Below are 57,134 nucleotides of genomic sequence, written 5' to 3'. Positions count from 1 at the left end.
ATCTCGCGGCCCGCCGCGCCGAAGGCGGCGATCGCGGGATCGGCCAGGGCGCCGGGAAGCTCGGCGGAACGGGCGGAACGGGCGGAACGGAGGGCGCGGCAGCGGGCAGACCAGCGGGCGGACCCGCGGACAGATCCGCGCGCCGCCTCGCGTGCTCGCTGCCCGTCCGGCCCTGAGCTCGCCCCTCTCGCGGGGAGCTTCGCGCTCGACGGCCCGCCCCCCGCGCGGGTATATGTTCGCGCCCTATGTCCTCTCCGAAGCACCCTCGCCCCTCGCACCGCCAGCTCGGCGACGGCGTCGAAGACCAGCTCGTCCCGCTCGCCGCGCTCGACCCGCTGAAGATCGATTCGTTCGACGATCTGCTCCGCGCGATGAGCAGGACGGCGTTCAGCGGCCGCGCGCTCGGCGAGGCGTGCGACGTGCTCGAGGCGATGGTGCGCGACGAGGACTGCCTCGTCGTGGCGACGTTCTCCGGCGCGATGACGGTCGCCAAGATGGGCGTCGTCATCGTCAGGATGATCGAGGCCGGGATGATCGACTGCATCATCAGCACGGGGGCGCTCATGGCGCACGGGCTGAGCGAGGCGGTCGGCCTGACCCATTACAAGGCGAACCCGGGCATCTCCGACGAGACGTACTTCGAGAAGGGGTACAACCGCGTCTACGACACGCTCGAGATGGAGAAGAACCTCAACGCGATCGAGGTCTTCGTCCGGAAGGAGCTCGACAAGCTGGACCCCGGCGCTCCCTGGTCGAGCGAGATCATCTGCCGCCAGCTCGGCAAGGCGCTCGCGGAGATGGGCGACTCGCCGGGCGTGCTCCGGAGCGCGTACCTCCGCGACGTGCCCGTCTACGTGCCGGCCTTCACCGACAGCGAGATGGGCCTCGACGTGGCGACATGGATGCTGCGCAAGGTGAAGGCGCAGCACGGCGACAAGCCGGGCTTCGACCTGTGGCGCGAGGCCGTGCCGCCGCCGTACAATCCGTTCCTCGATCTGCTGAGCTACGCCCGCCTGGTCCGCAAGAAGAAGCGCCTCGGCATCTTCACCATCGGCGGCGGCGTGCCGCGCAACTGGGCCCAGCAGGTCGCGCCGTTCTACGACATCGTCGGCGATCGCCTGGACATCGAGGTCGATCACCCGCGGTTCCAGTACGGCGTCCGCATCTGCCCCGAGCCCGTCCACTGGGGTGGCCTGTCCGGCTGCACGTACTCCGAGGGCGTGAGCTGGGGCAAGTTCACCCCGCCGCAGGAGGGCGGGCGCTTCGCCGAGGTGTACTCGGACGCCACGGTCGCGTGGCCGCTCCTTGTGCGCGCGCTGCTCGAGCGGCTCGGCAAGATGCCGAAATGAAATAGAGTAGGGCGAGGAGGTCATCGTGCTCGCCCCCAAGCGCCGCTCGCCGCGCACCCACTGGGTGCTCCTCTCCCTGGCCGCCGCCGGCGGCGCGCTCGTCTCCGCTGGCTGCCCCTCGCCCGAGGAGCGCGCCTGCGACCGCATCTGCGATTGCTCCGGCTGCAGCGAGGCGAGGTACCTCGAGTGCGTCGGCAAGGCGGAGACCGCGCGCGCGGCCGCGGTGAAGGCGAGCTGCACCGGCTCCTTCGACGACTACGTGGCGTGCGTCGAGGACGAGCTCGAATGCAAGGACGAGAGGTACCTGTTCGACGGCTGCGACAGCCAGCGAGACAGCCTCCGTGGCTGCGGCATCTCCATCTTTCGCAGCGTCTGCGAGGACGCCAACGACGTCTTCATGGCGTGCGGGCTGGGAGTCCCGTTCTCGACCAACCCCGACGACTGCGTCGGGTCGATCGTGTGCAACGCCCGCTGCATCATCGGCATGTCCTGCAATGGGCTGAACGGGATCGATTTCGAGGAGTCGCAGCGCTTCAACGAGTGCACGACCACCTGCTTCAGCATGCCCCAGGGCCCTGAGCCCCCGCGCTAGGGGCCCGCGATGAAGCTGTCCTGGTAGCCCGGGTCCTCCACCGCGAGCGCGGCCGCGGTGGCCGAGAGCGGGCGGATCGTGTCGAGCATGACCGCGAGCTCGCTCGTCTCGCGGGCCCCGAGGCTCGCCTCGTACGCGCCGGGGTGCGGCCCGTGCGGGACGCCGGCCGGATGGTGCGAGATGCTGCCGGGGCCGACGCCGCGGCGCGAGGTGAAGTTGCCGCGGCAATAGAACAGGAACTCGTCGCAATCGACCGACGCGTGGGGGTATGGGCAGGGGATCGCCTCCGGGTGGAAGTCGGTCGGGCGCGGCACGAAGCTGCAGATGAGGGCGCCGCGCGCGGCGAACGTCCCGTGCCAGTCCGGAGGCAGGTGCACGAGCCCGACGCGCGCCTGGAAGCGCTGGATGGGGAACGCGAACGGGTACACGGCCCCGTCCCAGCCGACGACGTCGAGCGGCGAGCGCTCGAGGGTGAAGCCGTGGAAGGCGCCGCCGCGCTTGACGACGAGCGCGCGGATGCCCTCGTCGAGGGGGCCGACGAACGTGGGCCGCCGGAAATCGCGGTGCGAGTACGGCGCGTCCATCCGCAGCTGGCCGACCTCGTTGCGCCACTTGCGCGGGAGGTGGATGTCCGCGGCCTCGATCGAGAGCCACCGCTGGGGCGCGGCGTCCGGGAGGAAGCGGTAGAAGAGCCCCTTCGGGATGACGACGTAGTCGTCCTGCTCGAAGCGGAGATCGCCGAGCATCGTGCGCAGGACGCCGCCCCCGTGGAAGACGAAGAACAGCTCGTCGGCGTCCGCGTTCGCGAAGTACACCGGATCGGCCGCGTCCGGCTGGACGAGCCCGATCACCACGTCGTCGTTGAACAGCAGCGGCACGCGGCAGTCGACGGCGGGCCCGCCCCGCCGCGGCAGATCCTGCGACCGGTAGTGCCGCTTCGCGAGCGGGCGCGCCGGCGCGGCGACCGGCAGCGTGAAGCCGTGCGCGGCCTCCGCGACCCGGTGCTCGTGCGGCCGGCGCTCGTGGTAGGCGATCGTGTAGGGGCCGTCGAAGCCCGCCCGCGTCAGGCACTCCTCGTAGCGGAGATCCCCCGCCTCGCTGCGCAGGGCGATGTGGTGCTTGGGCGGGACGATCCCGGCGACGACGCGATCGAGCATCAGCCGCTCCCCGCCTTCTGCTGCCGCTCGATGCTCTCGAACAGCGCCCGGAAATTGCCGGCGCCGAAGCCGCGGTCCCCCTTGCGCTGGATGAGCTCGAAGAAGAACGGCCCGGCCTCGGGATCGCGGTGCGTGCCCGACGACTCCTTGAGGAAGATCTGGAGGAGGTACGACCTCGCGCCGTCGCCGTCGACCAGCACCTCGAGCTCGCGCAGCGCCGCCACGTCCTCGTCGATCTGCCCGATGCCGAGCCGCTGCAGGCGCTCGGGCAGCATGTCGTAATAGGCGGCCGGGGTGGGCATGAACTCCACGCCCCGGCCGCGCATCGCGCGCACGGCGGCGAGGATGTCGTCGACGGCGAGCGCCACGTGCTGCACGCCGTCGCCGCGGTGCTCCTCGTTGAAGACGTTGATCTGCGAGCTCTTGAAGTGCGGCCGGTAAGGCTCGTTGTTCGCGAACTTCACGCCCGAGGCCGGGTCCCACATCACGGCCGAGCGCAGGCCCGAGCCGTGGTCCGTGTCCTTCGCGACGTCGTTCGTGTGGAACGCGATCTGCCAGAACGGCTCGAGCCCGAGCACGTGCTCCATCCAGAGCAGGGCGGGCGCCATCGTCTGGAAGTTCGAGGTGATGTGATCGAACCGGGCGATGCCGAAGCGGTTCTCGCCGCCGCGCGGCGCGTCGTAGGCCACGCAGCCGGGGAACAGCGCGGGGTAGCCGCGCCGCTCCACGAAGCGGAAGGTGGTGTCGCCGAACGGCGTCGTGATCGAGAACGAGGCGAAGGTGCCGCCTGCCTCCGTCACCCGATGCACCTCGTCGATCGGCGTACCCCCGCGGCCGTCGAGCAGCCGGAAGGCGCGGTCGACGTCCTCCACCTCGAAGATGACCGTGCCCACCCCGTCGGGGTGCTTGCGCAGGTAGCGCCACGCCCGCCCCCCCTCGCCGGCGGGCTCCGAGCAGACGACGACGCACTCGCCGGCCTGGAAGACGACCGAGCGCTGCGCCGCCGCCGCGGTGAGCTCCGGCGAGCTCGCGGCGATCTCCTGGAAATCGAGCTTCTCCGTGTAGAACCTGCGGCTCCGCTCCAGGTCGCGCACGTAGTAGTGCAGCGCCTCCACGCGCTTGATGCCGATCGACTCCACCTTGGCCATCCGGGTCCTCCGTCGCGAGGGGGTAACGCAGGGGCGAGCTAGGCGACCGCGTCGACCTGGCGGTCGGCGTGGGCGGCCTGGAACGCGGGCAGATCCATGCACGCGGCCTCGATGCGCGTGAGGGTCGAGAGCGGCGCGAGGTCGACCTCGTAGCGCCGCGCGTTGTAGAGCTGGGGCACGAGGAACACGTCCGCCACGGTGACCTGGTCGCCGACGCAGAACCGCCCGGAGAGCTCGCTCGCCGCCGCCTGGAACGCGGCGAGGCCCGAGGCGATGAAGCGCCGGCCGAAGGCCTTCTCATCGCCGCCGAGCTCGTCCCTCACGTACTTCAGCGTGGCGGTGTTCTGCATCGGCTGGGTGCCGGAGTTGATCATCTCCACGAGCTGCCGCGCCCTGGCGCGCAGGTACGGATCCGCGGGCAGGAGCGGCGGCGCGGGGAAGAGGTCCTCCAGCAGCTCGATGATGGCCACCGACTGGGACACACGACGGACGGCGCCGCCCTGCTCGAACTCGAGCAGGGGCACCTGCGCCATCGGGTTCTTGGCCCGGTACTCGTCGCGGAGCTGCTCGCCGCCGTCCCGGACGAGGTTCACCGGCCGGTACGCGTGCTCGACGCCCTTGTGGGCCAGCGCGATGCGCACGCGCCAGCTGCACGAGCTGCGCCAGTAGCCGTAGAGCGCGAGCCCCTTCACCGCGGCGCTCATCTGGCCACCACCCGCTGCGCGATGCGCCCGAAAAGGCTCTCTCCCGCGCGATTCAGCATCTCGATCATGATCGTGTCTCCTGGCTTCATGAACGGCGTCCTGGCCGCCCCGTCCGAGAGGATCTCGAGCATGCGCCGCTCGGCGAGGCAAGAGACGCCGCGCGCCGGGTCCTCGTTGGAGACGGTGCCGCTGCCGAGGAGCGTCCCCGCCGTGAAGCCGCGCGTCCTGGCGATGTGCTCGATGAGATCGAAGAACGAGAAGTGCATCTCCGGGCCGGCCTCGGGATCGCCGATGAGCGCGCCGTTGTAGGTCGAGCGGAGCCGCAGGTGGACGCGCCCGTCGCGGAGCGCGTCCCCGAGCTCGTCGGGCGTGATCGCGAACGGCGAGAACGCGGTGGCGGGCTTGGAGCAGAAGAACCCGAACCCCTTCGCGAGCTCGGCGGGCACGAGGTTGCGCAGCGTCACGTCGTTGGCCAGCAGGAAGAGGCGGATGTGCCGGTGGGCCTCTTCGCGGCGCGTGCCCTGCGGGGTGTCTCCGAGGACGGCGCAGACCTCGGCCTCGAAATCGAGGCCCCAGGCCTCGTCATGCAGGACGATGTCGTCGGTCGGGCCGAGGAGGACGCCGGAGCCGCCCTGGTACACGAGCGGATCGGTCGTCAGCGTCTCGGGGGGCTCCGCGCCGCGCGCCTTGCGCACGAGCACGATGTGGTGGATGTACGCCGAGCCGTCGATCCACTCGTAGGCGCGCGGAAGCGGCGCAGCGAGCTCTTCCGCGACCAGCGGCGCCACGGCCGCCTCGCCGCGCTCGACGTCGGCCGCGATGCGGCGGAGCGCGGGCTCGGCGCGCTCCCAGTCGTCGAGCGCGGCCTGGAGCGTGGGGAAGGCCTCGCCGGCACGCGTGTAGGCGAGGCCGTCGCGGCGGACGACGATGAGCGTGCCGTCGCGGCCGGGGCCGCGGAGAGAGGCGAGCTTCATGCGGGGGCGAGCTCCTCGTGGTCCTACGGTGGTCCCATCGTCTCTGCTTGACAAGCACGAGCCCGCTCACGCCTGCTACGGGATGCGCCCGCACGCGCGCTGCGCGGCGAGCGAGCGAGCGGCTGAACGGATTTGCATGACTACCGGACTGGACGTTTTCTCGACCCTCCACGACCTTGTGCGGCGAGCCATGGAGGGCCTCCCCGGCGCGCGGCGCGGGAGCCTGCTGATTCGCACCGGCCGGCGCCTCTCCTGCAAAGCGATTGTCGGGCTCGACGGCCTCCTGCCGGGCCGGGTGAACATGCCGTCCGACGGCGGGGCGCTCAGCGCGTCGGCTCCGTTCGGCCCCGCCGCGGCGCCCGAGGCGGCGCACGGCCCGTGCCTCGTCCCCGCGGCCGCGTGGTACGAGGCGCACCTGCCCGAGCTCGCGGAAGCGCCTGGCTGGCCGCTCGACGGCGTCCACGTCCACGTCGTACCGGTGCCCATGTTCGGCGCGCCGGGCGCTTACCTCGCGCTGGAGCAGCCGGACGCGGCGCCGCTCTCGGGCCCGTGGCGCGCGCTCGTGGAGTCGATCGCGGTGAGCGTCGGCGTCGTGCTCGAGCGGCGCGGCCTCTTCGAGGAGAAGGCGCAGAGCGCCCAGGAGCTGCGCCTGCTCGAGGAGGTGCTGAGCTCCGTCGCCGAGTCGGTCGATCTCCTCGAGCTCATCGAGACGCTCGCGGACGGGATCCGGAGCGTGCAGACCGGCCCGCGGTGGAGCACGATCGATCTCGCCGTCCTGGAGGACGCCGGGGGCGAGGGGCGCGTCGCCGACGGATGGCGCGGATCCCACGACGCGAGCGGCGCGCGAGGCCTGCCGATGATCCGCGTCTACAAGGCTCCCCGCCGGCCGCTGACGGCGTACTGGAACAACCTGCGGGACGGCGCGCTGGCGGCGGGGCGCGATCTCCGGGTCGGGGTCGAGTTCAGGAGCGTCATGTCCGCCGGCGCCGCGGCTCAGGAGGCGCTCCTCGAGGAAGGGATCCGCCGGCGGGTGGACGGGATCGCGATCGCGCCCATCGACCCCGTGGCCCTCGAGCCGGCCATCGGCCGCGCGATGGCGGCGGGCATCCCGGTCATCACGATCGACACGCCGGCCGCCCCGGGCAGCCGGTCGTTGCTCTACGTCGGGACCGACAACCGGGCCGCCGGGAGGATCGCGGGCGAGGCGATGCTGCGGCTCATGCCGCAGGGAGGCGAGATCACCGTCCAGGCGGAGTCCTTCGCCGTGCCGAACGCCCAGGGACGCATCGAGGGGTTCCGCGAGGCGATCGCCGGCTCGTCGGTCCGCGTGGCCTCGCTCTCGGAGAACCTGTTCGACGTGGAGAGCGCGATCGCGCTCGCCGTCGACGCGGTGCGGTCGAACCCCGGCCTCGCCGGCGCCCTGGGGGTGTGCAGCGAGAACGGCCCCAGCCTGGGGCTTGCCTCGATGAGGCACGGGCGATCCGGCGATCTCAAGGTGGTCGCCTTCGATCTCGTCACCTCGACGGTCGCGATGCTCCAGGACGGCGTGATCCACGCGGCGATCGTGCAGCGCGAGTACGACATGGGGTACCGCGGCGTGCAGGCGCTCTACGAGATGGCCACGCGCGGCGTCCCGGAGGCCCTCGCGGATCTGCCGGCGTCGCGCTGCATCGACACGGGGGTCGACCTCGTGACCCTCGAGCGCACGCCCTTCTCGAGCGCCCTCTCGGATCACCTCGCCTCGAGCTCCGCCCGCAGGATCGCGAGCCGCAGGCTGGGCGCGGGGGGGCACGAGCGCGCGCTCGATTTCCTGGTGATCGGCATGGCCCAGCGCGAGACCCTCGTCGACGATGAGCGCGCGCCCGTCACGGCCGACTCGCTCGTGGGCCGGGTGATGCGCTCGTGCAGCTCGCTCGTCATCGACACCGCGTCGAGCGAGCACCAGCACCTCCGCGACGTCGCCGAGGCGCGCCGGAGCGGCGCGCGCACGCTGGTCGGCGTGCCGCTGCTCTCCCGGGAGGCGGTCCTCGGGGTCCTCGTCCTGGCCAGCCCGCAGCCCGACGCGTGCTCGGCGACCGACCTGGCGCTCATCGAGCGGGTGGCCGCGGTGGCCGCCGTCGTGATCGAGAACGCGCGGCTCCTGTCGCGGATCAAGGAGCGGACGAGGGCGCTCGAGTCGCTGAGCAGCCGCCAGGAGGCGCTCCTCGAGACGATCGCCGCGATGTCGAGCCCGGTGGTGCCGATCGCGCGCGGCGTCCTCGTCATGCCGATCGTGGGCGCGCTGGACACGCACCGCTCCGGCCGCTTCATCGAGGCGATGCTGAGGGAGATCTCCGAGCACCAGGCGCGCGTCGTGATCATCGACGTCACCGGCATGGCGGTGGTGGACGCGAGCGCGGCGAACCACCTCGCGCAGGCGGCGCGCGCCGCCGGGCTGCTCGGGGCCGAGGTGGTGCTCGTCGGGATCGCGCCCGAGGCCGCGCGGCTCATGGTGGAGCAGGGGCTCGATCTCGGGGCGATCGTCACCCGCTCCACGCTGGAGCTCGGGTTCTCGTACGCGCTCGGCAAGACGGGCGGGCGGGTCGTCCACGGGCGCCGCTGAGCCGCGGGCGCGGCCGTCGCGCAGCGGCGCTCCGCGCGATCCTCACCGGCCCCGGTGGAGCGCGACGGCGGCCGCGACCAGCGCTGCGATCGCGGCGACGTCCACGTCCTTGGCGGAGCGGATATGGAGGTTCCTGGCCTGCTTGGCCTCGCCGGTGAGCAGGCCGTTCGGATCCGGCAGATCGGCGCCGCGCTCGAAGCCGAGGGTCACGCCGAAGCGCTGCGGGGCGAGCCAGCAGATCTTGTGTTGGTCGCCGCCGCCCATCCGGAAGCTGACGAGCCGCCAGCCTGCATAGACGTGCTCGTGGACGTCGGGAATGATGCGGAGGAGCAGCTTGCGCACGCGCAAGGTCAGCTGTTGCGCTGCAGGGGGGTACTCGCTCAGCAGAGCGGCCACGGCCGGATCGTCCGACACAGTCAATGACGGTAAGTCGACGTTCACCGAGACGCAACCGGCTGTACCTCGTCGCGTGGCGTGGCGTGGCGTGGCGTGGCGTGGCGTCGCGTGACGTTCCGGCCTGGGCATGGCTTTTGTCGCGGGCGATCAGGGGTGGAGTCGCTCGCGGAGAAAGGCGAGGACGCGCGAGAGCGCCTCGCGCGTCGGGTGGCCCTCGCGGTCGACCAGATCGGCCGTGAGGACCGAATGGGCGGTGCGCGGGATCCCATGTGGGTTGCCTGGGGACGAGTCGATCTCGATCCCTTCGAAGCCGTCGCCGAGCTCTGCCCGGAGCCGGTCGAACCGCTCCTTCGGGCACAGCGGATCGCGGGTGAAGCGGAGCCCGAGCACCGGGGTGCCGGCGGCGACGCGCTCCTTGACGGTGCGGAGGCCGTCATCGGAGAGGTGGAGCCCGGCGCGGTGTTCGCGGGGGACGGGGATGGGCAGCGACGGCTGGCTCAGCACGGGCGCCGCGATGGCGGGGTCGACCATCAGCGCCAGCGCGAAATTGCCCGTTACACACATGCCGATCGCGCCGACGCCCTTGCCCCCGAGCTCTGCGTGGACGACGCGGCAGAGCGCGCGCAGCCAGCCGGTGATCGGGCTCGCCTGCCTGGAGGCGAGGACGTGGAACTCGCGGCTGATGCACACGCGGGCCGACTGCTCGGCGATGTAGAGGGGCGTGGCCGGCTTGCCGGGCGCCCCGAAGAGGTGCGGCACGAAGACGGTGAAGCCGGCGTCCGCCACGCGCTCGGCGAACGCCGCGACCGGCGGGGTGATGCCCGGGATCTCGTGCATGACGACGACGCCCGGGCCCGCGCCGCGGCGGTAGACCACCCGCGCCACGCCGTCGTGGGAGAACTGCGTCTCGGTGAAGCCGGGGAGCGACATGGCCGCCATCATCGCCCGTCGCACGACGCCGCGGAAGCGGCGGCCGGACGGCTGGCGAGCGGCTCACCCGGCGATCGCCCGGCCGCTCGATCGCGCCGTCCTCCGGCCGCTCCGCTCCTCGGATCACTCGGATGCTGGCAGGCCCCTCGGCCGTTCGTCCTTGGCGATCCAGACGGTCTTGACGTTCACGAACTCGCGCAGGCCGTACGAGGAGAGCTCGCGGCCGTGGCCGGACATCTTGATGCCGCCGAACGGCAGCCGGGGGTCGGACACGACCATGCCGTTGATGAACACCTGGCCGGCATCGAGCTCGTTGATGAGGCGCTCGCGCTCGTCGGCGTCGCGGGTCCAGGCGCTCGCCCCGAGGCCGAACCGGGTGGAGTTCGCCATGTGGATGGCCTCGTCGAGGTCGGTGACGCGGAAGACCGCCGCGACCGGGCCGAAGAGCTCGTCGTCGGCGGCGGGGGAGGGGCGCTGGACGTCGGTGAGCACGGTCGGCGGGAAGTAGTTGCCCGGCCCCCTCAGCCGCTTGCCTCCGGTGAGGAGGAGCGCGCCCGCGGCCACCGACGCCCGCACCTGCTCCTCGAGCTCCGCGGCGATCTGCGGGGTGGCGAGCGGCCCGACGTCGACCGACGGATCCATCGGATCACCGACCCGCAGGCGCCGCATGGTCGCGACGAAGCGCTGCTCGAACTCGGGCGCGATCGACTCGTGCACGATGAAGCGCTTCGCCGCGATGCAGGACTGGCCGTTGTTGATGATGCGCGCGCGGATCGCGGTCCCCACGGCGGCGTTGAGGTCGGCGCTCGGCAGGACGATGAACGGATCGCTGCCGCCGAGCTCGAGCACCACCTTCTTGAGGTGCTTCCCGGCGTGGGCGCCGACGCTGCGCCCCGCGTTCTCGCTGCCGGTGAGCGTCGCGGCCGCGATGCGCGGGTCGGCGAGGAGGCGCGGCACGACGTCGGTCCCGGTGATCAGCGCCTGGAAGACCCCTTCCGGGAAGCCGGCCCGGCGGAGGATGTCCTCGATCGCGAGCGCGCAGCGGGGGACGTTCGAGGCGTGCTTGAGGAGGCCGACGTTGCCGGCGACGAGCGCCGGCGCGGCGAAGCGGAAGACCTGCCAGAACGGGAAGTTCCACGGCATGATGGCGAGCACCACGCCGAGCGGGTGGAAGGCCACGTAGCTCTTGCCCGCGTCGGTGGCGACCTCCTCGGGGGCGAGCAGGCGCTCGGCGTTGTCGGCGTAGTAGCGGCATGCGGTCGCGCACTTCTGGGCCTCGGCGATGGCGGAGCCGATGGTCTTCCCCATCTCGAGCGTCATGAGCTGCCCGAGCTGCTCCTTCTCGCCCTCCAGGATGTCGGCTGCCCGGCGCAGCTTCTGGGCCCGCTCGGCGACCGGGGTCTTCCGGAAGCCGCGGAACGCGGCGTGCGCGCGCGCCACCTTCTGCTCCAGCGCCGCTGACGAGAGCGGTTCGAACGTCTCGAGCGTCTCTCCGGTCGCTGGATTGATCGTCGCGATGGCGGTGTTCACGGATGTGCCTCCTCTTCGAGCGTCGGGGGCCGCGGCTCGTCGCCAGCCAGCTCGGGGCGCGCCGAGCGGTCCCGGCAGGCGAGCTTGAGCCAGACCCGCCACGTCATGCAATGGTCAGCGAGGACGAGCCCGCTTCTCTTCCTTCGTTCGTGTCGCTCCGGCGTCTTCCGACGTGGTCCGCGGGGTCCAACGCGGGTCCACGCGGCCCTCGCGGTCCTCGCATGTTCCGGGCGCGTGAGGGGGGAGGGGGGTCGCCATCGCACGTCCTGTTCATTACGCAGAGGGGGATGGCCCGCAGCGGATCCCCTGTCGCAGGCGACGCGGAGCACGCGCTTTCAGCCCGGGCGACGCGTGCCGGTGAGCGCGCGGCGCTCGCTCCTCCGGCCTTCGACGACCCTGCTCGCCAGCTCTCCCGCGCGGGCGAGCTGGAGGTGAGGGTGAGGGCGATGGACGCCCTCCTCTGCGCCGGCGTGCCGTTCATGGTGGCGGGGGCGTATGCCTTCTTCGCGTACACGGGCATTTTCCGGGACACGAAGGATCTCGACGTGATGCTGGACGAGCGGGAGGTGCCGGCGGCGTTCAGGGCGCTGGAGCGGGCCGGCTTCGAGACGGAGCTCATCGATCCGCGGTGGATCGGCAAGGCCTATGCGGGCGATCGCTTCATCGATCTCATCTTCTCGTCGAGCAACGGCCTGGCCGTGGTGGACGCCGGCTGGTTCGAGCACGCGCGCCCGGCCACGATCCTGGGGCACTCCTGCCTGATCGCGCCGGTCGAGGAGATCATCTTCACGAAGGCGTTCGTGGACGAGCGGGAGCGGTACGACGGCGCCGACGTGAACCACCTCATCTATGCGTGCGGGGACGAGATGGACTGGGAGAGGCTCCTCGCCCGGTTCGGCCCCTACTGGGAGGTCCTGCTCGCGCACCTGACGCTCTACCGCTTCGTCTATCCGGGCGCGCGGAGCCGGGTGCCCGGGTGGCTCGTCGACGAGCTCTGCCGGCGCACGCTGGAGCAGATGCGGGCCGGCGACGCGCCGCTCCGGGTCTGCCGGGGGAACCTGATCAGCAGGCAGCAGTACATGCACGATTACGAGAAGCTCGGGCTCATGGTGGGGCCCGCTGCGTCCGCGTCCGAGGCGGCGTGGGGGTCGCTGTGCCGGAAGCGCCGGCGGTCTGCGGCGGGGCGGCCTCGCCTCGGCAAGGGGAAGCCGGGCCGTGACGGGGCTCCGGGCGGCGCGGAGGGGCCGAGGGTGGAGGTCGAGGCGGCGCGGGTCCGCAAGCCGGGATCATGAGCGCCGCCGTCGCTGGAGGGAACGGGGAGCCGGGCAAGCGCCGCATCGCGGCGTCCTCGGATCTGCACTGCCGGCCGGAGCACGGCGCCAGGATGCGCGAGCTCGTGAAGGCGGTGAACGCGGAGGCGGAGCTGCTCGTGCTGTGCGGCGATCTCACCGATCGCGGCCATCCCGAGGAGGCGAAGGTGCTGGCCGACGCGCTCGCCGGGCTCTCGATGCCGTGCGCCGCCGTGCTCGGCAACCACGATCTCGACCGGGGGGCGGGCGCCGAGATCGCGAAGCTGCTGGGCGACGCGGGCGTCGAGGTGCTCGACGGCGATCACCTGATCATGCGCGACGACATCGGCGTTGCCGGCGTGAAGGGCTTCATGGGCGGGTTCGGGAGCGCGACGCTCCAGGCGTTCGGCGAGGGCCCGCTCAAGGCGTTCGTGCAGGAGGCCGTGACCGAGGCGCTGAAGCTCGAGGCGGCGCTGTCGCAGCTCGACAGCGAGAAGAAGATCGTGATCATGCATTACACGCCGATCCTCGAGACGACCGTCGGCGAGAACGTGGAGATAAGGCCGTTCCTTGGGACGAGCCGCCTCGCGGCGCCGATCGATCTGTACGGCGCCGACGTGGTCTTCCACGGCCACGCGCACCACGGGGCGCTCGAGGGGCACATGTCGAACGGGACTCCGGTCTACAACGTGGCGATGCCGCTGCTCAAAAAGCTCACCGGCAAGCCGTTTCTGCTGTTCGAGGTGTAGCGGGCGAGCGCCGAACGGCGCTTTCGCTCAGTGCTTCTGCAGGAAGGCCCGTATCGCTCCGAAATAGGCGGACGCGAAGAGGAGGATATCGTTGTGCCCGGCGCCGTCGATGAGGTGCAGGGCTTTCCTCTCGTGGGGGACGGCCGCGTGGTTCTCGCGGGCCTGAGCCGGCGGGAGCAGCGTGTCGCGCGCGCCGTGCAGGACGAGCACGGGTATTTCGACTTCCTTGAGGAGCTCCTGGTTGGAGAAGCGGCGGTGTGCCTCGTCGCGCAGATCGCCGAGGTCGATCTCGAAGAGGGCGAGCAGTTGCCGCACGTCGCTGAACCCGCTCTCGAGGAGGAGCGCGCGGTACGCGTCGCCGCGGAGCGCGGCGATGCGCGACGCCGGGGAGCTGCCGAGCGAGCGGCCGAAGAGCACCGGCTTCGGCGGCTGTTCGAGGCCTGCGGCGCGGCTCGTCTCGGCGAGCTCGCGCAGGAAGAAGTCGGAGACCTTCAAGGGGTCTTCATGGAGCGAGCGCAGCGTCGGCTGCCCGCCGCTCCAGCCATAGCCGCGGTAATCGACCATGAAGAGGTTGAGCCCGATGTCATGCCAGCCCTCGGCGATGTCGTCGTAGTCGGGGACGGTCTCGCCATTGCCGTGGAACGCGAGCACGGTCGGGTTGCCCGGGTCGGACAGGTGCCAGCGCGCGCCGAGCGTCACCCCGGGGGCGACGGGGATGTCGTAGTCCGTCGCGCCGGCGGGTGGGCTCGTGTTCACCTGCCTGGGATAGAAGACGTCGGTTGCGCGAGGGTTTGCGTCGAGCGCGCGAAGGAGCTCGTCGAGCTGGCTGTCGGGGTCGTTCGTCGGCATGGCTCACGGTTCTGCCGAGGTCGGCGGGGGAGTGGGCGCGCAGGATACGTCGTGCCGGGATGGGATGGTACCTCGGATGGACGCCCGCGAGGGCGGCGGGGAGCCGGGGCGCGCGGCGCGATGGTGGCCTACGCGGTCGCGATGACGCCTTGCACCGCGGGCTCGCCGTACTCGGCGCCGCCGGTGTGCACGACGAGGTTCGGGAGGATCTCCGCCATGCCGGCGCCGTGGGTATGGCCGCAGAGCACCTCGATCCGCCGCTCCGGGTACCGCACGGCGGCCTCGCGGAGCACCTCGCCTGTGGCCTTGCAGGTGAAATGGGGGAGCCAATCGTCGTTGGAGATCTGGCCTTCGTGCCAGCAGGCCTCCTTGAACGGGGGGACGTGCGTGGCGACGATGACGCGCCGGTACCGCTCGAGGGCCATGGGAAGGACGCGGCGCAGGTACTCCGCGGCCTCGTCGCCGAGGCGGTGGAGGGCCTCTCTCCGGCGGCGCCGGCCGAGAGAGGTGAGCTCCTGGATGAGCACGTAATCGTTGAGCATGACGGGCGATCTCTCGTAATTGCCGAGGCGGGCGTCGGCCCAGCCGTCGTGGCCGACGAGGGCGGTGTCCGGGCCGAGCTCGACGTGGGGGATCGACGGGAGCCACCTGAGCCAGGGGGAGGTGGCCGAGAGCTCGGTGGCCATCGTGCGCACGGCGGCGATGCTCCCGCGGTAGAAATCGTGGTTGCCGAGGACGAAGTAGAGCGGGCGCTCGATGGTCTGGGCGACGGTCTCGAGGAGGGGGCGGAGGCTCGTGGCTTCCGCGATGTCGCCGGTGAAGAGGACGGCATCGGAGGCGGTGGCGGCGAGGGTGGAGCAGAAGGCGGTGAGTTCCTCGCGGGAGAGAAAGTTGAGGTGGACGTCGGTCGCCCAGGCGAGGCGGAGCGGGGTCGGCGCGGCCATGAGATCAGGATAGGCGGGGAGGGGAGGGGGAGCCAGCGAGGTGGCGCGATCTCGCATCCCCGTTCCACGTTCCGGCCAGCTGCGCCCCGCCGCGAGGGCTGGGCGCCGCTGCCGATCCTGTGCATTCATGGCGTCATGGCGATAGCCCGCCTGTCCCGTCCGCCTCCAGCGAGTCCGCGAGCGCGCAGCGCGCGAGCCCTGCCTTCTTGGCCTCCTCGCGCAGCATCGCGCCCTGCTCTGCGGCGCCTTTCACGCTGAGCATCGTGCGGAGCTCGATTCCATCGGGGCTCTCCACGTGCTCTCCGATCCACGCCGACCGCATTTGCCCGACGCTGATCGGATCGGCCTCCGGGTCGAGCCCGGCTCTCGTGTCGACGTCGCACATCATCGCGACCGCCTCGGGGAAGGTCTGCCCGCCGGGGGCCGGGGCCTTCGCCTCGGGAGCTGAGCTGCAGGCGGAGAGGGAGGTGAGGAGGAGCAGGGGAAAGAGCAGCTGGGGGCGCATGCTGCCTTCGACAGGAGAGGGCGCCTGGCCTTGGCAGCGATGCCATCGCCCCGGTGCGCCGCCCTCCGGCCACCGGCTACTCCCCCGTGCCCCCGTCCACCGCCGGGACGAGCTCGATATCGACGTTCTGAGGCACGAAGCTCTCGCACTCCTCGTTCATGACGGGCGCGAGCGTCTGCTCGAAGTCGTCGTAGCCTGTCCCCGAGATCTTCACCCACGTCACCCCGGCCGTCCACAGCTCGCAGACGAGCGTCTCCAGCGCTTCGGGAGGAGGCTGCGCGCGATCGACGGCGCACACCAGGTTGGCCTCGTCGAGCGTCTTCCAGGTGGTCGGATCGCTCAGGACGAAGATCGGCTCGTCCGCGGCGCTCCACGCGATGTGAACGGTGGTGTCCGGCGGGACGGTGGCGCCCCTCGCGCGCACGGTGATCGTGAACAGCGCCTGTCTTGGCCCCATCGGACAGCCGCTGGCGTCGCCCGTACTCGATCCGACGGACCCGCCGCCCCCCGCGCCTTTACAGGCGCTCACCACGGAAGCGCTCGCGATCGCCGCCGCGGCGATCGCCGCGAAGACCGTGAGCGATACGATGCGACCGGGAGCAAAAGGACGGCGTGGTGCCACAAGGGCGACAGGGTAGGGGCGACATGCCAGCAAATCCAGCGTGAGCAAGTTTTTGCGCAGGTGGAGCGCCCTTCTGTGTGCGCGCTGCTCTCGCAGGCGGTCGCGGCGTTCAGGCCTGGGCCTTGAGCTCCGCGATGTCCTTGAGGAGGGCCTGCTCGTGCCCGTCGGGCTTCACCTTCAGGTACGTCCTTCGCAGCACGCCCGACGGATCGATGACGAATGTCGTCCGGTCCCAGTACAGGGTGCCTTTCCACTCGCTCTGCCCGACGCCCGCGGCCTTGAGCAGCTCATGGCGCGTGTCGGCGAGCAGGTCGATGGTGAACGAGAACTTGTCGCAGAAGCTCTTGTGCGACGTGACGTCGTCCTCGCTGACGCCGACCACGGCGATGTTGGCCTCGTCGAAATCGGCCTTGGAGGCCGTGAACGACTTGCCCTGGATCGTGCATCCCGGCGTGTCGTCCTTCGGATAGACGTAGAGGACGAGCCATTTGCCCGCGAAATCCTCGAGCTTCACGGTCTTGCCGTCCTGGTTCGGCAGGGCGAAGCGCGGAAACGGCTTTCCAATCTCGACGCTCATCTTCTCTTTGCCTTTGCTGTGGGCCGGAGGAACGCTCCTCCTGGCCGGTGACGGGTCATGGAATGGGACGGATGGGGCAGCGCGGCGGCGCGGACGTCGCGTCGCCGGCCTCCCCGCGCAGGATCTAGCGCGGAATGAGCCCCCGGAACCAGGCCGTCACCGAGGACGAGGACTCGTCCTGGTGGAGCGAATCCGGGCCCTCCAGCTCGTCGGCGAGCCCCCCGAGCGGCCCCTCGCTGCGCGGGGGCGGCGAGCTCGGGTGCTCGTCCCCGTGCGCCAGGATCGTGGCGCCCTCCAGGGTGGGCAGCAGGCTGAGGCCGCTGCCGCCGGCGGTCGTCTCCTTCGTGAGCGACTTGAACTCGAGGAGCATCATGTCGATGAGCTCGGCGATCTTCTGCGTCCCGTCGACCGCCCGCGCCGGCCCGCCCTTGGCGCGCTCCACCAGCGAGGCGACGTCGTCCTCGCTCACCGGGCGGCCGTAGCGGTAGAGGAAGCGGGTCAGGTCGCGACCGAGCTCGCGCGCCGACAGGTAGCGAGCCCCCGGGTCGCGGGCGAGCGCGCGGCGGATGATCTGCTCCAGCTCGCGCGGCACATCGCTGTTGATCTGCTGGAGCGAGGGGATCACCGCGTCGCGCACCAGCCGCACCGTGATGTAGTCGGAGTCGCCGAGGAACAAGCGGCGCCCGGCGAGCATCTCCCAGAGGATGATCCCGAGCGCGAAGATGTCGACGCGCTGGTCGACGCCCTGCTCGAGCACCGTCTCCGGCGCCAGGTAGCCGAACTTCCCCTTGATGATGCCCGCGTCGCTCTCGGCGAGCTGGCTCGACGCCTTCGCGAGCCCGAAGTCCACGATCTTCACCTCGCCGTAGCGGGTGATGAGCACGTTGGCCGGGGTGATGTCCCGGTGCACGATCTGGAGCGGCTTTCCGTCCGCGGTCGCGAGCTCGTGCGCGTAGGCGAGGCCCTGGCACATCTTCGCGGCCATGAAAGCGGCGACCTCGACGGTCATCGGCCGGCCGACCTTCTTCTGGTGATCGAGGAGGGCCCTCAGGTCGGCGCCGTCCACGTACTCCATGACGATGAAGTAGGTGCCGTCGCCGACGCCGATGTCGAACACCGACACGACGTTCGAGTGCGAGAGGTGCGCCGAGAGGCGCGCCTCGTCGAGGAACATCGCGATGAACTGCTCCTTCTTGCTGAGCTGCGGCAGGACGCGCTTGATCGCGACCTGCTTCTTGAACCCTTCGATCCCCGCGCTCTCGGCGACGAAGACCTCCGCCATGCCTCCGGAGGCGAGGCGCTTGATGACCCGGTACCGCTGCTGCTCGGACATGCCCTGTCTGTCGTCCTCCCGCCCCGTGCCGCCTGGCCCTCCAGTCTAGCGGCTCGGGGCCCGCCGCGGATCAAATCCACGAGGCGGCACGCGCCCTCGGGTCACCGGAACGTGGCGAGCGCCGCGACCGCCGCGAAGGAGAGCCCGACGAGCGCGGCGAGGGCGAACGCCGACAGCAGCGGCTCCGCCCGCACGGCGGCGAGCAGCCTGTCGCGATCCTCCCTGGAAAGCGGCGCGCCATGGGTCCCGTCCTTGCCCTCGCCGCCCGATGCGGCGGCGACGTGCGCCTCCAGGCGGCGCCGCGCGGTCCTGGATCGCAGCGCGAGCAGCAGCACCTGCGCCACCGCGGACGCGGCGAGGACCACGAGGCCAGCGCGCCGCGCATGCGAGGCGCGGGCCCGCTCGCGCGCCTCGGCCGCCGGCATCCCGTCCGCGAGCAGCTCCACGCGCCGCGGCGAGGCGGACGCCGCCGCGGACGTCATCGGCCAGGCCACCGTGCCCGCGCCCTGCTCGTAGGGGTCGCTCGCGACAACGGCCCAGTCCGCCTCCCCGGGCGCGGGGCTGTCCGGGAGCGTCACCCGCCCCGAGAAGAAGCCCGCCCCGTCCGCCGCGAGCGGGACGATCGTCCCGAGCGCACGGCCGCGCGCACCTCCGATCGAGACGTAGGCGCGTGGCCTCGGCGTCGGGGAGATCAACCGGAGCTCGGGCCGTTCGCCATCGAGACCGCCCGGATCGAGCCAGAGGGCTCCCGGGATCACGGGCAGCTTCCCTTCCCAGGTGCCGCTCGCGATCCGTGTCCCTGGCAGTGCGCTCCCCGGGTGGGTCGCGCGGAGCGTGAGCTCGACCGCGTGCGCCAGCGGCTTGAGCGTGAGCTCCGCGGCGCCGCGCGCATCGGCCGCGATCTGCGCCGGACCGCTGCCGCGCGCCTCGAGCTCCGCCCCGACGGCGCTCGCCTCGAGGCGAGCCCCTGCCGCGGCTGTTCCGTCCTGCGTCTCGATCGCGACCCGCACCCGCTCCGGGAACGGAGCCGCAAGGGCACCCCGCGCCGCCGTGACCTGCAGGCGGAGCTCCCCGTGCGCCGCGCCGGGCAGCGCGGTCGCGTGCGCCGCGCCTGGCAGCGCGCTCGTGTCCGCCGCTGCGAGCGGCGGCAGCAGCGGGAGCTGCCGCTCCAGGAGCGTGCCGCTGCCCAGCGCGATCCGCACGGTCACCGGCTCCCGCAGCCCCGCCGGCGCGCGCAGCAGCGCCTCGCCGATGCCGTCCTTGTCGAGCGAGCCGGTCCACCGTTCGAGCGGCGCCCCTGCGGACGTGGCGCTCACCTCGATCCGCGGGATCGCCGCGGCATCGTCGGCGCCGTGGAGGCGGCGCACCCCTTCGACGCGGAGCGCCAGCGCCTCGCTTCCAGCGACGGGCGCCCCCCACACCCGCACGCCGGTGGCCATGCGTGGCGAGCCTGGCCCCAGGATCGCGAGGGCTGCGAGCCCGATGCCCAGCGCGGGCAGGACGTACGTCGCTGCGTTGGGCATCGAGAGCATCACTGTCCCAGCATACCTCTCCGTCCTTGCCGCGCGGGGCGCGGGCGGGGCGCGGCTCCCGTCTGGCTGCTCGCGCGGAGCGCTGGCTTGGCTGAGCCCCTTTGCGTCCGGGCGTCTCCTCCGATAGGAAGCCGCCGATGGCAGCCGACAGACCGGTGAAGCGCAAGCGCAAGGGTTCGGGGACCACGGGGCAGGGCGGTGAGGTCGTGTTGCGGCAGCGGACCGATCCGCGGAGCGAGCGGCGCTTCGAGCCGAAGGCGTCGCTCGAGCTCGGCCTCACGATGCTCGGCATGTCCGTCGCGGCGCTGCTGGCCGGGGCGGGTGTTTACGGCCAGTGGTTCCGGGGCGAGGAGGCTGGGGCGCATCCGGCAGCCACGTACCTGCTCCTCGGCGCCTTGCTCCTCGGGGCGGCGGTGGGGCTCTTCGGTCAGTGGTCGATGAAGGCGCTTCGTGTCGGTGATGCCGGGGTGGGGCTGGAGAGCGGGCCTGGCGAGATCGAGCGCATCGGCTGGAACGATGTCACGGGCCTGTTGCTCACGGAGACCGCGCTCACGGTCCAGGGCAGCGGCACGGCGATCGCCATCCCGCTGCGAGCGCACCTCCCGGCGGCCGCGCGCGCGCTGGCCGAGGCGAGGGCGCGTATCCCCGCGCGAGCGGCGGACATCAAGGAAGGCGCGCTGCCTCCGCCCGACGATGCCGCCGGCGAGGTGCGCCCGCTGGAGCCGCCGCAGGTCGCCGGCCTCCGCTGCAAGGCGACCGACAAGCTGATCGCCTTCGAGGCCGACGCTCGCCTCTGCGGCCGTTGCGGCGAGCACTACCACAAGGAAGGCGTCCCCCCGCGCTGCACCACCTGCGAAGCGCGCCTGCGCTGAGCGGTCGCCCGCTTCGGATACGGGCCCATCTCGGCGTCTTCGGTGCTCAGCGCACCGGAGTGCGCTTCCGCGCCGAAGACGCCGATCTGGACCCGTCTCCTGTGCGGGCGGCCGCTCAGCGCCTGCACTTCGGCGCGAGCGGTCGCCTCCCCTGAGAGGCCCCTGGGGCCTCCGCTCTACGCGCTCAGATCCCGAATCGCGCCGCGTGCTCGCGGAGGAACGCGATGTAGACGTCCGCCTCCTGGTGCGACGCCACCTCGCCCGACTCGACCGCTTCCTCCAGCGCGCGCTTGATCTCGCCGATCCGCCGCGACGGCGGCAGCCCGAACGCATGCATGAGGGCGTCGCCGATGCCGCTCGGCAGCGGCGGCACCACCGCGTCCTCCGCCTGGACCTGGAGCACCCGCTCGGCGAGCTCGCTGATCTGCTTCAGCCCCTTCCGCTTCTTCTCGGGCCGCTTCGTGGTGATGTCCGCCCGCGACAGGTCGAGCACGTCCTTCAGGCAGCCGCCCATCTCCTTGGCGAACCGGCGCACCGCGCTGTCGGTCCACGACGCGTCGTACTGGCTCGCCCGGAGGTGGTGCAGGATCAGGAAGCGGATGCTGTTCTTCAGCGCATCCTCCTTCGTGAACAGCGGCAGCCGCCGGTCGATCTTGTCGAACATCCGCGCGCCGACCTCGGCGTGACCGAAGAAGTGGACCTCGCCCGTCGGCGAGATGGAGCGCGTCCTCGTCTTGCCGATGTCGTGGAGCAGGGCCGCCCAGCGGACCTCAAGCCTCGGGACGGCCTGACGCACCACCTGCTTCGTGTGCTTCCAGACGTCCTTGTGGCGCCACTCCCCGTCGCCGAAGCCCACCATCGCCTCGACCTCGGGCAGCATCGCGGCGAGGGCGCCCGACTCGAGCAGGGCGTCGAGCCCGGCCTCGGCGTCGTCGCTCATCATGACCCGGTCGAGCAGCTTGCGGACATCGGGCAGGTAGGCGGCGGCCGCGGCCTTGAAGTCGGCGGGCCGCCCGGAGATCACCCTGGACGAGGCGCGTGGCTCGGCGCCCGCTTCGGGCTGCTCGACCTCCGCCTTCTCTGCTCGCTGGACGGCCCACTCGAGGGCCTCCATCGCCCGCTTCGGGCTCGCTTCCTGGGTGAGAATCTCCTGCACGCTGGCCTTCCACACTTTCGAGGTTACGGGGTCCCCCACGGGGCGCCGGCTGGCGCGGCCCGAACGGGGGTTCGCCGGTTTAGAGCCAGCCGCACCTTCGCGCAATGGTTCGTCGCGTTCGTCGCGTTCGTCGCGTTCGTCGCGTTCGTCGCGTTCGTCGCGTTGGTTGCGTCGGTCGCGTCCGTCGCTCGACACGCCGCCGGATGACGTGCGTCCGCAGGCGATGGATGCGTCAGGTGCGGAGGAGCCGCCCCACGTGGTCCTGCTCCCAGGCGAGGGAGCGCTCGTAGTCGCGGAAGAGCCGCTCGCGGGCGAGGAACTGGGGCGGATGGAGCATCCGGCGCCCGTTGCCGTGGCTCGCCGGCATCACGTGGTGGAGCATCTCGTGGTAGATGACGTAACAGATGAAGTAGCGGGGGACCCAGGGCCGGTCGAGCACGGGGTGGATGCGGATCAGCCGCTCGACCGCCGAGTAGCTCCCGAGCTTGATGGTGCGCCGCGGCTTCCGCGCCTTGGTCCGCTTGCCCCAGGTGATCAGCGCGTCGACCCCGCCGCCGAAGTACCCGTGGTTCAGCTTCTGGAACAGGATCAGCAGGTCGTGCGTCCGCCCCTGCGTCGAGAGCGGCGTGCTCACCGGCCGGCTCGCCCGGATGCGGTGGCCGTTCTCGTCGATGTACTGGCCGACAACGAGCGAGGCGGCCCGGTCCTGCGTCACGACATACCGGACGAGCGCCTCCTGGACGACCGCCGGCGCGTCCAGGAACATGTGGTGGACGCGCGCCTGCAGGATGCCCTCCCGGAGCGAGGAGGAGATCATCTGCCGGTAGTTGTCGGTCACCGAGAGGAGGACCGGCCGCTTCTGGGCCAGCTCCAGCCGCCGGATGAGCGCCTGGCGAGCCCCCTCGTGCACGTAGATGTGCGGCTGGCCCGGCGGCAGATCGATGTCGATCGGATGATGACGGGGGTCCGGCACACGGACGACCGCCCGGGCGACACGCGGCAGCAGGGAAGTACGCGCCGCGCCCTTCCCACCGCTGCGCGACAGACGGCCTGGAGGGGGTTGAGCGAAGGGGAAGGCCATCTGTCCCGCCATCTCAATCCTCCTTATTTGGGCGTATTCTCGGGTGGGATCCTTGTCAAGCGAGCGGCCGAGAACATCGAAATCATTCGGATTTGTGACTATGTAAGCGGGTGGCCGGCCCCACCGGAGGGAGACGGACGGCGCCCCGGCCGCCGCTCGCCGGTGATCTGGATTTCCTTTGCAATTTCATGTGTTTGTAGTGAAGGCCACGAGCGCCTGCGCCTGTCGGGCCGCCTTCCGCCTCGGACGCGCGTCTTCTGCTCCTGCTCTCTCTGCCGCCATGAGAGGGCGCCGTGCGCACCGCCTCGCTCATCGCGAGGCGAGCGCCCGGGGATCGAGGATCTGCGTCATGCGCCAGCGGCCCTGCGCGCGCTGGGAAGGCTCCGGCTCGAGGGCGACGACCAGGGCAGTGCAGAAGCCGCCGGGGAGCAGCGCTGTCGCGCCCCGGCCGGGCGTGTCGACGAGCGTACGGACGAGGTGCTCCACGTTCGGCTGGTGCCCGACGAGCAGCGCGTCGGCGCCGCCTCGGGCGAGCGCGGCGACCAGCGAGCTCGGGAGCCCGGCCTCGAGCGCGAGTTCGTCGCGGAGCTCGACCTCCGGCGCGCCGCAGATGGGCGCCGCGATCTCGGCGGTCTCTCTCGCGCGCGCGAGGGGGCTCGCGAGCACCAGCGGCAGCGGGGCGCCGCCCCGGAGGCGGTGGAGCTCGAGCGAGACCCGCGCCACGCGCTCGCGGCCCTCGGGGGTGAGCCTCCGGTCCGCGTCGCGCCCGCTGGTCGCCCGCTCCTCCGCCGGGCCGTGCCGCATCACGTAGAGGTGCATGGCGTCGATGGCGCCGGCGTCAGTTCGTCTTGCCCGGAGGACGGCGGGCGTCCTGGCCGGACGAGGCTGCCTCGCCGCGACCCTTCGCCTGCGCGGGGGCCTCGGCCGCGGCTCCGCCCTTCGGTCCGGGGCTCGCGGCGCCGTTCGTCGGGGCCGCCCCGCCGACGCGCGAGATGCCGTGCTTCGCGAGGACCATCGACTCGATCTTGTCGAGCACCGCCGGGTGCTGCTCGAGGTAGGTGCGGGCGTTCTCCCGGCCCTGACCGATGCGCTCGCCCTGGAACGAGAACCAGGAGCCGCTCTTCTCGATGATGCTCGCCTCGGTCGCGAGGTCGATGACGTCGCCGCTGTGGCTGATGCCCTGGCCGTAGAGGATGTCGAACTCCACCTCGCGGAACGGGGGAGCCATCTTGTTCTTCACGACCTTGACGCGGGTCCGGTTGCCGACGACCGCCGGCTCCTTGCCGCCCGCGGCGGCCTCCTTGATGGCGCCGATGCGGCGGATGTCGAGCCGGACCGAGGCGTAGAACTTGAGGGCGTTGCCGCCGCTCGTCGTCTCGGGGCTGCCGAACATGACGCCGATCTTCATCCGGATCTGGTTGATGAACATCAGCAGGCACTGCGAGCGCGAGGTCGTGCCGGTCAGCTTGCGGAGCGCCTGGCTCATCAGCCGGGCCTGGAGGCCGACGTGGCTGTCGCCCATGTCGCCCTCGATCTCGGCCTTGGGGACGAGCGCGGCGACCGAGTCGACGACGATGATGTCGACGGCGTTCGAGCGGACCAGCATGTCGGCGATCTCGAGCGCCTGCTCGCCGTAGTCGGGCTGGGAGATGAGCAGCTCGTCGGTCTTCACGCCGAGCTTCTTGGCGTAGTTCACGTCGAGGGCGTGCTCGGCGTCGATGAACGCCGCCGTCCCGCCCGCCCGCTGGACGGCCGCGATGGCGTGGAGGGTGAGGGTCGTCTTCCCGCTCGACTCCGGCCCGTAGACCTCGACGATGCGGCCGCGCGGGTAGCCGCCGATGCCGAGGGCGATGTCCAGGCCGAGCGAGCCGGTCGCCACGGCCGCGACCTCATCGTGCAGCGTCTGCCCGTCCTTGAGGCGCATGATCGCCCCCTTGCCGTACTCCTTCTCGACGCTGGCGATCGCGAGCTCGAGGGCGGCAGACTTCTGCTTGGTGTTCTTCTCGTCACTCATGCGTACCTCGGGAGGGAGCGATAGGAGGGGGGCAACGGCGGGGGACCGCGGAGGTGGACCCACGACGCGCAGGGCAACAGTTTCCGGCAGCTTTACTGTCCGGTTGTTCAGGAAGCAAGACCCCCGCATCCCGGATAGGACCGAAAACGTCCGAGCAGCGGGCTGGCCCGGCAGGCGCTCTGGAGGGCGGTGATGTCGCGGTCGGAAGCGGTTCCTGGTTGAGGTCGAGTCTCACAACCAGGGCAACAATCGTGATCGTCGCACACCGGGAGCACTGGCGGGCTCTTCAACTGTGGGCCACATCTTCCACGTGGGGGGCGGGGGGCGCTTTTTCCCGGGGTTTTCCCTGGGCCGGTACGAGCTCGTCCTGCGGGTGGCCGCAGGCGACATGGGTGAGGTCTGGGCGGCGCGTCTGAGGCGGGAGCACGGGTTTCAGCGGCTCTTCGCGATCAAGGTGCTTCGCCCGGAGCTCTCGCCCGATCCCGACGCAGTCCGGACATTCCTCGACGAAGCCGCGCTGGCCGCGCGCATCAGGCACCCGAACGTGGTGCCCGTCGTGGATCTGGGCGAGACGGACGGCACGTTCTTCTATGTCATGGAGTGGGTGAGCGGGGAGCCGCTCTCGTCGGTGCTGCGCGCCGCGCGAGGGCGCCCGGCGCCGGTGCTCGTCGCGGCGAGGCTCGCCTACCAGATCTGCGCGGCCCTCGACGCCGCGCACGAGCTGCGGGACGAGGGCGGCAACCCCCGGGAGCTCCTGCACTACGACGTCTCGCCGGACAACGTCCTCATCACGTCCGAGGGGCTCGTCCGCATGGTCGATTTCGGCATCGCGAAGCTCGAGGAAGGGCGGATGTCCGAGCGACGGCCGCAGTCGCTGCGCGGCGACGGCGGGCGCGCTTCGGGAGCGGGCGCGGCGGGCGGCGAGGGGGGCGCGTTCCTGTTCCGGAGCAGCGCGCCGTACATGGCGCCGGAGCACATCCGGGGGCAGCCGTGTGATCGGCGGTCCGATCTCTTCGGGGTCGGGGTGCTCCTCTACGAGCTCCTGTCGGGCGCTCATCCCTTCCAGGCCGACGACAGCGAGAGCACGATGACCCACATCGCGAGCGAGCGGCCTGCCGCGCCGCTGTCGTCGCGGGCGGTCCCGTCCCGGCGCGGGTTCGCGGAGCGCCTGAGCGCGCCGCCGCCGCCCGAGCCGATCCCGCCTGCGCTCGATCGCCTCGTCTCCGAGGCGCTCGCCAAGTCGCCCACCGCGCGCACGGCGACGGCCGCAAAGCTCATGCGCGCGCTCGAGGAGGCGATCCCGGGCGCCGCGAACCCGGGCAACGACGCGCTCGTCGCCGGCTGGCTCGGACAGATCCTGGGCGACGCGTCCCACCTCCGCACGCAGCAGCTGCGCGCCGCGCTCGAGTCGCTCGATCCAGGGGACCGCTCGGCCGACGACGAGGTGGAGCCTCCGCCCGCCCCGCGGCGCTGGCTGCAGGCGCTGCTGGTGTTCGGGGCCGCCGTCCTCGGGGTCGCGCTCGCCGGGACCGCGGCGGTGAGGGACAGCCCGCTCCCTCCCGCCGCCGTCTCCGCGCCGGCCGGGCCGCGTCCATAGGCGCGCCGCCGCGAGCGTCAGCCCGCCCCCACGACGAGCGTCAGCTCGCCCCCACGTCGCCGAGGAGCGGCGACCACGCCGCTCCGGAGATGAGCCAGAGCTGGTGCGACGTCCGCGTCACCGCCACGTGGAGCCGCCGGCGGGCCTCGTGGTTCATCGGGTACGCCGCCGCGGTCGCGTCGGGCACGACGACGTAGTCGAACTCGAGCCCCTTCGCGCTGTCCACGTCGGTGACGTCGATGCCTGGCTCGAACGAGAACGCGCCCTCGAGCACGAGCCTCGCCTCCGGCAGGTCCGCGATCAGCGCGTGGAGCTCCCGCGCGGCGCCTGCGTCCCGCGCGATGACGGCCACCGAGGCGCGGGGCTCCCGCCCGATGAGGTCGCGGAGCGCGCCGGCGAGGAACAGGTGCGCCTGCGCCTCGCTCGGGAAGCGGAAGAGCCCGACCGGCGCGCCGTCCCGGGCCGCGCGCGCGGGCGCCTCGGGCGCGAGCTCGCCGAGGAGCCGCCGCGCGAGCTCCGCCACCGGCCGCGGGCACCGGTACGACACAGCGAGGCGGCAGGTCGCCGCGTCGCCCACGCCGAGCGCCGCCCGCGCCGCGTCCCACCCGGCGAAGCTCGAGGTGGTCTGCTGCGCCTCGTCGCCGGCGAGCGTGACGCTGCGCGTCTCGCCAAGGAGCTTCCCCAGGACGAACAGCTCGAACAGCGAGAAGTCCTCGGCCTCGTCGAGCACGAGGTGCGACCACCCCGCCCCGTCCAGGCCGCGGCGAGCGGCGCGAAGGAAGAGCAGGATCGGCAGATCGTCGACGTCGAGCGTCCCCGCGAGCTCGTCCGGCGTCCCTTCCGCGATGGCGCGGCCGTCGAGCGCCCGCTTCCTCTCGGCCACGGTGATCGAGGCGAGCTGCCGGTCGAGCGGCTCGGCGATCTGCAGCAGGGTGTGCCGGACGGTCTCCTCGACGGCGCTCCTCGGGAGGTCCCCGCCCGAGGCGGCGATGACGCCCTCGAGGAACCCGCGATCCGTGAAGACGTCGGCGAGGCGGCGGCGCAGCCGCGGGAGCGTCGTGTTCGCCGCGGCGAGCCTGGCGAACCGCTCGCGCAGTGCACTGTAGAGCGCCGGGTGGCGCTTGAGGCTGGAGACGAGCGCCGGGGGATCGTCGCACAGGGCGATCGGCTTGCCGAAGACCTCGCGCGCGGTCGCCGACGACCAGGCGTCGAGCGTCTTCACCTGGGCTTCCCCCGCGCCGAGCGGCGAGAGCAGGCGGCGCGACAGCCGCGCGAGGCCCTCCTCGGGGACGACGACGTTCATGGCCGAGAGCGGGCACCGCGCCGGATCGAGCGCGGCGATCCGGGCGAGGCGGTGCAGCGCCACGGTCGTCTTTCCGCTCCCGGCGCTGCCGAGCACGAGGAGCGGCTGCTCGGGGGGCGCGCACACGGCGGCGTACTGGTCGGCGTCGAGCAGGGCGGTGACCTCCGCGGCCTTCGCGTTGTCCGTGGCGCCGGCGCCGACGCCGAGGCTCCCGGGGCGGGCGGCCGTGCCCGCGCCGCCCGGCTGCATGGCGAGCGCCGCGCGCTCCGCGAGGGACCATCGCCCGTCGCCTCGCCGCGTCAGGACGAGGCCGTCGCCCACGATCCGGGTGAGGGCGCCGCGCTCCACGACGACGATGCGGCGCGCCTTCACCACGCCCTCGGCCACGCGCCCCGGGAAGGCCTCCTCGTACTCGTCGCCCTCGCGGTACCGGTAGAAGATCTGCGCCACCGGCGCGACGCGCCAGTCGAGGATGCGCACGTCGGCCGACGGATCCAGGAACGTCGCGTGGCCGAGCAGGTAGTCCTTCGCCCCTTTGCCCTCGTCGACCCGGAGGTGGGCAAGGTACGGGCAGAGCGGGTCGGGCAGCGCCTCCCTGGGCTCCTGCTCGATGAGCCGCTGCCGCACGCTCATCTCGAGGAGCACCGCCGGCAGATCGTCGGCCGAGGCCGCGGCGGCCTCGTCGCGGAGCTCCCGGAGCGCCGCGACGGACCTGAGCTCGCGCGGCGCGCGCCCGAAGGCGCACGCGGCGCGCTCCTGCGCCCTGTCCAGCGCGGCGCGCACGCGCTCGAGGAGCGTGGCCTCTTCCTCGAGGACGGCGCGCGCCTCGACGGGCAGATCAAGCGTGCTCTCCAGCATGATGGGCCTCCTTGCGCCCCTCGCCTCCGCGAGGGGTCGAGCTCGATGGGTGAATGATGAATGATTCGTTCACTTTTGAGGCGAGGCGAAGCAAAGGTTACGCGAAGAAGCTCCTGAGTCCGGCAAGGTGGTATTTCGAGTAACCGTGGACCGCTTCCCGGATGGCGTCCTCGTCCTCGAAGCGGGCGAGGGCGTTCACCATCGCCCTGACGAAGCCCTGGTAGATCTGGTCCAGGTTGAACCGCATCACCTCGGTCACCGAGAGGCATGGGTCGAGGGCGCGGAAGTGCTCGATCGCCAGCGCGATGAGGCGCTCGACGGTCTCCTCGAAGAACCGCTCGTACCTGGAGCCGCCGGCGCGCCCCAGGAGGATCACGACGCGCAGCCTGTTCTCGATGCAGAAGCGGAGGAGCTCCTCGGAGATCAGGTGGTAGGCGGCGGTCGGCGGGAGCGCCCGGACGTCCTCCACGCCGTCGAGCGCCTTCACGCGGCGGCGCAGCAGGAGCGTGAAGGCGCGGGCGAAGCCGTCGTCGACGATCCCGTAGAAGAGCGCGTCCTTGTTCGCGAAGTACCGGTAGATGTTGCCCGTCGAGACGCCGGCTGCCCGGGCGATCTCGGCCATGGTCGCGCTCTCGTACCCCTTCCGCGCGAAGATCGTCAGCGCGGCGGAGGTGATGCTCTCCTGGACGTCGTCTTTGAGGTACTGCGCCATGGCGAATAATGAACGTGTCGTTCGCTTATAGCGATGGACGGCGGCCCGTCAAGCGAGCGGGTGGATCACGGCCTCAGGGGTCGACGGTGCCTTCGAGGATCGCGCGCGGGCCGTCGATGAGCATGAAGCTCGCCTCCTCCTCGCCGACCCTGGCGAAGAGGGCCTTGATGCCGTCGCTCACATCGGGGACGTCCTTTGCGGCGTGGGCGTCGCTGCACGCGGCGTAGTAGTAGCCGGCCTCGAGCAGCTGCTCGGCGGCCCGGCGGGGGGTGCGCCCGTACTTGCCGGTGAGCGCCGCGACGTCGAGGAGGAGCACCGCGCCCGCGTCGAGCAGCGGATCGAGCGAGGAGATGTCGTCGAAGACGGGCTCGTAGCGCTCCGGGTGGGCGATGACGGGGCGGAGCTTGCGGCGGCTGAGATCGAAGAGCCGCTCCGCGGCCCGGGCGGGGAAGCTCCGGGTCGGGAACTCGACGAGCGCGGCGCGGCCGCCCGGGAAGGGGAGGGCGCTGCCGTCGAGGAGGCGCTGGAAGACGATGTCGTCGAAGAAGTGCTCCGACGAGAGATCGAGCGCGGGCAGGTCGCGCGCGCCGGCCGCGGCCCGCAGCGCGGCGCAGGTCGCGTCGTAGGCGGCCTTCAGGCCCTGCCGGGTGTTGTCGAACATCCCGGGGCGCATGTGCGGCGTCGCCACGACGGTGTCGAACCCGGCGCCGCGGAGCGCGGTGAGGAGGGCGAGGCTCTCCTCGACGGTGCGGGCGCCGTCGTCGACGCCCGCGACCCAGTGGGAGTGCAGATCGATGAAGCCGCGCATCGTCGCTCCGAACTTAGCAAAGTTGGCCGCCCGCGTGCGCTGCGACCATCCTTCGCGTCGAGGAGGTGTTCGTGTCGCTCTCGTTATCGAACCAGCAGCTTGTGCCTCAGCTCGCGTCGGACGGCTGCGCTGGCGGCCAGCGCGGCGGCAGGCCGGGGGGCCGCGCGGAGCGCCCGGTCGATCCCGGCGCGCCCTCGGTCGAGCAGGGCACACCGGCCCAGGATGAGGGGATCCCCACCTCCGAGCGGCGGCGCCGCCGCAGCGAGGATCCGGTCACCGCGCTGCACTACCAGCTCTCGACGACCCGCGCCGAGGCGAACCTGGACGTCGTGGTCCTCGTGGACGACAGCGGCTGCCTCGTCGCCGGGGCGGGCGCGTGGCCGGCGTGTGAGGAGCTCGCCGCCTACGCCCCGCTCCTCGCCAACCCGGACGCCGTGCAGAGCGCGGCGGTCGGCTCGCGCATCGCCACGCTCACCGCCGACGTCGAGGTCCAGAGCCTCTCGGTGTCGGGCGGCGAGGTGCTGCTCTGCGGCCGCGGCGGCACGGCGGAGCGTGGCGCCTCCATTGCCCGGGCCGCTGCGGGGTGCCTGCGCATCCTCCGCGCCGCCTGAGCGGCCGCCGGGCGCTCGCGCCCCCCCGGTTCGTGCTACAAGGGGCCGCGGCCTCAGGTCGCGCGCAATGCCCGGCTCGCTCGCACCCCCTCGGAACAGCCCGCCCGCCGCCGACGCGTCCCTTCAGGCAGACCACGCCGGTCTGGCCCCGTTGCTCGCCTCCCGCAGGGTGATCCTCTGCGTCGGCTGCGGCGGCGTCGGCAAGACGACAACGACCGCTGCGCTCGGCCTGGCCGCCGCCCGCCGCGGCAAGCGCGTCCTCTGCCTGACGATCGATCCGGCGCGCCGGCTGTCCCAGAGCCTCGGGCTCGAGGAGATGACGACCGAGGCGCAGACGATCGAGCCCGCCCGCTTCGCCAGGGCGGGGGTCGACGTGCCCGGCTCGATGACGGTCATGATGCTCGACACGAAGTCGACCTTCGACGGCCTCGTCGCGTCGCTCGCCCCCACGCCCGAGCAGCGCGACCGGATCCTCGGCAACGTCCTCTACAAGTACATCTCCACGTCGCTCGCGGGCACGCAGGAGTACATGGCGATGGAGAAGCTCTACGCCGTCAGGAGCGACCCGAGCTACGACCTCGTCCTGCTCGACACGCCGCCCACGGCGAACGCGCTGGATTTCCTCGACGCGCCGGAGCGCCTCGTCGGCGCCATCGACGGCGCGGCCACGCGGTGGTTCGTGCAGGCCTTCCAGAGCTCCGGCAAGCTCTCGCTCAACCTGCTGGCGCGCTCGACCGCCGCGGTGCTGCGGGGCATCGGCAAGCTGACCGGCAGCGGCTTCCTCGAGCAGATCGCGGCGTTCATCAGCGAGATGAACGCGGTCTTCGGCGGCTGGAAGCAGCGGGCGGACGCGGTGGCGTCGGCGCTCCGCGGCCCCGACGTGGCGTACGTGCTCGTCACGACGCCCGATCCGCTCTGCGTGCGCGAGGTGCTGTACTTCGCCGATCGCCTGCGCGAGCAGCAGATGCACCGCGACGCGTTCGTCGTGAACCGCGTCCACCCGGTGTACGGCGCGCTCCCCGGCGTCGGCGAGATCGCCGCCGCGCTCGACGGGAGCAGCCTTGCGCTCTCCTCCGGCGCCGCGGCGCGCCTGCTCCAGGCCGCCAAGGACGAGAGCCGCATGGGCAAGCTCGATCAGCTGAACCTGATCGCCCTCGAGGCGGCGCTCGAAGACGAGCAGAGCGCCGGCAGCGTCCGCGTCGACGTCCCGGCGTTCCCGTACGACATCCACGACGTGGCCGGCCTCGCGAGGATCGCCGACGTGCTGGCGCCGCTGCCCGGGGCGGCGGGGTAGCCAGGGGCAGCGCGTCGGTCCTTCCGGCTGCCCCGGGGTGACGCGGAACGGCCCGTGAGGAGGCAGCTGGGCTGCCCCCCCCCCGGCCTACCCCCGCCGCCTGCGCTCCTTGTACTTCACGCGGACCGGCACGCCCTCCAGCGCGAACGCCTGCCGGAGCTGGTTCGCCACGTAGCGCCGGTAGCTGAAGTGGAGCTTGTCGGGATCGCTCGCGACGACGACGAACAGCGGCGGCGACGTCTCGGCCTGCGTGACGAAGAACAGGCGGGGCGCGCGGCCGCCGTGCGTCGGCGGCGGGTGCGTGAGCAGGATCTGCTCGAAGAAGCGGTTGAGCTCCCCGGTGGGCACGCGCTTCCGGTAGGCGTCGGCCACCTGGGCCACGGTCTCGATGAGCTTCGCCACGCCGCGCCCGCTGCGCGCGCTCACGTGCGCGATCGGCGCCCACGGCACGAACGAGAGCTTGTCGCGGGCGTCCTGCTCCGCCTTGGCGAGCGCCTTGCGATCGAGCAGATCGATCTTGTTGAGGCCGATCACGACGCCGCACCCGCGATCGACCGCGAGGCCGAGGATCTTCGCGTCCTGCTCGGCCACGCCCTCGGCCGCGTCGCAGAGCAGGAGCACGACCTCCGCCCGCTCCATGGCGCGGATCGCGTGGATCACGCTGACCGCCTCGACGGCGCTGTCCTCCTTCGCCACCTTCGACTTGCGCCGGATGCCGGCCGTGTCGATGAGCAAGAACCGCTTGCCGTCGCGCTCGGCCAGCGTGTCGATCGGATCGCGCGTCGTGCCCGGCTGCGCGTCGACCAGCATGCGCTCCTCGCCCGCGATGCGGTTGACGAGCGACGACTTCCCCGCGTTGGGCCGCCCGATGATGGCGATGCGGAGCGCCCCCTCGGCCGACTCCTCGGGCGCCGCGGGCTCCTTGGGGAGCGCCGCCTCGATGGCCATCTCCAGATCCGAGATGCCGCGGCCATGGAGGGCGCTGATCAGGATGAGCCGCTCCATCCCGAGGCGGTACAGCTCCGCCGCCTCCACCTCGGCCTTCGGCGAGTCCGCCTTGTTGGCGACGTAGATCACGGGCTTGCCCGCGCGGCGCAGCAGGCCGAGCTCGGCGTGCTCCGACGGCGTGACCGGCGTCACGGCGTCGAGCACGCACACGATGACGTCGGCCTCGGCGATGGCGAGGTCGATCTGCCGCTTGATCCCCTGCCGCATGGGATCATCGCTCTCGGGGTCGAACCCGCCGGTGTCGACGAGCGTGAAGCGCCGTCCCCGCGAGGTGACGTCGCCGTAGTGGCGATCGCGGGTCACCCCGGGCTCGTCGTGCACGATCGCGACGCGCTTGCCGACAAGCCGGTTGAACAGCGTGCTCTTGCCGGTGTTGGGCCGCCCGACCAGCGCCACGATCCCGGCCGACGGGGGCGGCGCAGGCGCATCGGCCGCGGCGTCCTCGGCGGCCGCGATGACCTCCTCGGCCAGGTCCGCCGCGAGCTCCTCCCTGTCGTGCGCCGCCTCGTGGCCGATCGGCTCGGCGAGAGCACGGCCCTTGCTCGGGCCTGAACGGCTGCCCTTCTTCGATCCGGCGGCGCTCTTGCCGGGCGCCGCCGCCTTCTTTCCGGGAGCGGCAGCGCCCTTGCCGGGCGCCGCTGCGCTCTTTCCGGGAGCGGCAGCGCCCTTGCCGGAGGCGGCAGCGCCCTTGCCGGAGGCGGCAGCGCCCTTCCTGGGAGCGACGCCGCCCCTCTTCTTCTCGGTCTTCTCGGTCTTCTCGGGCGCGTCGCCCTTCTTCGCCGTCCGCCCGCCTCCGGCGGCTCTCTGGCTGCGCTTGTTCGATCTGGAAAGGGCTGGCTTTGCCGCGCTCACGAGGTCTCTCCCTTGTTGTAACCGAGCTCGTCCAGCCGCTCCCGCGACTCGCGCCACTCCGGCGTCACCCGGACCCAGAGCTTGAGGTTCACCTGACGGCCGACGAGCTCCTCTATCCGGAGCCGAGCCTCCGTGCCGATGCGCTTCAGCTGCTCCGCGCCGGCGCCGATCAGGATCTTCTTCTGCCCGGGCCGCTCCACGTGGATGGTCGCGTCGATGTGCAGCGCGCCCTCGCCTGTCGGCTCGACGTAGCGCTCGATCTGCACGGCGCTCGCGTGGGGCACCTCGGCCTTCGTCGCGCGCAGGATCTGCTCGCGCACGTACTCGGCGGCGAAGAAGCGCGTCGGCCTGTCGGTGAGCTCATCGGGCGCGAAGCCCCAGTCCCCCTCGGGGCAGAGCTTCGCCACCTCGTCGAGCACGCGCTGGATGCCGTCCTCGCGCAGCGCCGAGATGGGGACGATCGCCGCGAACTCCCGGACCTTGGCGAACGCGTCGAGGAGCGGCAAGAGCAGCGCCTTGTCCCGCATCCGGTCGACCTTGTTGAGCACGAACACCACCGGCGCCTCGCTCCCCAGGTCCGCGAGCAACGTCAGATCGCTCGGGTGCGGCGCGAGCGGCGGGCCGTCCTCCCCCTCCTTCACGCGCGGCGGCAGGCGCGCGGGATCCGGCGCTTCGGTCACGAACACGATCACGTCGGCGCCCCGCGCCGCCTCGCGCGCCGCCTGGTTCATCACGCGCCCGAGCTCCGTGCGCGGCCGGTGCAGGCCGGGCGTGTCGAGCAGCGCGATCTCCGCCGGGCCGTGGTGCACGACCCCGAGGATCGCGTCGCGCGTCGTCTGAGGCGTCGGCGAGACGATCGCGAGCGGATGGCCGAGCGCCGCGTTCAGCAGCGTCGATTTGCCCACGTTGGGGCGCCCGACCAGGGCCACGCGCCCGGATCGCCTCGGCAGCGAGGCGTCGGTCTCCTCCGCCCGCCTCGGCTCGGCCGCCTTCCTGCGCTGCTGCTGCGCGGCGCCTCGCCCGCCTGCCGTCCGGCTCGTCCGCTCAGGGAGCTGTCGCCCCTTCGCGTCGCCACCAGGGCGGGATCCACGCCCCGCCTGGCTGCGGGCCGCGCCGGACGAGCGCGCCGTGGGGCTTCGCTTCTTGCTCGTCCGGGGCTCTTCGCCGGACGGCGCTCCCCGGCGGCTGCCTTCGCTACCTTTCTTGGCAGGACGGGGGCCACCGGCGGCCGGGGCGGGCTTCGGCGCCTGCGGGCGCGCTTTCGCGCCCTGGGGCGCGCTCTGGGGACGGGCTTTCACCACGCCGCGCGCGATAGCAGACGCCCAGGGGGGCTACAAACGCTTCCCCACGATCCGTGGTCACGCGCGCGCGAAGGCGGTAAGGGGATGCCCTGCATGTCGAGCGTCCACCGAGGGGACCCACAGGGCGGAGCCCCGCCCGCCGCCCCCGACCCGCACGCGAGCGGAGCCCCGCCCCGCGCCGAGGTGCCCCCTCTCGAGGCGCGCTCGGCTGAGATCGGTGACGCGCCGGCCATGGACCGCGGCCGCGCGGCCGCCGGGAGCGGGCGCGCCGGCCTCGCGAGGCTCGCGGCCGTCGCGCTCGCGGCCCTCGCGCTGCTGCCGCTCATCGGCAAGAGCGGCATCTGGGACCCCTACGAGCTCGACCGCGCCGACCTGGCCCGCCGCATCGCCATCCACGTCTTCGGCGCGCGCGGCGTGGATCTCCCGGACGCTCCCGGGCAGCTGCCGACCCTGACCGATCTCGGCATGGGAGAGCTCGGGTTCACCTCGATGGCGCTCGGCTTCCGCGTGTTCGGTCTGCACGACTGGGCCGGGCGCCTCCCGCTCGCGCTGTGGGGGCTCGCCGGCGCGCTCGTGCTCTACGAGTTCCTCGCCCGCCTCGTCGATCGAAGGGCCGGCCTGTACGGCGTCGCGGTGCTCGTGACGATGCCGCTCTACGTGATGCAGGCGCGCACCCTGCTCGGCGACATCGTCACGATGGCCGCGCTCACGATGGCGTTCTGCGGGCTGACCGGCGCGCTGCTCGAGGGCGGGCGAGGGGCGCAGCGCGGCGCCCTGCTCGCGCCGGCCGCGTGGCTCGCCGTGGGGATCCTCGGCGTCGTGGCCGGATACCTCAGCCGCGGCCTGCTGATCGGCGTCGCCGTCCCCGCGCTCGGCGCCGGCCTGACCTGGCTCCTGCTCCGGACGTCCGGCGCCTGGCCCGCGCCGGAAGGCCGGGGGCCCACGCCGGGCGACCTCGTGGGCGCCGCCGCGCTGGCCCTCGGCGTCGCGGCGGCGGCGCAGGGCGCCCTCGTGCTCGCGAGCTCGAGCGCCGGCGAGCCGCTGCCCCGCGCCCTCGGCGTGGCGCTCCTCAAGAAGCCGCCCGTCGAGTCCACGTTCGATCTCACGCTGCGCCAGCTCGGCCACGCCCTCTTTCCGTGGAGCGCCTTCCTGCCGTTCGCCGTCGGCCGGCTCTTCCGGGCCCCCGCCGCGGACCGAGCGGGCGAGGTCGCCGCCCCTCTCCTCGATCGCGAGGCCGGCGTCCGGATCGCCCTGATCGTCACGTCTGCGCTCGCCTACGGCGCCTTCGCGGTCCTCGCGCCGCACGCCGGGGCGCTCCCGTTCAGCGGCCCCGCGCTCCTCGCCGCCATCGCCGCGCTCGCCATCCGCGATCTCGAGCGCGGCGCCCCCTCCTCGCGAGCGCTCGCCGTCGGCTGCGCCGTGCTCGCCTTCGTCCTCTACCGCGATCTCGTCACCTCACCGGACAGGGCGCTCAGCGTCTTCTCGGTCGACAAGCCCGTCTTCCCGAAGAGCTTCGAGGGCGAAGCGGCCTCGGCGATGCGCTTCGTCCTGCTCGCGTTCGCCGGCCTCGTCTCGCTCACCTGGTTCGAAGAGCAGCCCCGCGAGCTCGATCGCAGCTTCAGCGCGTGGGCGCGGCGCGTCCTCGACGAGGTGAACGCCGGCGCCGCGGAGCTCGCTCGCATCTGGAACGGCAACCTGCTCTTCCTGCTGATCGTCCTCGAGGCGGCGCTCGTCGGCGTCGGCGCGATGCTCTTCGTCGGCAAGCGCATCGGGTGGGGCACCGTGGCGAGGATGCCGAACCACCTCGCCGCGTACGGGATGAACGCCTGGTGGGCGCTGCCCATGCTGATGGCGGCGAGCCCCGTGCTGCTCCTCGTGGCGCGCGACGCGTTCCGCCACGCCGTCGCGCGCGCCTCCCTCCCGCGCGCCGTCGGCACGCCGCTCGCCGGCCTCGTCGCCGGCTTCGCGCTGAGCTTCTGGTACTATCCGGCGCTCGCGGCCCAGCTCTCGCCGAAGGGGGTCTTCGCGTCCTACGAGTCCCTTCGCAAGCCCGGCGAGCCGCTCGCGATGCTCGGCGTCCGGAGCCGCACGGCGGCGTATTACCAGGGCGGCGAGGTCACCTCGTTCACCGATGTCCTGCAGGCGTTCGACTGGCTCACCGCCGCGGGGAGCTCGGGGGACGGCGCCGCCGCTCCGGTCGCCCCCGCCGCTCGCCGCTGGCTCGTCGTGAAATCCGACGATCTGCCCCGGTTGAACAGCCTCTTTCGCAAGCGCTACCGGCGCAACCTGCCCGTCCTCGACGGCCGCTCCAGCCAGATCCTCCTTGCGTCGAACGAGCTCGGGGGCAGGCCGAACGAGAGCTGGCTCGGCCGTATCGTCCTCGACGAGCCCGCCGCGCCCGAGAACCCGCTCGACGCGATGCTCGAGGATCAGCTGGAGGTGCTCGGCTGGGAGCTCACCGACGACGACGGCCAGAAGGTCTCGAGCGTCGTCCCTCAGAAGAGCTACCACCTGCGGACTTACTTCCGGGTCCACCGGCCGATCACCGGCACCTGGAAGATGTTCGTCCACATCGACGGGTTCCAGCGTCGATACAACGGCGACCATCCCGTGATCGAGGGGCGCTACCCGCTGAGCCTGTGGCAGCCGGGCGACGTCGTCGTGGACGACCACGAGCTCCGGCTCGAGCCCAACTTCACCCCGGGCGACTACACGCTCTACTTCGGCCTCTTCGCCGGTGAGACGCGCTTTCAGGTGACGCGCGGGCCGGAGCACGAGGACCGCATCCGCGGCGGCGTCATCCGCGTGCGGTGAGCTGCCCTCGTGGGGATCCCGACGCATGCGCGCGCTGCGCGGCTCGTCCCGCGCGGCCCGGCGACGCACGCGTGCTCCTCCTCGTCGAGCGCCCTCGACGCGCGTGCGGAAAGCGGCTAGTCGCAGACTCATGACCGGGGGCCGTCGGGACTCAAACCATCCTCCCGACGCGCCGGGCGGTACGCCGCCGTCCTGCGCGCAAGCCGGCGCCTACGGCGACGCGCATCGCCCCGGCGAGGACGCCGAGCTCGAGGTCCCCGCCTCGGATTCGCTCGACCGACGCTCCTCCGAGCGCCTCGACGTCACCTGGCTCGTGGACTGCGAGACCGACGACACGTTCCTCTACGCGTCCATCACCAACATCTCGGAGATGGGCATCTTCGTCCGCACGACGCAGCCTCTCTCGATCGGCACGCGGCTCACGCTCCGCTTCTCGCCGCCGGGGACCGACGGCTCGTACGTGCTCGAGGGGACGGTGCAGTGGATCAACGAGGTGCGCCCCCTCCACGACAACCCGAACCCGGGCATGGGGATCCGCTTCGTCGATCTCACGCCGGACGATCGCGAGCGCATCGTCGGCACGATCAGGACGATCGCCTACATCCGCGAAGCGCCGGTGAGATCGAACTGACGCTGGCGCCGCCGCGGCGCGCGGTGAGGTCGAGGCGCGGCGCCGGGGACGGCGGAGGCGCGGCCGCGCCGGCGCCCGCAATCCGTCAGCGGGACGTCGCGGCGTCGGCGGGCGCCGCCTGCGCGGGGCCCGCTGCACCTTGCTCCTCGGCGTTGCGCGGCGGCGCCGCGGGCATCGCCGCCTTGGGCGCAGCGCGCCGCGCGGCCGCGGCGGGGGCGGCGGCCGCCGGCGCCGAGTTCTGCGCCTGCGCGCCGGCGGCGTTCGCCTCGAGGTCCGCGAGCTGCTGCTCGGCGCGGTCGCCGTAGCCCTTCGCGGAGCGCAGCGCGAGCAGCAGCTCGCGCGCCTTCGCCGTGTCGCCGGAGGCCTGGTAGCACCGGGCCGCTTCCCACATCGCGGCGTGCGCGGACGGCGTGCCCGGGTACTGCGCGCCGACCTCGTCGAGCTTGCCGACGGCGGCCGCGCAGCCCGACTTGCGCTGCAGCGCTTGCGCCTCGTGGAGCGCGGCGCTCGCGCCGTCGTCCGCGGACGCACGCGCGCTCTTCTCCTTCGCCGCCTCCGCCCTGGGCGCCTCCGCCTTGGCCTCGGCCGAGCGCCGGCCGTCGCCTTCCTCCATCGCGACGGCCGCGGGGGCAGGCGTGGCGGCGCGAGGCGCCTCGCGCTGATCCAGCGACGCGGGCTGGCCCCACTCGGTGACCCGCACCGGCGCCACGCCCGTCTTCGGCCGCAGCAGCAGCAGGCTCGATCCGATGACGAGCACGAACAGCGCCGCCATCGCCAGCTGCGGCCGCATCGCGTGGCTGCCGGCCCAGGCCAGCGCGCGGAGCGCCTTGCGCCGGAACGGCGTCTTCTTCTGCGCGACCTCGACGGCGTCGAGGATCCGCGCCTCGAGCTCCTCGCTCGGCTCCTCGAACGGCAAGGCGCCGACGTTGCGGGCCGCGCGCAGCCCCGCGAACGCCGACGCGCACCGGGCGCAGCCGTCCATGTGCCGCTTCATGGCCGCATACGTCAGCTCGTCGAGCTCGTCGTAGAGCGCGTCCATCACGTGCTGGTCGAACTTCTCGCAGTCCATAGACAGCTCTTCCGGAGCGCTAGCGCAGCGCCCTCGCGTAATCCTCGTACTCCGAGAGGGCGTCCTGGAGCCGCTCCAGGGCGTAGCGCATCCGGCTCTTCACCGTGTTCTCGGGCACCCCCACGATGTGGGCGATGTCCTTGAAGGGCACGTGCCCGATCTCCCGGAGCAGGAAGACCTCCCGCTGCTCGTGCGGGAGACCCTCGACCGCGCGGACGATGCGCTGCCCCATCTCGGTCCCGATCGCGACCCGGTCCACCGCGGCCTGGGGCGCCGGGTCCGCGGTCCGCTCGCCGAGCGTCGGGCCGTCGCCGCCCTCCCCGGAGCCCTGGTCGAGCGACGGGTGGCGCCGGAGCGACATCTTGCGCAGGTGATCGATGCAGACGTTGCGCGCGATGGCGAACGCCCAGGTGGTGAACCTGGCCTCGTGCTTGAAGTCGGAGGCGCTCTGCACGATCTTCACGAACACATCCTGCACCAGATCCTCGGCGATCGCAGGCCCGCGGACCTGTCGCAGGATGAAGTTGTAGATGGACGTTTTGTGCCGCCGGACGAGCCCGGCGAACGCCGCGCGGTCGCCGCCCTGGAAGCGCATCATCAGCGCTTCGTCCGTGACCTCCTCTCGAGAAATCGGGACCATCCTAGCTCCCGGAGCGGCCGAGCCTCTGCGGCGCTCCTTCGGCGGCCCGGGCGGCGGGGTGTTCGCGGCGGCGGCCGCGGCGTCGGATCGGACGCGCGGCGCGGCCCGAAGATCTGAGGAGCACTCCTTCCCCTGACACAAGCGCACCTTAGCGGATCCGCCCCCGAGCGAGCGAGCCCCCTTCGCCCGCAGCGGCCGCGGCCGGGGAAGGGCAGGGGGATGGGCGCGCGCTGACCTCTACGCGCGCCGCGAGCGACGGGAGCCTGCGCCGGGGGACGAGCAGGCGTCCATGTCGTTGCGCTCGGAAGCCCGCCGCCACTAGACTCCCCGGCACCGGGCGTGAGGTCGCCCCCCTCTGCCGACGAGGGTTCAACCACGAGGTTACCTTTCGATGCGACTTATCAGGATGCTGGCTGTGGGGGTGGGAGCCTCGTTCTTGATGTCGATGCCCGCCTTCGCGCAGGCCCCGGGCGGCGCGGCGGGCAAGGCCGCCGCTCCCGCCGCCTCCGTGGCGCCGGCGGCCTCCACAGCGCCGGCTGTCCCCGCAGCGCCCGCGCCGGGCAACGGAGCGCAAGCGGCTCCTGCGCCCGCTTCCGCGACGGTCGCGCCGGCTGCGGGGGCGGCGGCGCCCGCCGCGACGGTCGCCCCCGCTGCGGGCGCGACGGCGGCGCCCGGCGCGACGGCTGCCCCGGCGAGCGCCCCGGCTGCGGGCGCGGCCGCCGCTCCGGCGATGGATGGTCCGACCTACGCGGTGCGGCTGCGCGATCTGGAGCAGCGCATCGACGAGCTCAAGGAGCAGATCCGCCGCAGCCACACGCGGCTCTCGCTGCTCAGCGACACGATCCTCTCCGGCGGCGGCGCCGGCTCGCGCGCCTCGATCCGCTTCAACAACGAGCTGTCGTCCGCGTTCCGCGTCACGCGTGTGCTGATCGTCCTGGATGGCGCCGTCCAGTACAACAAGACCGATCAGTCGGGCGCCCTCGCCGAGCAGACGGAGATCCCGATCTTCAACGGCTCCGTCCCGCCGGGGGATCACACGCTCCAGGTGCTCGTGAACCTGCAGGGCAACGGCTACGGGGTGTTCTCCTACCTCCGGGGCTACCGCTTCGAGGTGCGCTCCAGCCATTCCTTCACGGCGGTCGAGGGCAAGACCATCAACCTTCAGGCGGTCGCGTTCGAGAAGGGCGGCGTCACGACCCCGCTCGAAGAGCGGCCAGCCGTCCGGTTCGTCGAGAAGATCGTGAGCGGCCTCTCGGATGCTCCCGGGCAGCCGTCCGCCGCCGCGGGTGGGAAGTAGGTTCGAGCTCGTTAGGACAAGCCACCATGACCTGGGACACCGGATCGCGGGTACTCCCTGCCTTGCTTGGCGTGCTCGCGCTCGGCGCGGCGACGACCGCGGCCCCCGCCGACGCGTGGGCCCTGGACGCTGAGCGCGCCTACACGAGCGCCTCTCAGCAGATCGGCAGCGTCACCTCCGGGCTCGGCGCCATCCAGGCGGCGATCCACAAGTCCCGCGGCGAGCAGCGCACGCCGGCCCAGCGCATCGCGGATGCCCAGCTCCTGATGGGCTCCAGGGATTACGAGCGGGCGGCGAACGTGCTGAACCAGGTGGTCGAGAAGTACCCCGACCATCCGACGGCGTTCCCGGACGCGCTCACGCTGCTCGGGGAGACGTATTTCCGCTCGAAGCAGTACCTCTCGGCCCGCCGGGTCTTCCAGCGGATCGTCGCGAGCGGCGCCGAGCCGCGCTTCGCCACCTACCAGGCGAAGGCGCTCGGCCGGCTCGTGGACATCTGCCTCCGGATCAAGGACTACGACGCGCTCGACGCCGTCTTCGCGTCGATGAACAGCGTCCCGGCCTCCACGGCGGGGAGCGCCCTCGCGTACGCGCGCGGCAAGGGCCTCTACGTGAAGAAGGACTTCGGCGGCGCGAAGGCTTCGCTCGGCGCGGTCGACCCGCAGAGCGAGTACTTCCACCAGGCGAGGTACCTGCTCGGGCTGATCGCGGTGAAGGAGGCGACGCCCCCGCCCGAGCCGCTCAAGGAGGGCGAGGCGCCGCCGGCGGTGCCCAAGACCCGCTACGTCGCCGCGATCGATCTGTTCCAGAAGGTGACGCAGCTGCCGGCCGACACCCCGGAGCACCGGCGCGTCATCGACCTCGCGTGGCTCGCGATCGGGCGGCTCTTCTACGAGGCCGACCAGTGGTCCCAGGCCGTGCAGGCCTACGGCCACATCGACCGCGTCTCGCCCGAGTTCGGGACGATGCTCTACGAGCTCGCGTGGGTGTATGTCCGCCTGGGCGACGTCGATCGCGCCCAGCGATCGCTCGAGATCCTCGCGATCGCCGAGCCGGACAGCCAGAACATCGCGGACGGCTCGCTGCTCCGCGGCGACCTGATGCTGCGCGCGGGCCGCTTCGAGAAGGCGCTGAAGGTGTACGAGGGGGTCCGCGCCACCTACGACCCGATGCGCGCGCGCGTGGACGCCTTCCTCGGCTCGACGAGCGATCCCGCGGTCTACTACGACAAGCTGAGCCAGGAGCAGATCGAGGCGCTCGACACGACCACCTCGCTCCCGCCGCTCGCGGTGCAGTGGGCGCGCGAGGCCGAGGACGGCCCGGCCGCGTTCGCGGTGATCGACGACGTCAACCACTGCCGCGAGCTGATCAAGCAATCGAACGAGCTCATCGAGAAGCTGAACGCCGTCCTCAGCTCGCCCAACCGGGTGCGCGCGTTCCCGGAGCTCAAGGCCGGCGAGGAGAAGGCGCTCGCGCTGCTCAACCGGGTCGCGCTGGCGCGCCTCGCGCTCGGCCAGGGCATGGATGACGTGGAGGACGACTCGCTCTCGGGCGAGATCGGCGGCGCGCGCGCGAGGCGCAGGGCGCTGGAGAAGCGCCTCGCGCGGGTGCCCGTCACGGACGGCGACTTCCAGGATCGCGAGGCGCAGGCGCTCAAGCAGTGGAACACCCAGTCGCAGCGCCTGCAGCAGCTCACGCTGCAGATGGACTCGCTGCAGGCGACGGTCAACGGCCTCCGGCGGCTCCTCCGCGATGGCCCGCACGCCGGGGTCGTCCGGGATCCCGCGAGCATCGCCCGGTTCGAGATCGAGCTCGCCCAGAACGAGCGCGACCTCGCGCTCTACCGCCAGCAGGCCGACGTGCTCCGCAAGCAGGTCAGCGCGGGCCGGGTCCAGGTCGGCTTCGGCGATCAGCGCTTCATCGAGGACGCGCAGGTGCGCAAGGCCCACCGCGACGCGTTGACGCGCGAGGTGGAGCTGGCCGCGGCGGGCGCCGGCGGCGCGGAGCTCGCGGCGTACGCGCAGCGCATCACGCCGGTGCTCCGCGCCGGCGACGCGGCGGACGCGAGGGTCGAGGCGGCGCTCCGCGACATCGAGGGGGAGGTCGCCCAGAAGTCCGCGGGGCTCCGGCAGATCGTCGGCCGGGAGACGGCGAACGTCGTTCACTACTCGGTGCAGCTCGATGGGCTCGACCGGGAGGCGCGCCTCGTCGTCGGCGAGGTCGCGATGCGAAACTTCGGCCTCGTCCGCGACCGGCTGAAGAACATCATCCTGCGCGCCGACGTCGGCATCACCGAGGAGGCGTGGGAGGTCCGCGAGGAGCAGATGACGCGCGTTCGCAGCCTGCAGGTCGAGCGCGCCCGTGAGGATCGGGTCCTCAAGGAGGAGCTCAACGAGGTCCTCGACGACAGCGGCGATCCGGAGGACGAGAAGTGAGCAAGGAGCGTGGTGGCGCGAGCGCGCCGCAGATCTCTTTCGCGCCGCTCGGCGCTGCGCGAGCGGGGCGCCGTCGCCCGCGCGGCGCGCTCGGGTTTGCCAGCCTTGCCCTGGTGCTGGCGGTCGCGCCGCTCGCGCTCTCTCAGCCGGGGGGCCAGCCAGCGCCGGCGGCGTCTGCCGTCCCCGCGGCTGCGCCGACCACGCCTGCGCCTGGCGCCACGGCTGCGCCGACCGCGTCTGCGCCTGGCGCCACGGCGCCGGCTGCGCCGGCGGTGCAACCCTTCGCGCCGCCGATGTCGGTCGGGCGCAAGCAGGCGCCGCCGCCTCCTCCTCCGACGCCGGCCCAGCTGGCGGCGCTCGCCGCGCTCGAGAAGGAGGCGGCCGCCTACGAGAAGGCGGCGCGCGACTACCGGAGCGCCATCACCCGCATCGTGCAGCACCACTACGAGGACAGGCGCCGCCGCATCCTCTCGTCGCTCGACCGCGAGATCGAGATCGAGAGGAAGGGGCTCCGCGACGCCCGGGAAGAGGCGATCCGCCGGCTCGAGGTGTTCGTCGAGCGCTACAGCGGCCCCAACGCCCACCCCGAGAACACGCCCGACGCGATGTTCCGCCTGGCCGCGCTCTACGAGGAGCGCGCGCGCACCGACAACGACGCGAGCGAGGATCTCAGCGTCGCGCTGCTCCCGGCCATCGCGCTCTACAAGCGCGTCATCCGCGAGTTCCCCCAGTACCGTGAGCTTGCCGGGATCTATTACTACCTCGGCCATGCGCTGAACGATTCGGTCCGGTTCCCCGAGGCGCAGCAGGTGTGGCGCTCGCTCGTGTGCCACGACAAGTATCCCTATCCCGTCGAGACCGACCCGAAGGATCCGACGCGCGACACCATCGGCAAGCTCCCGCAGGACCACGACAGCGATTACTGGACCGGCTGGGAGGCGCGCCACCCGACGCCCATCGGGTCCACGCCGGGCGGCCGGGCGCTCCCGCGCAAGGGCGCGCGGGGGCGGGCGCCCGTCACCGAGGACGAGACGGCGTACGTCGATCCGTATCCGGACGAGTGCCAGCCGATCCCGCAGAAGACGGCGCTCGGCGCGGAGCCCCGTTACATCGCCGAGGTCTGGTGGCAGATCGGCGACTACCATTTCAACGAGATCGACCGCGCCGGCGGCCCGTTCAACTACAACAGGGCGGAGTCGGCGTACCGGCAGTCCATCAAGTACAAGAAGCCCCCTGTCCACGGCGTCGCGATGTACAAGCTCGCCTGGACGTACTTCAAGCAGCAGCGTTACGAGACCTCGGTACGCCAGTTCATCGAGCTGCTCCGCTACACCGACGAGCAGGAGAAGCTGACGGGCGATCCCGGCGCGGATTTCCGCGCGGAGGCGTACACCTACATCGCCGGCTCGCTCACATACCTCGACTTCGTCGGCCCCGGACCGGACGAGCCCTACGTCCCGCGGAACGACGTCCTCGACGTCGAGACCGACCCGCGCATGGCCGAGCAGAAGATGCGGATCGCCATCGAGCGCGTCCAGGATCCCAAGCTGATCCCGCAGGATCAGAAGTGGACGGTCGAGATCTACAAGGCGCTCGCGCTGGAGTTCAAGGAGCTCAATCAGTATCGGAACACGCTCGAGGTGAGCGAGATCCTCCTCAAGAAGTGGCCGATGCACCGCGACGCGCCCGTGATCCAGAACCAGATCGCGGACATCTACGACACGCTCACCTCGCAATCGCGCGAGGGGACGGCCGAGCGGGCGATGAACTCGGCGAAGGCGCTCGAGGCGCGCACGAAGCTCGCCCAGTACGTCGGGACGACCCCGTGGGTCGAGGCGAACAAGGACGATCCCGAGGCGATCCAGACCGCCGAGCGGCTCGTGCGCGGCGGGCTGCGCCGCGCCGCCGCCGATCACACCAACGCCGGAAGCGCGCTCGTGCAGCAGGCGCTGACGGTCGGCGACAAGGAGACGCGCGACCCGATCTTCGAGCGGGCGCTCGGCGAGTACCGCCTCGCCGCGCAGGGCTGGGCCGGCTACCTGGCCCAGGACGAGAACGCCCCGGACGCGTACGAGAGCCGGTACTGGCTCGCCGACGCGCACCACATGGTCGTTGTCATCACGGTGGCGATGGATCGCTCGCCCGCGACGCACGAGATCGAGCAGGCGAGGAGCTCGGCGGTCGGCGTGCGGGACTCCAACGAGGACGACAAGTACCTGCAGCCCGCGGCGTACATGGTCGTCGACACCGCCCACCAGGCGCTCCTGGATCGACACAAGCTCTTCCAGCGAACGAGCGGCGCCGAGGGCATCGAGCCGCGCGAGAAGGTCAAGATCGTCGGCGAGGGCGACCAGCAGCGCGTCGTCGCCGAGCCGCTGCCCCCCCAGGTCCAGGCGGCCGTCACCGCGCGGGACGAGTACATCCAGCGGGTCCCTCCCGCGCTCGACGCCCCGAAGAACATCGACCTCTACGCGTTCCAGGCGGCCGACTACTACTTCCTCTATGGCCAGTTCGCCGAGGCGCGCAAGCGGATGGAGCCCATCTACGAAGCGCAGTGCGGCAAGACGGAGTTCGGCTACAAGGCGTGGGAGCGGCTCACGACGATGTCGAACCTCGAGAACAACGTCGAGCAGAGCCGCAAGCTCGCCGAGGCGGCGCTCACGCGGAGCTGCGCCGTCAGCGAGGAGCAGAAGCTGAAGGAGGGCGACATCGCCCGGCCGACGATCTCCCGCGGCTATTACATCGACGCCGCCCGGGCCTTCGAGAAGGCCGAGAAGATGCCGGACGGCCCCGCGCGCGTCGCCGCCTGGCGCGAGGCCGCGGCGCTCTACAAGGTCGCGCTCGAGAAGGCGCCGGCCCGCGACGAGGCGCCGGAGGCCGCCATGAACGGCGCTTACTGTTACAAGCAGGTGGGCGACTACGACCAGGCCATCGCGATGTACTCCCTGTTCATCAAGGAGTACGGCAGCGAGGAGAACCTGTCGAAGCTCGAGAAGGGCGATCCGGGCGCGAACCCTCCGAAGAGCCCCGATCCGAAGCGCTACGCCGACCGGGTGAAGTACCTGAAGCAGGCCTACGACGCGCTCTCCGCCGCGTACGTCCTCTTCTTCAACTACCGCAGCGCGGCCGAGACCTACGACACCATCGCTCGCAACGGCCGGTTCGAGCAGGCGGCGCGCCGGGACGCCGCCAGGAACTCGGTGCTGCTCTACGCGAACATCGGGGAGCGCGACAAGATGACCGCCTCGCGCGCCACCTTCATGAGCCTGAACCCGCCCCCCGAGCAGAAGGCCGACATCGATTTCCTCGTCGCCTCGGCGGACCTGAAGGCCTGGGACGAGCGCGGGGCCGACGAGGGCCCGAACCGCGCCGCCCGGACCAAGGCCACGCAGTCGATGGAGGCCTATTACGCGGCCAACAAGAACAACCCGGCCGCGAGCGGGTATGTCGTCCAGGCGGCGTACCATGCATCCAAGATGCGCGCCGCCGGCGGCGATCCGAAGGCGCGGGACTGGTGCAAGAACACCATGACGGCGTTCACGTCCTTCCGGAATTCGGCGACCGGCGACAAGGTGAAGGCCCTCGGCTCGGTGCAGGCCGACATGGCGGCGGAGTGCGCCTACAAGGCCATCGACGATCGCATCAAGGCCGAGTTCGATTACGACACCGGCCATCACCGCTACGAGGGGGTCATCGATCAGGTGAAGCGGGCCTTCGAGACGGATATCACCAAGGCCAACGACAGGTACTGGAAGGAGCTCCAGGAGGTCATCACCGCCTACGAGTCGCGGCCGTGGTCGGTGGCCGCGCGCGCGCGGCAGGGCTCGCTCTACGATTCGTGCCGCACCGGCCTTTACAACGCCCGCCCGCCGGGGCTGAAGCTGTACACGGACAAGGAAGAGAAGCTGCTCAAGCTCGCCGAGACGAGCGATCGCGAGGATCTCCAGGAGACGGCCGACGCGCTCCGGCAGAACCGGCGCGAGCAGTGGCGCGCGGCGCGCGAGCGGCTCCTCAACGATGCCGACAAGGCGATGGTCAAGTTCTACGTCGAGTCCGTCGTCTGGGCGAAGGCGTGGAAGGTCCGGAATCCAGCGGTCGACCTCGCGATCCAGCGGCTCGCGTTCTTCACGGACATCCTCGGCGACGCCAAGCTCCGCGAGTGGAGCCAGGGGGTCATCGATCCCGAGACGAAGCGCCCGTTCGAGTACAAGGATGGCCTCTTCCTCCGGACGCGGCCCGGCATGACCCCGCCGCTCGCGCCCGACGGCCTCCCCCTGCCCCTGCCGGTCGTCCCATGATGCGCCGCCTCCCTGTCACCCTCTTCGCCAGCCTGCTCGCGGTCATGTCGCCGTTCGCCCTCGCGTCCTGCGGCGAGGAGGCGACGCCGCCGCCCAAGGTGCCCACGGTCCCAGCGGGGCCCGCCGCGACCGCGCCCGCCCAGGCGCCGTACGGCATGAACGACATGCCGAGCTCGGCGCGCCCCTACGATCTGCCCGCCCAGACGGCTGCGCCGGCCATGAACGCCCGGGCGGCGGCGTTCTATCAAAGCGGCCTGCAGGCGTTCGCGACCGGGGATCTCGTCAACGCGAGGGCCCAGTTCGGGCAGGCGACGCAGGCCGATCCGCGCGCGCACCAGGCCTTCTATTCGCTCGGCGTGGTGCAGGAGCGGCTCCGCGACGCGGGCGCCGGCGCGAGCTACCGCCAGGCCTTCACGATCGTGCCGGACTACGAGCCCGCCATCATCGCGTACGCGATGCTGCTCGCCAGGAAGAACCAGCTCGGCGAGGCCGAGCGGCTCCTGAACGAGAAGCGCGGCCAGATGCCGAAGTCGGCGGCCGTCGCGGCGACGCTCGCGGAGGTCAAGTCGCTCCAGCGGGATACCGGCTCTGCCCAGCGGATCGCGCAGGAGGCGCTGAAGATCAACCCCGACTACCGGCCGGCGATGGTGATCATCGCCCGCGATCACTACAGGAACCGGCGCCTCGATCTCGCGCTGTACGCGCTCCAGGCGATCCTGGACGGGTTCGAGCCGGTCAGCGAGAACCCGCCGCGCGACAGGGACAACGCCGAGGCGCTGCTGCTCCGCGGCCTGATTTACCGGGAGCAGGGGCAGCGCGCCGCGGCGATCGAGGAGTTCCGCAAGGCGGTGACGCGCCGCCCCGATCTCGTCGAGGCGCGGGTGCAGCTCGCGACCTACCTGCTCGAGGCGGGCAACGCCCAGGAGGCGCTGCCGCTCCTCGAGGGCGCTGTCCGCTTCGATTCCGAGCACGTCGCCGCGCACCTCAACCTCGGGGACGCGTACCGCCTGATCGAGCGCTACGCCGACGCGAAGCGCGAGTTCGACTGGGTGCTCGCCCGCGACCCGAACCTGGCTCAGGTCCACTACGACCTCGGCCTGCTCTACCTGTTCGCCCCCGCCGTCCCCGGCATGACGCCGAAGCAGCAGGTGGCGGAGGCGATCAAATCGCTGACGAGGTTCCAGGAGCTGCGCAACAAGGGTCAGCGAGACGACTCGGAGGAGCTCCTGAACCGCGCCAAGCTCAAGGAAGGGGAGCTGAACGCGGCCGCCGCCGCGGCTCAGCCCGCGGCTCCTCCTCCTGCCGCCGCGCCGGATGGAGGCGTCGCCGACGCCGCGACCGACACGTGAGGGAGACCATGAGCATGTACAAGGCACTTGCGCTGGGTTCGGTCCTGCTCGCGATCCTCGGCCACGGCGCGCCGGCGAGCGCGCAGGAGAAGGGCAAGCAGCGCGGGGTCATCACGCTCGCGGAGGTGACGATCACGGGCCGCATCCAGAAGCCCATCGCGGCCGTCGACGTCAGCCGGATCCAGCCGAAGCTCACGCTCGCCGAGCTGCGTCAGCCGTTCCTGGACCGCATCGAGCAGGCGATCTTCAAGGAGCCGTTCTAGGCGGCCGGTGTGTCCGCCGTCGCCGTGCTCTTGAGCGCGCTGTCGATCGCGTCGAGCGCCGCCTGCGCCGCGATCTCGTGGAAGCACCCCGCGCAGGTCGCGCGCGCGACCGGCGGCGACCTGATGTCGCTCGCGCGCTCGCTCCGCGCGCTGCCCGGTGAGGCGCGGCTTTTGGAGCTCGCGAGGCGGTCGCCGCCGGAGAGCTGGGAGCGCCGCCTCGCGCTCGAGGTCATGGCCGCCGCCGACCCGCACGCGAAGATCGCGGCGGCGAACGAGCTCCTTGCCGAGATCGAGCAGCGGCTCGACGCCGGCGCGGGGTGGCCGCGCGCGGCGGCGCGCCTGTCGGCGCTCGCCGCGCTGCTCCTCGCCACGCTCTCGTACCTCGCGCAGGCCGGGCCCTCGGTCATCGCGCTCGTCCTCGGCGCGGGGGGCGCCGGCGCGATCGCGTCCGCGGCCGCTGGGGGGGCCGGCCGCGCCGCTGCCGCGCGAGGTCGCGAGGCGATCGACGCGCTCGTGCGGGTCGCCCTGGAACCACTCGATAGCGCCGATAGCGCCGATAACGTCGATAGCGCCGATAACGTCGCTGGGGTCGGGGCCCTCCGGCGCCCTTCCGGATCGCCCCGACGCTCTCGCCGGGCGCCCCGGTGAGCGCGGCGCGCTCTCCTGGACCGCCCCGAGCTGTCCGTGTACCCTCGCAAATTATGGTGCCCTCCGCTGCGCGGCGCGTCGCTCGCGGACCCGGGCCCGGGGCCTGCCGGGCCCCGGAGCGCGGCTCCGCGAGCCGCGCGCGATCGCGATCGGCGCCCGCTTCGTCCCCCCTCTCCCGGAGCCCTTTGGAATGACCCAGCAGCACCCGCACCCCACCCCGTCGCGCCCCGGGCAGCCCGGGCAGATGACCGCGGTCATGCGGGCGGTCGCACCGGTGACCGGCCCGAAGGTCCTCAGGATCGGCCTGGTTCAGGGGGGGAAGGTGATCGAGGAGCGCGTCATCAAGCAGCGCACCCACGTCACCATCGGCCCCAGCGAAAAGAGCATGTTCGTCATCCCGAGCAAGAGCATCCCGCCGAATTTTCGGGTGTTCGAGCTCGTGGGGGGCGAGTACTCCCTCAATTTCCTGGACGGGATGACCGGTCGGGTCGCCTTCAAGGGCGGCGTCTCCGAGCTCTCCGCGCTCAAGTCGTCCGCCAAGCGCGTGGCGGTCGGCAATGTCCAGGCCTACCAGGTCCAGCTCAGCGAGGAGGCGCGCGGCAAGCTCGTCGTGGGGGAGACGACGTTCCTCTTCCAGTTCGTCGCGCCGCCGCCGGTGCAGCCCAAGCCGCAGCTGCCCGTCTCTGTGCGGTCGGGGATCGCGAACGACATCGACTGGACGACCACGATCATCGCCGCGTTCTCGTTCCTGTTCCACTTCGGCGCCGTGGGGTCGATCTACTCCGACTGGATGGACCCCGTTGTCGACGATGAGATCGACGTCGCGCAGCTGCTCGAGTCCGTGAAGCAGCTGCCCCCGCCGCCGGTGGAGCAGCCGAAGGAGGACGTCGAGGCGCCGGCCGCGACAGCGGCGCCTGCTGTCGAAGCGCCCAAGGCCGCTGGCGGTGGGAACAAGGGGGCGGCGGCTGCCAGCCCGGGGAAGGGCTCTGGCGGGATGAGCGACGCGCGCGCGTCGGCGCTCTCCAACGAGCTCGCGCAGCTCGACATGCAGATGCTGGGCGCGCTCAACTCGAGCGGGAACGCGACCGCCAGCGTCCTGAGCTCGGGCGACGTGCCCACCGGCTTGCTCGAAAACGCGGCCGCCTCGGGGGCCGGCGTCGGCAAGGGCGGTGTGGCGGGATTGAACATGGGCGGCGCCGGGGGTGGCACTGTGCGACCTGGCGCGGCCGGCGGTGGTGGCCTCGCCACGATTGGCAACACCGGGACCAGCGGCCCTGCGACGGCCGGCTCGGCACAGACGGTCAAGGGGCCGGTGGGCAACGCCCAGGTGGGCGGCGCCGCGGTCTCCGGCGGGAGCGTCTCGAACGCGCCCTCCGTCGTGGCCGGGATGACCGCCGGCTTCCGTCGTTGCTACAACAAAGGTCTTCAAGAGGACCCGAGCATGAAGGGGTCGGTCCGGATCACCGCGAAGATCGGCCCCAACGGCGAGGTGCTCTCGGCGACCCCCTCCGGCGGCGGCGGGCTGTCCGGCACGGTGGTCTCGTGCGTCGTCGCGCGCGTCCAGAGCGCGCAGTTCGCGCCGCCCGAGGGCGGCGGCGCGACGGTTGTGATTCCTGTCACTTTCGTGAGCCAATAGCCCCCGATGCTTTCCGGGTCCGTGGACAAGACGCAATCCTCTCTCCTCGCTTGCACGTGAATGGCGTGCTGACGTCGCGCATCGAACCGGGGAGAGCGCCGTACGGGTGCTCCCGACGGACGTGCGCTGCTGGCTGCTCGGCATGTTCATTGCGTTTTGACAATTACGTCTACCCGCACCTATACTGCGCGGGTCTGACTTCCGGAGGCTTCGATGAAGCGTGAACAGATCCCTGGCTTCGCCGCAGTGGCGCTGATCTCGGTCGTGGTCGGCCACGGGATCGCCGCTGCGCAGGCGCAGACGGCGCCTCCGCCGGACGCCTCCGCCGGCCTCGCGCGTCAGGTGACGCTCTCGCCCGCAGAGCAGCTCGCGCAGAGCGAGACCTACCTCGCCCGGATGGACGGAGCCCGCACGTCGGTTCGTCGCCAGCTGGAGACGGCCCGGTCGCAGCGTGACGTCGTGAAGACGCTCTGTCTTGACGACAAGCTGAATCAGATCGATGTCGCCATCCGCTCCGCCCGCGAGCGGCGGCAGGGCCTGGAGCTCGCCGTGAACCGGCGTGACGTCGATCTCTCCAACCATGAGTTCACGATCCTGACGGTGCTGCGGCAGCGGACCGAGCAGCTGACGGCCGAGGCCAACCAGTGCATCGGACAGGAAGCGGGCTTTATCGGCGACAGCGCCGTGACGGCGACGATCGATCCGAACCTCCCCAAGGACGATCCCTCCGAGTATCCCGTCAGCCAGATCATCATCGAGCCGCCTGCGTGCAGTAGCTGTTTTCGGTAGGCGACCGCCTCTCTCGGATTGCCACTGCCCAATAGGCGATGAAACTTCGTGAAACCATAGCCGCTGCCGCAGTCACACTCACTCTGTCCCCGGCGTTGGCCCTGGCGCAGGATCAGCCGTGGCTCAAGGATCGGCGCTACACCGAGGGCATCGGGATACGCACCGGCGATCTCGAGCTGCATCCCGGGGTCGCTGCGGAGTTCGGCTATGACTCCAACTTCTTCCGCCGGGACGAGAGCGACGATGCTGGCCTCGGTGATGAGGGGCCTGTCGGCTCGTTGCGGCTCCGGATCACGCCGTCGTTTTCGCTCTCGACGCTGAGCCAGCAGCGCCACGAGGTGACGCCCGACGCGCCGCCGCCAGACGTCGAGTTTCGCGCCGGCATCGCCGCGACCTATGAGGAGTTCTTCCCGGTATCCGGCAGCGAGGTAGGGAAGGACCGGCTGAGTGATCAGCGGAACATCGGCGGCCTGCTCGACGCCAAGCTGACGATCCTGCCCCGGCGCCCCTGGTCCGGGATCCTCGATGCGTCGCTCGGCCGGACCATCGCCTCTTCGGATCTCGGGATCTCCAACCAGAGCTTTCGGCGCGTCCACGCCGACGCGGGCGCCGAGCTCGTGTGGACGCCGGGCGGGGGGCTGCTCGACTGGCGGCTAGGCTATCGCTTTCTGGGCACGTTCTTCGAGGTCGATGAGTTCGACAGCCTGACGAACTTGCACCACACGATCCGGACGCGGGGCCGCTGGCGCTTCTTGCCCCGCACCGCGCTCATCTACGACGCGTCGCTCGGGTTCGTGAATTACCCGAACCAGCCGAGCCCGCCTGCCCAGCTCTCCTCTCATCCCCTGCGCGCGCAGCTCGGTATCAACGGCCTCGTGACATCGTCGTTCGGTCTCCTCGCGATGGCCGGCTGGGGCGCGAGCTTCTACACGTCAGACGGCCAGGCCGAGGTGCACGACTTCGACAGCGTCATCGGCCAGCTCGAGCTGAAGTGGTACCTGACGCCGAACCCGTCGGCCGATCCCGAGGCGGCGACGCTCGCGCTGTCGTCGCTGTCGGCCGGATTCACGCGCGATTTCCACGACAGCTATGTCGCGAGCTACTACGAGCGCAATCGCGGGTACCTCAAGCTGACCTACTTCTTCGGTGGGCGCTTTCTCGTGATCGCAGATGGCGGCGTGGCAGCAAACGTGTATCCCGAAATCCCGGAGAGGAGCGGCAGCGTCACCCTGCCGCACGGCCCCTGGACAGATGTCCGCATCGATGCCTCGCTGTTCGGCGAGTACCGGATCGGGGACTCGCTGGGCATCAACTCGACGCTACGTTACGGCAACAACATCAGCAGCACCGCGCTGACGACTCCCGACCAGTCAAACGTCAATCCCCCCGACAACCACCTCGGATGGCAGCAGTTCGAGGCGTACCTGGGCGTGCGCTGGTTCATGTGATGCGGCGTCCTGGCCGGTGGACCGCCGCCGTGCTCGCGCTGGCGCTCGCCGCGTGCTCCTCGCGAGCGCCCCAGCCAGCGAACCTGCCTGCGCCGGTGGAGGCGACGACCATCGGGGTCGGCGACGTGTTCGAGCTCCGCATCGTCGGAGAAGACAAGCTGCCCTCGACGTTCACCGTCGCGCCGGATGGCACCGTCGACTTCCCCTACGTGAAGCGGCTCAAGGTGTCGGGCCTCGAGCCTCAGGAGGTCGCGGAGCTCGTGCGCGCGAAGCTCATGGAGGGGCAGGTCCTCACCGATCCCAGCGTGAGCGTGAGCATCAAGGAGTACAACTCGAAGCGGGTCGAGGTGCTCGGCGAGGTGCAGAAGCCCGGGTCCCTGCCGCTCCAGCCCGGCATGACGCTGCTCCGCGCCATCTCGATGGCGGGGGGGTTCAACAGCATCGCGGACAAGGATCGGGTCACGATCCGCAGGAAGTCTCAGGGCAAGACGGTGTTCACCACCGTCTCGGTCGAGGACATCATCGACAACAAGATCCCCGATGTGCCGCTCCAGGCAGGGGACTCGATCCACATCGCCCAGCGCGTCTTCTGAGCGCGCGGGCGCCGTCCGCCACCTCTCGACCGAGGTGGCGCGGTCGCTCTCAGTTCTTCCGCGCGAGGCGGAACTGCTTCCTGCCTGTCGCCGCGTCGACGGTGGGAGGCTCGATGCGGAGCATCGTCAGCGAGACCTCGCGCACGCGGCCGTCGCGCTCCTGGCGGAGGCGGATCCGCTCGCCATCCGAGCTGATCACGGTGCAGTCGCCGAAGTGAAAGTGGGTCACGCTGTCGCCCACTTCCGGATAGGGCTCGTCCTCCTGGCGAGGACGGGCCGGGCGCTGCGGCAGCGGCGCGGCGGGGAGCTCCGCGGGGCCCGTCGAGGCCGCGCGCGGCGGCTCCACGGGCGCCGGAGGGGCCGCGCGCGGCGGCTCGATGGCGGGCGCCGGGGGCGTCGCGCGAGGCGGCTCCGCGGCGAGCGCCGGGGGCGTCGCGCGCGGCAGCTCCGCGGCGTGCGCCGGAGGCGCCAGGCGGGGCGGTTCACCCGCGAGCGCGGGGATGGCGGACGACTGGGTCGCGAGCTGCATCGTGCCCGTTCGATCGTCGAACACCCGCACCAGGGGCAGATCGTCGAACGCCGTGACGCGGAGCTCGAGCCCGTAGACGCGCGCCCACACGAGCTCGCCGGCGGCGAGCTGGAGGCCGACGCCCGACTCGCGGGCGAGCGTGGCCGACAGCCGGAGCGAGGTCTCTCCCTGCTGGAGCGCGATGTTCCCCGAGAGCGCCACGACGTCGCACGGGCCGTCGAGGACGCGCGTCTTCGCGTAGGTGCGGGAGGCTTGATCGAACAGCGCCACTTCGGCCTTCTCCAGCGAGCCCACCCCCTCGATCCAGCCGGCGCGCGCCTCGGCCTCATCGAGGGCGCGCACCAGCGCTGCAGGGAGCTCTTCGCCCCGGTCGAGGCGGATGATCAAATGGCGGGCACGGCGTGCCTCGAGGACATTCATCGCTGTTTCTTCTCTCCGGTCGTCGAGGGGGCTGCGCCCGGAGCACCCGGGGCTCCTTCAGAGCGCCGAGCGCGGGTCGCCGTCACCTCGATCTGGGGCGCGCCAGGCGCGCGCTTGGATGATGGGTCGCCTGCGGCGGCGGTGATCCGGTCCGCCGGCAAGCCCGCGGTTGCAAGGAGCTCCTTGACGGCGCTCGCGCGCGCGCCCGCGAGCTCGAGGGCGCGCGCGGACTGATCGCCCTGACGATCGGCGTAGGCCTCCACGATGACGATGTCGAGGGGCATGCGCCCGCGCATGAGCTGGGCGATCATGCCGAGCTGCGCCGCGAGGGCCGGCGGCACGCGGGCGCTCGCCGCCGGGAAGCGGGCCAGGCCGTCGAGGACGACCTGATCGCCGGACCATCGCGGCAAGGACCTGCCGGCCGGCTCAGGGCAGCCGTCGGCGTCGTTCGTGCCGTCGATCGTCTCGGCGGTCATGGGGCACGCGTCGGCCGCGTCGGCCACGCCGTCCTCGTCGTTGTCGCGCTCGGGGCAGCCGTCGTCGTCCTGGAAGCCGTCGCGATCCTCGGCGACGAGCGGGCACTGATCGCTGGCGTCAGGGACCTGGTCGATGTCGTTGTCGGGATCGGGGCATCCGTCGTCGTCCTTGAAGCCGTCGACGTCTTCCGCGCCCATGGGGCACGTGTCGCGCGCATCCAGGATCCCGTCGCCATCGTTGTCGGGATCGGGGCATCCGTCGCTGTCCTGGAAGCCGTCGCGGTCCTCGGCGTCGTTCCGGCAGGCGTCGGCGTCGTCCGGGACGCCGTCGCTGTCGTCGTCCGCATCCGGGCAGCCATCGCCGTCCTGGAAGCCGTCGATCGTCTCGGGCTCGTCCCGGCACCTGTCGCGACCGTCGGGGATCCGATCGCCGTCGTTGTCGGGATCGGGGCATCCGTCGCCGTCCCGGAAGCCGTCGCGATCCTCCGCGACGAGCGGGCACTCGTCGTCGCGATCGAGGACGCCGTCGGCGTCTGCATCGCGCCCCGTG

At 71.8% G+C, this 57,134-nt stretch carries 49 protein-coding genes (2 of these 49 only partly in view); 22 read left to right on the top strand and 27 right to left on the bottom strand.

The annotated features are described in order from the left end of the window. The 3 genes from WMF22_RS32735 to WMF22_RS32725 form a co-directional block, all read left to right on the top strand. Window positions 1-176, top strand: the 3' end of a protein-coding gene (locus WMF22_RS32735) for a hypothetical protein (protein ID WP_438032318.1). 3,055 nt of this gene lie to the left of the window's left edge; 176 of the gene's 3,231 nt are visible here — the last part of the coding sequence; the start codon falls outside the window, past its left edge; it ends in the stop codon at window positions 174-176. Between the two features lie 69 nt (window positions 177-245). Beyond that, window positions 246-1,349 (top strand): deoxyhypusine synthase family protein, encoded by a 1,104-nt coding sequence (locus WMF22_RS32730; protein ID WP_438032317.1) that lies wholly within the window; start codon window positions 246-248, stop codon window positions 1,347-1,349. A gap of 25 nt (window positions 1,350-1,374) precedes the next feature. Beyond that, on the top strand, window positions 1,375-1,941 hold the full coding sequence (locus WMF22_RS32725; RefSeq protein WP_438032316.1) for a hypothetical protein: 567 nt from the start codon (window positions 1,375-1,377) through the stop codon (window positions 1,939-1,941). Here the strand turns inward: WMF22_RS32725 and WMF22_RS32720 are convergent. Genes WMF22_RS32720 through WMF22_RS32705 form a run of 4 tightly spaced genes read right to left on the bottom strand, consistent with a single transcriptional unit; the run spans window position 1,938 to window position 5,924 of the window. Then, window positions 1,938-3,098, bottom strand: a complete 1,161-nt coding sequence (locus WMF22_RS32720; protein ID WP_438032315.1) for a homogentisate 1,2-dioxygenase — start codon at window positions 3,096-3,098, stop codon at window positions 1,938-1,940. The two genes, WMF22_RS32725 and WMF22_RS32720, sit on opposite strands and share 4 nt — an antisense overlap. Next, complete coding sequence (locus WMF22_RS32715) at window positions 3,098-4,246, bottom strand: 4-hydroxyphenylpyruvate dioxygenase family protein (RefSeq protein WP_438032314.1); 1,149 nt, start codon at window positions 4,244-4,246, stop codon at window positions 3,098-3,100. The genes WMF22_RS32720 and WMF22_RS32715 overlap by 1 nt, the downstream gene beginning before the upstream one ends. Before the next feature lie 38 nt (window positions 4,247-4,284). Further along, window positions 4,285-4,950, bottom strand: coding sequence for a maleylacetoacetate isomerase (gene maiA, locus WMF22_RS32710; RefSeq protein WP_438032313.1), 666 nt, complete (start codon window positions 4,948-4,950; stop codon window positions 4,285-4,287). Next, window positions 4,947-5,924 (bottom strand): fumarylacetoacetate hydrolase family protein, encoded by a 978-nt coding sequence (locus WMF22_RS32705; protein WP_437293896.1) that lies wholly within the window; start codon window positions 5,922-5,924, stop codon window positions 4,947-4,949. The genes maiA and WMF22_RS32705 overlap by 4 nt, the downstream gene beginning before the upstream one ends. A 136-nt stretch (window positions 5,925-6,060) precedes the next feature. On the opposite strand from WMF22_RS32705, the gene WMF22_RS32700 reads away from it, so the two are divergent. Continuing rightward, a complete protein-coding gene (locus tag WMF22_RS32700) occupies window positions 6,061-8,526 on the top strand; it encodes a substrate-binding domain-containing protein (RefSeq protein WP_437293895.1) in 2,466 nt (821 codons plus the stop codon). A 42-nt stretch (window positions 8,527-8,568) separates the two neighbouring features. On the opposite strand, the gene WMF22_RS32695 is transcribed toward WMF22_RS32700, so the two are convergent. The 3 genes from WMF22_RS32695 to WMF22_RS32685 all read right to left on the bottom strand — a co-directional run bounded on the left by WMF22_RS32695 (window position 8,569) and on the right by WMF22_RS32685 (window position 11,382). After that, window positions 8,569-8,922, bottom strand: a complete 354-nt coding sequence (locus WMF22_RS32695; protein ID WP_437293894.1) for a DUF1801 domain-containing protein — start codon at window positions 8,920-8,922, stop codon at window positions 8,569-8,571. A gap of 147 nt (window positions 8,923-9,069) precedes the next feature. After that, entirely contained in the window at window positions 9,070-9,852 is a 783-nt protein-coding gene (locus WMF22_RS32690; protein ID WP_438032312.1) for a dienelactone hydrolase family protein, read from the bottom strand. Window positions 9,853-9,975: 123 nt separating this feature from the next. Next, window positions 9,976-11,382: an NAD-dependent succinate-semialdehyde dehydrogenase gene (locus tag WMF22_RS32685; protein ID WP_437293892.1), complete on the bottom strand. Its 1,407-nt coding sequence runs from the start codon at window positions 11,380-11,382 to the stop codon at window positions 9,976-9,978. Between the two features lie 446 nt (window positions 11,383-11,828). On the opposite strand from WMF22_RS32685, the gene WMF22_RS32680 reads away from it, so the two are divergent. Both WMF22_RS32680 and WMF22_RS32675 read left to right on the top strand, forming a co-directional pair. Next, on the top strand, window positions 11,829-12,674 hold the full coding sequence (locus WMF22_RS32680; protein WP_437293891.1) for a hypothetical protein: 846 nt from the start codon (window positions 11,829-11,831) through the stop codon (window positions 12,672-12,674). Further along, window positions 12,671-13,420 carry a metallophosphoesterase family protein gene (locus tag WMF22_RS32675; protein WP_438032311.1) on the top strand — a complete coding sequence of 250 codons (750 nt, stop codon included), beginning with the start codon at window positions 12,671-12,673 and terminating at the stop codon, window positions 13,418-13,420. Before WMF22_RS32680 ends, WMF22_RS32675 begins: the two co-directional genes overlap by 4 nt. Window positions 13,421-13,447: 27 nt before the next feature. Here the strand turns inward: WMF22_RS32675 and WMF22_RS32670 are convergent, their stop codons facing one another. The 7 genes from WMF22_RS32670 to WMF22_RS32640 form a co-directional block, all read right to left on the bottom strand. Then, complete coding sequence (locus WMF22_RS32670; RefSeq protein WP_438032310.1) at window positions 13,448-14,269, bottom strand: alpha/beta hydrolase; 822 nt, start codon at window positions 14,267-14,269, stop codon at window positions 13,448-13,450. Window positions 14,270-14,397: 128 nt separating this feature from the next. Continuing rightward, window positions 14,398-15,270 (bottom strand): metallophosphoesterase family protein, encoded by an 873-nt coding sequence (locus WMF22_RS32665; protein ID WP_438032309.1) that lies wholly within the window; start codon window positions 15,268-15,270, stop codon window positions 14,398-14,400. Window positions 15,271-15,346: 76 nt separating this feature from the next. Then, window positions 15,347-15,718 carry a hypothetical protein gene (locus WMF22_RS32660; protein WP_438032308.1) on the bottom strand — a complete coding sequence of 124 codons (372 nt, stop codon included), beginning with the start codon at window positions 15,716-15,718 and terminating at the stop codon, window positions 15,347-15,349. A 76-nt stretch (window positions 15,719-15,794) separates the two neighbouring features. Further along, complete coding sequence (locus tag WMF22_RS32655; RefSeq protein ID WP_437293875.1) at window positions 15,795-16,175, bottom strand: hypothetical protein; 381 nt, start codon at window positions 16,173-16,175, stop codon at window positions 15,795-15,797. Window positions 16,176-16,449: 274 nt separating this feature from the next. After that, window positions 16,450-16,917: a peroxiredoxin gene (locus WMF22_RS32650; protein WP_437293874.1), complete on the bottom strand. Its 468-nt coding sequence runs from the start codon at window positions 16,915-16,917 to the stop codon at window positions 16,450-16,452. 124 nt (window positions 16,918-17,041) lie between these two features. After that, window positions 17,042-18,250, bottom strand: a complete 1,209-nt coding sequence (locus tag WMF22_RS32645; RefSeq protein ID WP_437293873.1) for a serine/threonine protein kinase — start codon at window positions 18,248-18,250, stop codon at window positions 17,042-17,044. Between the two features lie 101 nt (window positions 18,251-18,351). Then, window positions 18,352-19,773: a hypothetical protein gene (locus tag WMF22_RS32640; RefSeq protein ID WP_438032307.1), complete on the bottom strand. Its 1,422-nt coding sequence runs from the start codon at window positions 19,771-19,773 to the stop codon at window positions 18,352-18,354. Window positions 19,774-19,919: 146 nt separating this feature from the next. Here WMF22_RS32640 and WMF22_RS32635 point away from each other — a divergent pair, with 146 nt between their 5' ends. Continuing rightward, complete coding sequence (locus WMF22_RS32635; RefSeq protein ID WP_438032306.1) at window positions 19,920-20,654, top strand: hypothetical protein; 735 nt, start codon at window positions 19,920-19,922, stop codon at window positions 20,652-20,654. A 184-nt stretch (window positions 20,655-20,838) separates the two neighbouring features. On the opposite strand, the gene WMF22_RS32630 is transcribed toward WMF22_RS32635, so the two are convergent. The 4 genes from WMF22_RS32630 to recA form a co-directional block, all read right to left on the bottom strand. Further along, window positions 20,839-21,810, bottom strand: a complete 972-nt coding sequence (locus WMF22_RS32630; RefSeq protein WP_437293870.1) for an HDIG domain-containing metalloprotein — start codon at window positions 21,808-21,810, stop codon at window positions 20,839-20,841. A 232-nt stretch (window positions 21,811-22,042) separates the two neighbouring features. After that, window positions 22,043-22,903, bottom strand: a complete 861-nt coding sequence (locus WMF22_RS32625) for a hypothetical protein (protein WP_437293869.1) — start codon at window positions 22,901-22,903, stop codon at window positions 22,043-22,045. Window positions 22,904-23,200: 297 nt separating this feature from the next. Next, on the bottom strand, window positions 23,201-23,710 hold the full coding sequence (locus WMF22_RS32620; protein WP_437293868.1) for a SixA phosphatase family protein: 510 nt from the start codon (window positions 23,708-23,710) through the stop codon (window positions 23,201-23,203). A gap of 19 nt (window positions 23,711-23,729) precedes the next feature. Further along, the gene (recA, locus tag WMF22_RS32615; protein ID WP_437293867.1) at window positions 23,730-24,905 is read right to left on the bottom strand and encodes a recombinase RecA; all 1,176 of its coding nucleotides are present in this window, start codon (window positions 24,903-24,905) and stop codon (window positions 23,730-23,732) included. A 292-nt stretch (window positions 24,906-25,197) separates the two neighbouring features. Between recA and WMF22_RS32610 the strand changes: the two genes are divergently transcribed. Further along, window positions 25,198-26,502: a serine/threonine-protein kinase gene (locus WMF22_RS32610; RefSeq protein WP_438032305.1), complete on the top strand. Its 1,305-nt coding sequence runs from the start codon at window positions 25,198-25,200 to the stop codon at window positions 26,500-26,502. A gap of 40 nt (window positions 26,503-26,542) precedes the next feature. Here WMF22_RS32610 and WMF22_RS32605 read toward each other — a convergent pair whose 3' ends face one another. The 3 genes from WMF22_RS32605 to WMF22_RS32595 form a co-directional block, all read right to left on the bottom strand. Continuing rightward, a complete protein-coding gene (locus WMF22_RS32605) occupies window positions 26,543-28,663 on the bottom strand; it encodes an ATP-binding domain-containing protein (protein WP_438032304.1) in 2,121 nt (706 codons plus the stop codon). A gap of 97 nt (window positions 28,664-28,760) precedes the next feature. Further along, entirely contained in the window at window positions 28,761-29,375 is a 615-nt protein-coding gene (locus tag WMF22_RS32600; RefSeq protein ID WP_437293864.1) for a TetR/AcrR family transcriptional regulator, read from the bottom strand. Between the two features lie 73 nt (window positions 29,376-29,448). Beyond that, a complete protein-coding gene (locus WMF22_RS32595; RefSeq protein ID WP_437293863.1) occupies window positions 29,449-30,183 on the bottom strand; it encodes a tyrosine-protein phosphatase in 735 nt (244 codons plus the stop codon). 71 nt (window positions 30,184-30,254) lie between these two features. Between WMF22_RS32595 and WMF22_RS32590 the strand changes: the two genes are divergently transcribed. Together WMF22_RS32590 and WMF22_RS32585 are read left to right on the top strand one after the other, a co-directional pair. Further along, entirely contained in the window at window positions 30,255-30,794 is a 540-nt protein-coding gene (locus tag WMF22_RS32590) for a hypothetical protein (protein WP_437293862.1), read from the top strand. 169 nt (window positions 30,795-30,963) lie between these two features. After that, window positions 30,964-32,088, top strand: a complete 1,125-nt coding sequence (locus WMF22_RS32585; RefSeq protein WP_438032303.1) for an ArsA family ATPase — start codon at window positions 30,964-30,966, stop codon at window positions 32,086-32,088. An 87-nt stretch (window positions 32,089-32,175) separates the two neighbouring features. Here the strand turns inward: WMF22_RS32585 and der are convergent, their stop codons facing one another. Together der and era are read right to left on the bottom strand one after the other, a co-directional pair. Then, window positions 32,176-33,948: a ribosome biogenesis GTPase Der gene (der, locus tag WMF22_RS32580; RefSeq protein ID WP_438032302.1), complete on the bottom strand. Its 1,773-nt coding sequence runs from the start codon at window positions 33,946-33,948 to the stop codon at window positions 32,176-32,178. Next, window positions 33,945-34,877: a GTPase Era gene (gene era / locus WMF22_RS32575; RefSeq protein WP_438032301.1), complete on the bottom strand. Its 933-nt coding sequence runs from the start codon at window positions 34,875-34,877 to the stop codon at window positions 33,945-33,947. The genes der and era overlap by 4 nt, the downstream gene beginning before the upstream one ends. 603 nt (window positions 34,878-35,480) lie before the next feature. Between era and WMF22_RS32570 the strand changes: the two genes are divergently transcribed. Continuing rightward, window positions 35,481-38,063, top strand: coding sequence for a glycosyltransferase family 39 protein (locus WMF22_RS32570; RefSeq protein WP_438032300.1), 2,583 nt, complete (start codon window positions 35,481-35,483; stop codon window positions 38,061-38,063). Window positions 38,064-38,193: 130 nt separating this feature from the next. Then, a complete protein-coding gene (locus tag WMF22_RS32565) occupies window positions 38,194-38,694 on the top strand; it encodes a TIGR02266 family protein (RefSeq protein ID WP_437293857.1) in 501 nt (166 codons plus the stop codon). A gap of 85 nt (window positions 38,695-38,779) precedes the next feature. On the opposite strand, the gene WMF22_RS32560 is transcribed toward WMF22_RS32565, so the two are convergent. Next, complete coding sequence (locus WMF22_RS32560; RefSeq protein ID WP_438032299.1) at window positions 38,780-39,763, bottom strand: zf-HC2 domain-containing protein; 984 nt, start codon at window positions 39,761-39,763, stop codon at window positions 38,780-38,782. A 19-nt stretch (window positions 39,764-39,782) separates the two neighbouring features. Continuing rightward, window positions 39,783-40,403 (bottom strand): RNA polymerase sigma factor, encoded by a 621-nt coding sequence (locus WMF22_RS32555; RefSeq protein ID WP_437293855.1) that lies wholly within the window; start codon window positions 40,401-40,403, stop codon window positions 39,783-39,785. 391 nt (window positions 40,404-40,794) lie between these two features. Between WMF22_RS32555 and WMF22_RS32550 the strand changes: the two genes are divergently transcribed. From WMF22_RS32550 to WMF22_RS32505, 10 genes are all read left to right on the top strand, one after another. Continuing rightward, window positions 40,795-41,700 (top strand): hypothetical protein, encoded by a 906-nt coding sequence (locus tag WMF22_RS32550; protein ID WP_437293854.1) that lies wholly within the window; start codon window positions 40,795-40,797, stop codon window positions 41,698-41,700. Window positions 41,701-41,726: 26 nt separating this feature from the next. Next, the gene (locus WMF22_RS32545) at window positions 41,727-44,135 is read left to right on the top strand and encodes a tetratricopeptide repeat protein (RefSeq protein WP_437293853.1); all 2,409 of its coding nucleotides are present in this window, start codon (window positions 41,727-41,729) and stop codon (window positions 44,133-44,135) included. Further along, entirely contained in the window at window positions 44,132-48,433 is a 4,302-nt protein-coding gene (locus WMF22_RS32540; protein WP_438032298.1) for a tetratricopeptide repeat protein, read from the top strand. The genes WMF22_RS32545 and WMF22_RS32540 overlap by 4 nt, the downstream gene beginning before the upstream one ends. Next, the gene (locus tag WMF22_RS32535) at window positions 48,430-49,782 is read left to right on the top strand and encodes a tetratricopeptide repeat protein (RefSeq protein ID WP_437293851.1); all 1,353 of its coding nucleotides are present in this window, start codon (window positions 48,430-48,432) and stop codon (window positions 49,780-49,782) included. Before WMF22_RS32540 ends, WMF22_RS32535 begins: the two co-directional genes overlap by 4 nt. A gap of 14 nt (window positions 49,783-49,796) precedes the next feature. Continuing rightward, window positions 49,797-50,045 (top strand): hypothetical protein, encoded by a 249-nt coding sequence (locus WMF22_RS32530; protein ID WP_012238571.1) that lies wholly within the window; start codon window positions 49,797-49,799, stop codon window positions 50,043-50,045. 9 nt (window positions 50,046-50,054) lie between these two features. After that, window positions 50,055-50,693: a hypothetical protein gene (locus WMF22_RS32525; RefSeq protein WP_437293849.1), complete on the top strand. Its 639-nt coding sequence runs from the start codon at window positions 50,055-50,057 to the stop codon at window positions 50,691-50,693. 190 nt (window positions 50,694-50,883) lie between these two features. After that, a complete protein-coding gene (locus WMF22_RS32520; RefSeq protein WP_437293848.1) occupies window positions 50,884-52,329 on the top strand; it encodes an AgmX/PglI C-terminal domain-containing protein in 1,446 nt (481 codons plus the stop codon). 213 nt (window positions 52,330-52,542) lie between these two features. Then, entirely contained in the window at window positions 52,543-53,118 is a 576-nt protein-coding gene (locus WMF22_RS32515; protein ID WP_012238568.1) for a hypothetical protein, read from the top strand. A 95-nt stretch (window positions 53,119-53,213) separates the two neighbouring features. After that, a complete protein-coding gene (locus tag WMF22_RS32510; protein ID WP_437293847.1) occupies window positions 53,214-54,566 on the top strand; it encodes a hypothetical protein in 1,353 nt (450 codons plus the stop codon). Further along, window positions 54,566-55,159 (top strand): polysaccharide biosynthesis/export family protein, encoded by a 594-nt coding sequence (locus WMF22_RS32505; protein ID WP_437293846.1) that lies wholly within the window; start codon window positions 54,566-54,568, stop codon window positions 55,157-55,159. The genes WMF22_RS32510 and WMF22_RS32505 overlap by 1 nt, the downstream gene beginning before the upstream one ends. Before the next feature lie 49 nt (window positions 55,160-55,208). Here WMF22_RS32505 and WMF22_RS32500 read toward each other — a convergent pair whose 3' ends face one another. Continuing rightward, complete coding sequence (locus WMF22_RS32500) at window positions 55,209-56,108, bottom strand: PPC domain-containing DNA-binding protein (RefSeq protein ID WP_437293845.1); 900 nt, start codon at window positions 56,106-56,108, stop codon at window positions 55,209-55,211. Further along, on the bottom strand, window positions 56,105-57,134 hold the 3' portion of the coding sequence (locus WMF22_RS32495; RefSeq protein WP_438032297.1) for an OmpA family protein. 992 nt of this gene lie beyond the right edge of the window; 1,030 of the gene's 2,022 nt are visible here — the last part of the coding sequence; its start codon lies off the right edge, out of view; the stop codon is at window positions 56,105-56,107. The genes WMF22_RS32500 and WMF22_RS32495 overlap by 4 nt, the downstream gene beginning before the upstream one ends.

Origin of the sequence: Sorangium sp. So ce204, from assembly GCF_051526795.1 — a bacterium.
In the GTDB taxonomy this organism is placed as follows: domain Bacteria; phylum Myxococcota_A; class Polyangia; order Polyangiales; family Polyangiaceae; genus Sorangium; species Sorangium cellulosum_B.
The sequence above is the reverse complement of the archived record's forward strand: the minus strand, read 5'-3'. Positions and strand labels throughout refer to the sequence as shown.

Coding starts and splice junctions, on each gene's coding strand:
- WMF22_RS32645 (WP_437293873.1), bottom strand. CDS start 18,250: ATGTCCGAGCAGCAGCGGTACCGGGTCATCAAGCGCCTCGCCTCCGGA.
- maiA (WP_438032313.1), bottom strand. CDS start 4,950: ATGAGCGCCGCGGTGAAGGGGCTCGCGCTCTACGGCTACTGGCGCAGC.
- WMF22_RS32705 (WP_437293896.1), bottom strand. CDS start 5,924: ATGAAGCTCGCCTCTCTCCGCGGCCCCGGCCGCGACGGCACGCTCATC.
- WMF22_RS32535 (WP_437293851.1), top strand. CDS start 48,430: ATGATGCGCCGCCTCCCTGTCACCCTCTTCGCCAGCCTGCTCGCGGTC.
- WMF22_RS32640 (WP_438032307.1), bottom strand. CDS start 19,773: ATGCCCAACGCAGCGACGTACGTCCTGCCCGCGCTGGGCATCGGGCTC.
- WMF22_RS32690 (WP_438032312.1), bottom strand. CDS start 9,852: ATGTCGCTCCCCGGCTTCACCGAGACGCAGTTCTCCCACGACGGCGTG.
- WMF22_RS32555 (WP_437293855.1), bottom strand. CDS start 40,403: ATGGTCCCGATTTCTCGAGAGGAGGTCACGGACGAAGCGCTGATGATG.
- WMF22_RS32635 (WP_438032306.1), top strand. CDS start 19,920: ATGGCAGCCGACAGACCGGTGAAGCGCAAGCGCAAGGGTTCGGGGACC.
- WMF22_RS32620 (WP_437293868.1), bottom strand. CDS start 23,710: ATGCACCTCTACGTGATGCGGCACGGCCCGGCGGAGGAGCGGGCGACC.
- WMF22_RS32530 (WP_012238571.1), top strand. CDS start 49,797: ATGTACAAGGCACTTGCGCTGGGTTCGGTCCTGCTCGCGATCCTCGGC.
- WMF22_RS32505 (WP_437293846.1), top strand. CDS start 54,566: ATGCGGCGTCCTGGCCGGTGGACCGCCGCCGTGCTCGCGCTGGCGCTC.
- WMF22_RS32720 (WP_438032315.1), bottom strand. CDS start 3,098: ATGCTCGATCGCGTCGTCGCCGGGATCGTCCCGCCCAAGCACCACATC.
- WMF22_RS32660 (WP_438032308.1), bottom strand. CDS start 15,718: ATGCGCCCCCAGCTGCTCTTTCCCCTGCTCCTCCTCACCTCCCTCTCC.
- WMF22_RS32700 (WP_437293895.1), top strand. CDS start 6,061: ATGACTACCGGACTGGACGTTTTCTCGACCCTCCACGACCTTGTGCGG.
- WMF22_RS32675 (WP_438032311.1), top strand. CDS start 12,671: ATGAGCGCCGCCGTCGCTGGAGGGAACGGGGAGCCGGGCAAGCGCCGC.
- WMF22_RS32565 (WP_437293857.1), top strand. CDS start 38,194: ATGACCGGGGGCCGTCGGGACTCAAACCATCCTCCCGACGCGCCGGGC.
- WMF22_RS32625 (WP_437293869.1), bottom strand. CDS start 22,903: ATGGCGGGACAGATGGCCTTCCCCTTCGCTCAACCCCCTCCAGGCCGT.
- WMF22_RS32605 (WP_438032304.1), bottom strand. CDS start 28,663: ATGCTGGAGAGCACGCTTGATCTGCCCGTCGAGGCGCGCGCCGTCCTC.
- WMF22_RS32670 (WP_438032310.1), bottom strand. CDS start 14,269: ATGCCGACGAACGACCCCGACAGCCAGCTCGACGAGCTCCTTCGCGCG.
- WMF22_RS32680 (WP_437293891.1), top strand. CDS start 11,829: ATGGACGCCCTCCTCTGCGCCGGCGTGCCGTTCATGGTGGCGGGGGCG.
- WMF22_RS32730 (WP_438032317.1), top strand. CDS start 246: ATGTCCTCTCCGAAGCACCCTCGCCCCTCGCACCGCCAGCTCGGCGAC.
- WMF22_RS32550 (WP_437293854.1), top strand. CDS start 40,795: ATGCGACTTATCAGGATGCTGGCTGTGGGGGTGGGAGCCTCGTTCTTG.
- WMF22_RS32595 (WP_437293863.1), bottom strand. CDS start 30,183: ATGCGCGGCTTCATCGATCTGCACTCCCACTGGGTCGCGGGCGTCGAC.
- recA (WP_437293867.1), bottom strand. CDS start 24,905: ATGAGTGACGAGAAGAACACCAAGCAGAAGTCTGCCGCCCTCGAGCTC.
- WMF22_RS32515 (WP_012238568.1), top strand. CDS start 52,543: ATGAAGCGTGAACAGATCCCTGGCTTCGCCGCAGTGGCGCTGATCTCG.
- WMF22_RS32560 (WP_438032299.1), bottom strand. CDS start 39,763: ATGGACTGCGAGAAGTTCGACCAGCACGTGATGGACGCGCTCTACGAC.
- WMF22_RS32665 (WP_438032309.1), bottom strand. CDS start 15,270: ATGCGAGATCGCGCCACCTCGCTGGCTCCCCCTCCCCTCCCCGCCTAT.
- WMF22_RS32545 (WP_437293853.1), top strand. CDS start 41,727: ATGACCTGGGACACCGGATCGCGGGTACTCCCTGCCTTGCTTGGCGTG.
- WMF22_RS32655 (WP_437293875.1), bottom strand. CDS start 16,175: ATGGGGCCAAGACAGGCGCTGTTCACGATCACCGTGCGCGCGAGGGGC.
- WMF22_RS32600 (WP_437293864.1), bottom strand. CDS start 29,375: ATGGCGCAGTACCTCAAAGACGACGTCCAGGAGAGCATCACCTCCGCC.
- WMF22_RS32715 (WP_438032314.1), bottom strand. CDS start 4,246: ATGGCCAAGGTGGAGTCGATCGGCATCAAGCGCGTGGAGGCGCTGCAC.
- WMF22_RS32500 (WP_437293845.1), bottom strand. CDS start 56,108: ATGAATGTCCTCGAGGCACGCCGTGCCCGCCATTTGATCATCCGCCTC.
- WMF22_RS32650 (WP_437293874.1), bottom strand. CDS start 16,917: ATGAGCGTCGAGATTGGAAAGCCGTTTCCGCGCTTCGCCCTGCCGAAC.
- WMF22_RS32570 (WP_438032300.1), top strand. CDS start 35,481: ATGGACCGCGGCCGCGCGGCCGCCGGGAGCGGGCGCGCCGGCCTCGCG.
- WMF22_RS32520 (WP_437293848.1), top strand. CDS start 50,884: ATGACCCAGCAGCACCCGCACCCCACCCCGTCGCGCCCCGGGCAGCCC.